The organism is Curtobacterium sp. SP.BCp, from assembly GCF_051903255.1.
Lineage (GTDB): Bacteria > Actinomycetota > Actinomycetes > Actinomycetales > Microbacteriaceae > Curtobacterium.
Genome location: NZ_CP194338.1, coordinates 277,288 through 331,511 on the forward strand (window position 1 = coordinate 277,288; position 54,224 = coordinate 331,511).

The 54,224-nt window shown below is 68.9% G+C and carries 62 protein-coding genes and 2 pseudogenes (2 of these 64 only partly in view); 28 read left to right on the forward strand and 36 right to left on the reverse strand.

Annotated elements, in window-relative coordinates:
• On the forward strand, positions 1-57 hold the final stretch of the coding sequence (locus tag ACRQ4C_RS01450; protein ID WP_439689792.1) for a sigma-70 family RNA polymerase sigma factor. It extends 474 nt beyond the left edge of the window; only the last 57 of its 531 coding nucleotides appear in the window; its start codon lies off the left edge, out of view; the stop codon is at positions 55-57.
• A 111-nt stretch (positions 58-168) separates the two neighbouring features.
• Here ACRQ4C_RS01450 and ACRQ4C_RS01455 read toward each other — a convergent pair whose 3' ends face one another.
• The gene (locus ACRQ4C_RS01455) at positions 169-612 is read right to left on the reverse strand and encodes a hypothetical protein (protein ID WP_439689793.1); all 444 of its coding nucleotides are present in this window, start codon (positions 610-612) and stop codon (positions 169-171) included.
• A gap of 152 nt (positions 613-764) precedes the next feature.
• On the opposite strand from ACRQ4C_RS01455, the gene ACRQ4C_RS01460 reads away from it, so the two are divergent.
• Positions 765-1,232 (forward strand): MarR family winged helix-turn-helix transcriptional regulator, encoded by a 468-nt coding sequence (locus ACRQ4C_RS01460; RefSeq protein ID WP_439689794.1) that lies wholly within the window; start codon positions 765-767, stop codon positions 1,230-1,232.
• A 39-nt stretch (positions 1,233-1,271) separates the two neighbouring features.
• On the opposite strand, the gene ACRQ4C_RS01465 is transcribed toward ACRQ4C_RS01460, so the two are convergent.
• The 6 genes from ACRQ4C_RS01465 to ACRQ4C_RS01490 form a co-directional block, all read right to left on the reverse strand.
• Positions 1,272-1,868, reverse strand: a complete 597-nt coding sequence (locus ACRQ4C_RS01465; RefSeq protein WP_439689795.1) for a hypothetical protein — start codon at positions 1,866-1,868, stop codon at positions 1,272-1,274.
• 100 nt (positions 1,869-1,968) lie between these two features.
• Entirely contained in the window at positions 1,969-2,121 is a 153-nt protein-coding gene (locus ACRQ4C_RS01470) for a hypothetical protein (protein WP_439689796.1), read from the reverse strand.
• Positions 2,118-2,354, reverse strand: coding sequence for a hypothetical protein (locus ACRQ4C_RS01475; RefSeq protein ID WP_439689797.1), 237 nt, complete (start codon positions 2,352-2,354; stop codon positions 2,118-2,120). The genes ACRQ4C_RS01470 and ACRQ4C_RS01475 overlap by 4 nt, the downstream gene beginning before the upstream one ends.
• Positions 2,351-2,536 (reverse strand): hypothetical protein, encoded by a 186-nt coding sequence (locus ACRQ4C_RS01480; RefSeq protein ID WP_439689798.1) that lies wholly within the window; start codon positions 2,534-2,536, stop codon positions 2,351-2,353. Before ACRQ4C_RS01480 ends, ACRQ4C_RS01475 begins: the two co-directional genes overlap by 4 nt.
• 102 nt (positions 2,537-2,638) lie before the next feature.
• A complete protein-coding gene (locus ACRQ4C_RS01485; protein WP_439689799.1) occupies positions 2,639-2,857 on the reverse strand; it encodes a hypothetical protein in 219 nt (72 codons plus the stop codon).
• Positions 2,858-3,131: 274 nt separating this feature from the next.
• Positions 3,132-4,091: a helix-turn-helix domain-containing protein gene (locus ACRQ4C_RS01490; RefSeq protein ID WP_439689800.1), complete on the reverse strand. Its 960-nt coding sequence runs from the start codon at positions 4,089-4,091 to the stop codon at positions 3,132-3,134.
• A gap of 1,166 nt (positions 4,092-5,257) precedes the next feature.
• On the opposite strand from ACRQ4C_RS01490, the gene ACRQ4C_RS01495 reads away from it, so the two are divergent.
• Both ACRQ4C_RS01495 and ACRQ4C_RS01500 read left to right on the forward strand, forming a co-directional pair.
• Positions 5,258-5,518 (forward strand): hypothetical protein, encoded by a 261-nt coding sequence (locus ACRQ4C_RS01495; RefSeq protein WP_439689801.1) that lies wholly within the window; start codon positions 5,258-5,260, stop codon positions 5,516-5,518.
• 356 nt (positions 5,519-5,874) lie between these two features.
• Positions 5,875-6,927 (forward strand): BLUF domain-containing protein, encoded by a 1,053-nt coding sequence (locus ACRQ4C_RS01500; protein ID WP_439689802.1) that lies wholly within the window; start codon positions 5,875-5,877, stop codon positions 6,925-6,927.
• A gap of 958 nt (positions 6,928-7,885) precedes the next feature.
• Here the strand turns inward: ACRQ4C_RS01500 and ACRQ4C_RS01505 are convergent.
• The 4 genes from ACRQ4C_RS01505 to ACRQ4C_RS01520 all read right to left on the reverse strand — a co-directional run bounded on the left by ACRQ4C_RS01505 (position 7,886) and on the right by ACRQ4C_RS01520 (position 10,702).
• Entirely contained in the window at positions 7,886-9,025 is a 1,140-nt protein-coding gene (locus ACRQ4C_RS01505; protein WP_439689803.1) for a glutathione-independent formaldehyde dehydrogenase, read from the reverse strand.
• 534 nt (positions 9,026-9,559) lie between these two features.
• Positions 9,560-10,156, reverse strand: coding sequence for a TetR/AcrR family transcriptional regulator (locus ACRQ4C_RS01510; RefSeq protein WP_439689804.1), 597 nt, complete (start codon positions 10,154-10,156; stop codon positions 9,560-9,562).
• Positions 10,157-10,226: 70 nt separating this feature from the next.
• Positions 10,227-10,406 (reverse strand): hypothetical protein, encoded by a 180-nt coding sequence (locus tag ACRQ4C_RS01515; protein ID WP_439689805.1) that lies wholly within the window; start codon positions 10,404-10,406, stop codon positions 10,227-10,229.
• A gap of 80 nt (positions 10,407-10,486) precedes the next feature.
• Positions 10,487-10,702 (reverse strand): hypothetical protein, encoded by a 216-nt coding sequence (locus tag ACRQ4C_RS01520; protein WP_439689806.1) that lies wholly within the window; start codon positions 10,700-10,702, stop codon positions 10,487-10,489.
• Positions 10,703-10,831: 129 nt separating this feature from the next.
• On the opposite strand from ACRQ4C_RS01520, the gene ACRQ4C_RS01525 reads away from it, so the two are divergent.
• From ACRQ4C_RS01525 to ACRQ4C_RS01535, 3 genes are all read left to right on the forward strand, one after another.
• On the forward strand, positions 10,832-11,926 hold the full coding sequence (locus tag ACRQ4C_RS01525) for a helix-turn-helix transcriptional regulator (protein WP_439689807.1): 1,095 nt from the start codon (positions 10,832-10,834) through the stop codon (positions 11,924-11,926).
• Positions 11,927-11,959: 33 nt separating this feature from the next.
• On the forward strand, positions 11,960-12,949 hold the full coding sequence (locus ACRQ4C_RS01530; protein ID WP_439689808.1) for a helix-turn-helix domain-containing protein: 990 nt from the start codon (positions 11,960-11,962) through the stop codon (positions 12,947-12,949).
• Positions 12,950-13,471: 522 nt separating this feature from the next.
• Complete coding sequence (locus ACRQ4C_RS01535) at positions 13,472-14,290, forward strand: VOC family protein (RefSeq protein ID WP_439689809.1); 819 nt, start codon at positions 13,472-13,474, stop codon at positions 14,288-14,290.
• Between the two features lie 57 nt (positions 14,291-14,347).
• Here the strand turns inward: ACRQ4C_RS01535 and ACRQ4C_RS01540 are convergent, their stop codons facing one another.
• From ACRQ4C_RS01540 to ACRQ4C_RS01580, 9 genes and pseudogenes are all read right to left on the reverse strand, one after another.
• Positions 14,348-14,770 (reverse strand): ester cyclase, encoded by a 423-nt coding sequence (locus tag ACRQ4C_RS01540; protein ID WP_439689810.1) that lies wholly within the window; start codon positions 14,768-14,770, stop codon positions 14,348-14,350.
• The gene (locus ACRQ4C_RS01545; protein ID WP_439689811.1) at positions 14,767-15,639 is read right to left on the reverse strand and encodes an alpha/beta fold hydrolase; all 873 of its coding nucleotides are present in this window, start codon (positions 15,637-15,639) and stop codon (positions 14,767-14,769) included. Before ACRQ4C_RS01545 ends, ACRQ4C_RS01540 begins: the two co-directional genes overlap by 4 nt.
• Before the next feature lie 40 nt (positions 15,640-15,679).
• A complete protein-coding gene (locus ACRQ4C_RS01550) occupies positions 15,680-16,498 on the reverse strand; it encodes an SDR family oxidoreductase (protein WP_439689812.1) in 819 nt (272 codons plus the stop codon).
• A gap of 261 nt (positions 16,499-16,759) precedes the next feature.
• Positions 16,760-17,209: pseudogene (locus ACRQ4C_RS01555) on the reverse strand (recombinase family protein); the annotation flags it as partial.
• A 170-nt stretch (positions 17,210-17,379) separates the two neighbouring features.
• Positions 17,380-17,865: an inorganic diphosphatase gene (locus ACRQ4C_RS01560; RefSeq protein ID WP_439689813.1), complete on the reverse strand. Its 486-nt coding sequence runs from the start codon at positions 17,863-17,865 to the stop codon at positions 17,380-17,382.
• Positions 17,866-17,915: 50 nt separating this feature from the next.
• A complete protein-coding gene (locus ACRQ4C_RS01565) occupies positions 17,916-18,287 on the reverse strand; it encodes a fluoride efflux transporter FluC (protein WP_439689814.1) in 372 nt (123 codons plus the stop codon).
• Positions 18,284-18,787 (reverse strand): fluoride efflux transporter FluC, encoded by a 504-nt coding sequence (locus tag ACRQ4C_RS01570; protein WP_439689815.1) that lies wholly within the window; start codon positions 18,785-18,787, stop codon positions 18,284-18,286. Before ACRQ4C_RS01570 ends, ACRQ4C_RS01565 begins: the two co-directional genes overlap by 4 nt.
• Positions 18,784-19,530: a 2,3-bisphosphoglycerate-dependent phosphoglycerate mutase gene (locus ACRQ4C_RS01575; RefSeq protein ID WP_439689816.1), complete on the reverse strand. Its 747-nt coding sequence runs from the start codon at positions 19,528-19,530 to the stop codon at positions 18,784-18,786. Before ACRQ4C_RS01575 ends, ACRQ4C_RS01570 begins: the two co-directional genes overlap by 4 nt.
• On the reverse strand, positions 19,527-20,033 hold the full coding sequence (locus tag ACRQ4C_RS01580; protein ID WP_439689817.1) for a universal stress protein: 507 nt from the start codon (positions 20,031-20,033) through the stop codon (positions 19,527-19,529). The genes ACRQ4C_RS01575 and ACRQ4C_RS01580 overlap by 4 nt, the downstream gene beginning before the upstream one ends.
• A gap of 290 nt (positions 20,034-20,323) precedes the next feature.
• Between ACRQ4C_RS01580 and ACRQ4C_RS01585 the strand changes: the two genes are divergently transcribed.
• The 3 genes from ACRQ4C_RS01585 to ACRQ4C_RS01595 all read left to right on the forward strand — a co-directional run bounded on the left by ACRQ4C_RS01585 (position 20,324) and on the right by ACRQ4C_RS01595 (position 22,821).
• Positions 20,324-20,794 (forward strand): hypothetical protein, encoded by a 471-nt coding sequence (locus ACRQ4C_RS01585; RefSeq protein ID WP_439689818.1) that lies wholly within the window; start codon positions 20,324-20,326, stop codon positions 20,792-20,794.
• A 111-nt stretch (positions 20,795-20,905) separates the two neighbouring features.
• Entirely contained in the window at positions 20,906-21,511 is a 606-nt protein-coding gene (locus tag ACRQ4C_RS01590) for a DUF305 domain-containing protein (protein WP_439689819.1), read from the forward strand.
• A gap of 131 nt (positions 21,512-21,642) precedes the next feature.
• Positions 21,643-22,821 carry a permease gene (locus ACRQ4C_RS01595; protein WP_439689820.1) on the forward strand — a complete coding sequence of 393 codons (1,179 nt, stop codon included), beginning with the start codon at positions 21,643-21,645 and terminating at the stop codon, positions 22,819-22,821.
• A gap of 117 nt (positions 22,822-22,938) precedes the next feature.
• On the opposite strand, the gene ACRQ4C_RS01600 is transcribed toward ACRQ4C_RS01595, so the two are convergent.
• Positions 22,939-23,607 carry a DUF4232 domain-containing protein gene (locus ACRQ4C_RS01600; RefSeq protein ID WP_439689821.1) on the reverse strand — a complete coding sequence of 223 codons (669 nt, stop codon included), beginning with the start codon at positions 23,605-23,607 and terminating at the stop codon, positions 22,939-22,941.
• Positions 23,608-23,852: 245 nt separating this feature from the next.
• On the opposite strand from ACRQ4C_RS01600, the gene ACRQ4C_RS01605 reads away from it, so the two are divergent.
• From ACRQ4C_RS01605 to ACRQ4C_RS01645, 9 genes are all read left to right on the forward strand, one after another.
• Positions 23,853-24,476 carry a TetR/AcrR family transcriptional regulator gene (locus ACRQ4C_RS01605; protein ID WP_439689822.1) on the forward strand — a complete coding sequence of 208 codons (624 nt, stop codon included), beginning with the start codon at positions 23,853-23,855 and terminating at the stop codon, positions 24,474-24,476.
• A 173-nt stretch (positions 24,477-24,649) separates the two neighbouring features.
• A complete protein-coding gene (locus ACRQ4C_RS01610) occupies positions 24,650-25,111 on the forward strand; it encodes a GNAT family N-acetyltransferase (protein WP_439689823.1) in 462 nt (153 codons plus the stop codon).
• Positions 25,112-25,710: 599 nt separating this feature from the next.
• A complete protein-coding gene (locus tag ACRQ4C_RS01615) occupies positions 25,711-25,983 on the forward strand; it encodes a YciI family protein (RefSeq protein WP_439689824.1) in 273 nt (90 codons plus the stop codon).
• A 46-nt stretch (positions 25,984-26,029) separates the two neighbouring features.
• Positions 26,030-27,192 (forward strand): IS3 family transposase gene (locus tag ACRQ4C_RS01620; protein ID WP_439689784.1). Its coding sequence is split into 2 segments (ribosomal slippage): positions 26,030-26,309 and positions 26,309-27,192, totalling 1,164 coding nucleotides; the frame shifts between segments, so codons are not numbered across the junction.
• A gap of 1,292 nt (positions 27,193-28,484) precedes the next feature.
• Entirely contained in the window at positions 28,485-28,769 is a 285-nt protein-coding gene (locus ACRQ4C_RS01625) for a helix-turn-helix domain-containing protein (protein WP_439690932.1), read from the forward strand.
• Positions 28,770-29,297: 528 nt separating this feature from the next.
• Entirely contained in the window at positions 29,298-30,329 is a 1,032-nt protein-coding gene (locus ACRQ4C_RS01630) for a BLUF domain-containing protein (RefSeq protein ID WP_439689825.1), read from the forward strand.
• Positions 30,330-31,135: 806 nt separating this feature from the next.
• Positions 31,136-31,573 carry a MarR family winged helix-turn-helix transcriptional regulator gene (locus ACRQ4C_RS01635; RefSeq protein WP_439689826.1) on the forward strand — a complete coding sequence of 146 codons (438 nt, stop codon included), beginning with the start codon at positions 31,136-31,138 and terminating at the stop codon, positions 31,571-31,573.
• Positions 31,574-31,667: 94 nt separating this feature from the next.
• Positions 31,668-31,853: a hypothetical protein gene (locus ACRQ4C_RS01640; RefSeq protein WP_439689827.1), complete on the forward strand. Its 186-nt coding sequence runs from the start codon at positions 31,668-31,670 to the stop codon at positions 31,851-31,853.
• A 149-nt stretch (positions 31,854-32,002) separates the two neighbouring features.
• Positions 32,003-32,137, forward strand: a complete 135-nt coding sequence (locus tag ACRQ4C_RS01645; RefSeq protein WP_439689828.1) for a hypothetical protein — start codon at positions 32,003-32,005, stop codon at positions 32,135-32,137.
• A 106-nt stretch (positions 32,138-32,243) separates the two neighbouring features.
• Here the strand turns inward: ACRQ4C_RS01645 and ACRQ4C_RS01650 are convergent, their stop codons facing one another.
• Positions 32,244-33,194: a helix-turn-helix domain-containing protein gene (locus ACRQ4C_RS01650; protein ID WP_439689829.1), complete on the reverse strand. Its 951-nt coding sequence runs from the start codon at positions 33,192-33,194 to the stop codon at positions 32,244-32,246.
• 292 nt (positions 33,195-33,486) lie between these two features.
• Between ACRQ4C_RS01650 and ACRQ4C_RS01655 the strand changes: the two genes are divergently transcribed.
• Entirely contained in the window at positions 33,487-34,017 is a 531-nt protein-coding gene (locus tag ACRQ4C_RS01655) for a sigma-70 family RNA polymerase sigma factor (RefSeq protein ID WP_439689830.1), read from the forward strand.
• Positions 34,018-34,152: 135 nt separating this feature from the next.
• On the opposite strand, the gene ACRQ4C_RS01660 is transcribed toward ACRQ4C_RS01655, so the two are convergent.
• Together ACRQ4C_RS01660 and ACRQ4C_RS01665 are read right to left on the reverse strand one after the other, a co-directional pair.
• The gene (locus ACRQ4C_RS01660) at positions 34,153-34,833 is read right to left on the reverse strand and encodes a hypothetical protein (protein WP_439689831.1); all 681 of its coding nucleotides are present in this window, start codon (positions 34,831-34,833) and stop codon (positions 34,153-34,155) included.
• A gap of 445 nt (positions 34,834-35,278) precedes the next feature.
• Positions 35,279-36,121: an AbiJ-NTD4 domain-containing protein gene (locus ACRQ4C_RS01665; protein WP_439689832.1), complete on the reverse strand. Its 843-nt coding sequence runs from the start codon at positions 36,119-36,121 to the stop codon at positions 35,279-35,281.
• 550 nt (positions 36,122-36,671) lie between these two features.
• On the opposite strand from ACRQ4C_RS01665, the gene ACRQ4C_RS01670 reads away from it, so the two are divergent.
• Both ACRQ4C_RS01670 and ACRQ4C_RS01675 read left to right on the forward strand, forming a co-directional pair.
• Positions 36,672-37,631: a family 43 glycosylhydrolase gene (locus ACRQ4C_RS01670; protein WP_439689833.1), complete on the forward strand. Its 960-nt coding sequence runs from the start codon at positions 36,672-36,674 to the stop codon at positions 37,629-37,631.
• 147 nt (positions 37,632-37,778) lie between these two features.
• Positions 37,779-37,976 (forward strand): annotated as a pseudogene (locus ACRQ4C_RS01675) (cupin domain-containing protein); the annotation flags it as partial.
• 23 nt (positions 37,977-37,999) lie between these two features.
• Here ACRQ4C_RS01675 and ACRQ4C_RS01680 read toward each other — a convergent pair.
• The 4 genes from ACRQ4C_RS01680 to ACRQ4C_RS01695 form a co-directional block, all read right to left on the reverse strand.
• Entirely contained in the window at positions 38,000-38,659 is a 660-nt protein-coding gene (locus ACRQ4C_RS01680; RefSeq protein WP_439689834.1) for a response regulator, read from the reverse strand.
• Entirely contained in the window at positions 38,656-39,966 is a 1,311-nt protein-coding gene (locus tag ACRQ4C_RS01685; protein WP_439689835.1) for a sensor histidine kinase, read from the reverse strand. The genes ACRQ4C_RS01680 and ACRQ4C_RS01685 overlap by 4 nt, the downstream gene beginning before the upstream one ends.
• Complete coding sequence (locus ACRQ4C_RS01690) at positions 39,963-40,646, reverse strand: DedA family protein (protein WP_439689836.1); 684 nt, start codon at positions 40,644-40,646, stop codon at positions 39,963-39,965. The genes ACRQ4C_RS01685 and ACRQ4C_RS01690 overlap by 4 nt, the downstream gene beginning before the upstream one ends.
• 155 nt (positions 40,647-40,801) lie before the next feature.
• Complete coding sequence (locus ACRQ4C_RS01695) at positions 40,802-41,668, reverse strand: alpha/beta fold hydrolase (RefSeq protein WP_439689837.1); 867 nt, start codon at positions 41,666-41,668, stop codon at positions 40,802-40,804.
• 138 nt (positions 41,669-41,806) lie between these two features.
• Here ACRQ4C_RS01695 and ACRQ4C_RS01700 point away from each other — a divergent pair, with 138 nt between their 5' ends.
• Positions 41,807-42,808 carry an aldo/keto reductase gene (locus tag ACRQ4C_RS01700; protein ID WP_439689838.1) on the forward strand — a complete coding sequence of 334 codons (1,002 nt, stop codon included), beginning with the start codon at positions 41,807-41,809 and terminating at the stop codon, positions 42,806-42,808.
• 87 nt (positions 42,809-42,895) lie between these two features.
• Here ACRQ4C_RS01700 and msrA read toward each other — a convergent pair whose 3' ends face one another.
• Both msrA and ACRQ4C_RS01710 read right to left on the reverse strand, forming a co-directional pair.
• Positions 42,896-43,417, reverse strand: a complete 522-nt coding sequence (gene msrA, locus ACRQ4C_RS01705) for a peptide-methionine (S)-S-oxide reductase MsrA (RefSeq protein WP_439689839.1) — start codon at positions 43,415-43,417, stop codon at positions 42,896-42,898.
• Positions 43,418-43,514: 97 nt separating this feature from the next.
• On the reverse strand, positions 43,515-44,336 hold the full coding sequence (locus ACRQ4C_RS01710; protein WP_439689840.1) for an aldo/keto reductase: 822 nt from the start codon (positions 44,334-44,336) through the stop codon (positions 43,515-43,517).
• A 69-nt stretch (positions 44,337-44,405) separates the two neighbouring features.
• On the opposite strand from ACRQ4C_RS01710, the gene ACRQ4C_RS01715 reads away from it, so the two are divergent.
• Positions 44,406-45,518 carry a 5-methyltetrahydropteroyltriglutamate--homocysteine S-methyltransferase gene (locus ACRQ4C_RS01715; protein ID WP_439689841.1) on the forward strand — a complete coding sequence of 371 codons (1,113 nt, stop codon included), beginning with the start codon at positions 44,406-44,408 and terminating at the stop codon, positions 45,516-45,518.
• A 77-nt stretch (positions 45,519-45,595) separates the two neighbouring features.
• Here ACRQ4C_RS01715 and ACRQ4C_RS01720 read toward each other — a convergent pair whose 3' ends face one another.
• The 4 genes from ACRQ4C_RS01720 to aztB are packed head-to-tail and all read right to left on the reverse strand — an operon-like array spanning position 45,596 to position 49,816.
• Positions 45,596-46,792: a hypothetical protein gene (locus tag ACRQ4C_RS01720; RefSeq protein WP_439689842.1), complete on the reverse strand. Its 1,197-nt coding sequence runs from the start codon at positions 46,790-46,792 to the stop codon at positions 45,596-45,598.
• 26 nt (positions 46,793-46,818) lie between these two features.
• Positions 46,819-47,754 carry a metal ABC transporter solute-binding protein, Zn/Mn family gene (locus tag ACRQ4C_RS01725; protein WP_439689843.1) on the reverse strand — a complete coding sequence of 312 codons (936 nt, stop codon included), beginning with the start codon at positions 47,752-47,754 and terminating at the stop codon, positions 46,819-46,821.
• Complete coding sequence (locus ACRQ4C_RS01730; protein ID WP_439689844.1) at positions 47,751-48,923, reverse strand: ABC transporter; 1,173 nt, start codon at positions 48,921-48,923, stop codon at positions 47,751-47,753. Before ACRQ4C_RS01730 ends, ACRQ4C_RS01725 begins: the two co-directional genes overlap by 4 nt.
• Positions 48,920-49,816 (reverse strand): zinc ABC transporter permease AztB, encoded by an 897-nt coding sequence (gene aztB, locus ACRQ4C_RS01735; RefSeq protein WP_439689845.1) that lies wholly within the window; start codon positions 49,814-49,816, stop codon positions 48,920-48,922. The genes ACRQ4C_RS01730 and aztB overlap by 4 nt, the downstream gene beginning before the upstream one ends.
• Before the next feature lie 50 nt (positions 49,817-49,866).
• Here aztB and ACRQ4C_RS01740 point away from each other — a divergent pair, with 50 nt between their 5' ends.
• Positions 49,867-50,508 carry a metal ABC transporter ATP-binding protein gene (locus ACRQ4C_RS01740; protein WP_439689846.1) on the forward strand — a complete coding sequence of 214 codons (642 nt, stop codon included), beginning with the start codon at positions 49,867-49,869 and terminating at the stop codon, positions 50,506-50,508.
• Here the strand turns inward: ACRQ4C_RS01740 and ACRQ4C_RS01745 are convergent.
• Entirely contained in the window at positions 50,478-50,936 is a 459-nt protein-coding gene (locus ACRQ4C_RS01745) for a MarR family winged helix-turn-helix transcriptional regulator (protein WP_290133131.1), read from the reverse strand. The genes ACRQ4C_RS01740 and ACRQ4C_RS01745 overlap by 31 nt on opposite strands.
• 189 nt (positions 50,937-51,125) lie before the next feature.
• Here ACRQ4C_RS01745 and ACRQ4C_RS01750 point away from each other — a divergent pair, with 189 nt between their 5' ends.
• From ACRQ4C_RS01750 to ACRQ4C_RS01760, 3 genes are all read left to right on the forward strand, one after another.
• A complete protein-coding gene (locus ACRQ4C_RS01750) occupies positions 51,126-51,779 on the forward strand; it encodes a hypothetical protein (protein ID WP_290133130.1) in 654 nt (217 codons plus the stop codon).
• Between the two features lie 116 nt (positions 51,780-51,895).
• The gene (locus tag ACRQ4C_RS01755; RefSeq protein ID WP_439689847.1) at positions 51,896-52,780 is read left to right on the forward strand and encodes a S26 family signal peptidase; all 885 of its coding nucleotides are present in this window, start codon (positions 51,896-51,898) and stop codon (positions 52,778-52,780) included.
• Complete coding sequence (locus tag ACRQ4C_RS01760) at positions 52,777-53,658, forward strand: LamG domain-containing protein (RefSeq protein WP_439689848.1); 882 nt, start codon at positions 52,777-52,779, stop codon at positions 53,656-53,658. The genes ACRQ4C_RS01755 and ACRQ4C_RS01760 overlap by 4 nt, the downstream gene beginning before the upstream one ends.
• 15 nt (positions 53,659-53,673) lie before the next feature.
• Here ACRQ4C_RS01760 and ACRQ4C_RS01765 read toward each other — a convergent pair whose 3' ends face one another.
• Positions 53,674-54,224: the 3' portion of a copper homeostasis protein CutC gene (locus ACRQ4C_RS01765; RefSeq protein ID WP_439689849.1), read on the reverse strand. 199 nt of this gene lie beyond the right edge of the window; 551 of the gene's 750 nt are visible here — the last part of the coding sequence; its start codon lies beyond the right edge, outside the window; its stop codon occupies positions 53,674-53,676.

The window sequence follows — 54,224 nt, forward strand, 5'->3', positions numbered from 1 at the left end:
CGCGACGGAGTCCTCGCCCTCCGCCACGCACTCGCTCCTCGAACGCCAACACCCTGACCGAGACAGCTGCGGGCCGTCCGGTAGCCGATCGGTCTTCGGATACGTCCTCAGTGGTCCAGCGTGCGTATCCGCTTCGCAAGCAGCTACTGTCAGCCGGCGCATTCGTTGTCAACGAGGTGCGCAAGGTCGCTGAGGAACGTTGGACGGTGGTGGCGTCGGCATCAGTGAGGGTGGCTGCGAGGGTGGCGATGCGTTCGGTGAGGGGGTCGATGCTGTCCGGGTCTTGCCGGCGGTCCACCGGGTAGAGGAGCACGGAGCGGCGGTGGAGTTGCGCTTCGGCGTACCGGTGATGAGGCTGGCGCCTTGGAGCCGGTCGAGGAGCGCGGTCGTGGACGCGGCGGTGATGCGCAGTTCGGTGGCGACGGTGCGGGGTGTGCAGGGCTGGTCGGTGTCAGCTTTGACGTAGATGAGGCGGAGCGCTTCCCGGTCGGTGAGGGAAGGGCCGCAGAGTGTTTGTCGGCGGCGGTGGAGTTGCGCTTCGGCGTACCGGTACTGCTCGACGATCGCGGCGACGTTGTTCGCGGTCGTCGTGGTCACGGTGGGGGTGCTCATGCGCCGAGCGTACGGACGGCTCCGTACCCCGTTTCAGACGGCCGGGTCCCGGGCGTGCATGTGCCGCCGTGTACACCGGATGGTGTCGCGGCTGTTCGTTCCGGGGTCACACGGGTGCTGGAGGATGTTCGCGGACCGTTTGGAGGTCCGAGATGCCCACTCCCACCGACCCTGAGGTCCCGCCGGGCGTGGTGCTCCTCGAGGCAGCGCACGAGTTGCTGACGGCGGAGACGTTGCTGTCGAACCGTGTCCGGGCCCGGCTGGGTCTTCGCGCGGCGGACTACCAGGCGCTGCAGCTGATCGCGGCGGCGGAGCAGTCGGACATACCCGCTCGGGCGAAGGACGTCTCGACCGCGCTCGGCGTCACCGCGGCCGCGGCGACGATCGTCGCTGACCGCCTGGTGCAGAAGGACCTCATCGTCCGCGCGCAGGACCCCGACGACCGCCGCAACCGCACCCTGACACTCACTGACACCGCCAGGGCCGCGTTACGGGACGCGTTCGGGTCGTTCCCGGACGAGGTGCAGGACCGGTTGAACCGGGTCCCGGACAGCGAGATCGCGGCGATCCGCGCATTGGCGAGCGACGTGCGGGAGATCCTCGACCGGACCGCACGCTGACCTCGATCCGGCCCGCAGAGATCCGCGCTGATGGGGCGGTCAGATGAAGAGGTCGTGCCGGGCGGGGTCGTAGACGCTCATCAGCATCGCTGCGCTCATCCGCGCGGAGCGTGCCGGTTGGGTGGTGCGGTGGATCGCCGCTTCCACCTTCGCGCCCTGCACCAGGAGGGACAGGGAGTCGGCGACGAACGGCGGCAGTCCGGCGGCTGCAGCCAGGGTCTGGAGGTGCGTCTCGATGCTGGTCAGGTGCTGTTCGGCGAGGTCCGCGATCGCGGGGACGGTGCGGCCGAGCTCGCCGTAGCCGTTGATGAACGAGCAGCCCCGCCACGCGTCGTCCATGAAGTACGACTCGAGGTAGCTGAACAGGGTCAGGATCTTGTCCCGCGGCTCGAGCACACTCGCGGCAGCACGCTGCAGCCCTGCCGACCACTGGTCCTGCTGGTACCGCAGCACCGCGATCACGAGATCCGTGACCGCCGGGTATGCAGCCTGCACGATGTCGACGTCGACGTGTGCGGCGGCAGCGACTGTGTCGTAGTCCAACCCGGCTGCACCCATGTCGGCGAAGATTCGGTCCGCGGCGATGACGACGTCAGCGTTTCCGTCTGGTGAGGCGGAAGCGGTGCTGGCAGTCATGATGTTTGTCACGGTAGGCGGTGTTCTCTCCGTTGGTGCTCGGGATGGCCGATCGTCGCGGACCCCGACACCTGTCGGCTGCCTGATCCGCGATTCGCGGCTACCCGCCGAGCTGTCCTCGGCCGTTGCCGATGCGCGGGGACGTGCCGGCAGCAGCGTGCTGGAGCGTGATGAGCCGACTCCATGTGCGGCGATGGTCGGCGTGGATCTCCGCGACCGAGGTCGCGGCGTGCATCTGCGGCGTCGCGGTCATCGGTGCAGCCACCGTGTGTGCGGGTTCGTGCTGCGCTGGGCGAGGGCGTGCTGCGCGGCGGGGAGGGTGGTGTAGTCGCCGATGTACTCGCCGTAGCCGTTGCGGACGAAGTGGTGCTTGCCCTGCCGGTCGACGGTGCCGGCGTAGGAGCCGTCCGCGTCGGCGACCCAGAAGCCCTCGTCCGCGGCCGACCATCGCAGCACCGGCACGGGTGCGTTGTCGGTGGTGCTCACGCGGCGGCCGGGGCGGTGAAGAAGTCCGCGTACGACGGCTCGCCGGCGGCGGCGATGGTCGGGTAGTTCTCCTGCAGCCGGTTGGCGACGAGCACGTCGATCTCCGCCGGGGCTGTCATGCCGCGGCGGTGCCACTCGGTCGGGTTCTGGCGAAGCTGGTGCAGCTGGTGCTGGTCACGCATGGTGATGAACTTCCTGCGCCTGCAACAGCGCGGTCATGTCGATGGGTTCGGTCGGCGTGTTGACACGTTCGTCGACGAACACGATGGGAACGATCGTGCGTGTCACGGTGCGACGGCGAGGGCGATCGCGGCGACTGCGGAGGCGCTGACGGCGCCGATGCCCGTCAGGATCGCTGCGACGGCAAGTGTTCGGGCGCGGTGGGCTTCGCGGACCTCGGAGAACGAGGATCGGGCCGGCCGTGCGGCCTGCGCTGCGACATGGTGTTTGCCGGGAACGGGGAACCCGGTGATGGGTGCGGGGGTGATGGTGGTGGCGGTCATGGTGACCTCCCCTTCAGGAGACGATGTGCGTCTTGATTCGTTCAGGACCACCGGGCTTCGCGCTGCCCCCACGAGCCTGTGGGGAGTATCGGGCGGACGCGGTGATGATGACTCGTCCTGACGTCCCCAACGCTAGGGACCACCCACCCCCATCACCTAATGGTTTTAAGCATCCGCGAATCGCGGACAGGGTCATTCCGCGCTTCCCGACACGTCGGTCCTTCTGCACCGCGACCACCGCCGTCCGACCCGGTCATCCTCATGCCGGCGAGCGTCAGCGGCGGGCGAGGGTGTCCTTGGGGTACTCGCCGAACTCGGCGGTGTACTGCTGGGAGAACCGGCCGAGGTGCGCGAACCCCCACGCCTCAGCGACCTGCCGCACTGTCACCGTCGCGGGATCCGCGGCGAGGAGCTCCTGCCGGACTCGGCCGAGCCGGACGCTCCGGATGAACGCGTTCGGGGTGGTCTGCAGGTCCCGTTGGAACGCCTCCTGCAACGCCCGGAGGCTGACATCGAGCTGCTTCGCGAGTGTCGTGGTCGTGATGGGCAGGTGGGCGTGCTGGTGGACGTACTCCACCGCCGCCCGCACATGCGCCGATTGCGCTCCAGCCTCCCCGGCCTGCGGGGCGCGTTGCTGCGGGTACATCTCCAGCAGCGACGCCGACACCAGCCGTGCCATCTCCGCGTGCAGCAGCCGACCGGGCGTGCTCTCCCGGAGCGTGTGCGACACCAGGGAGACGGTGTTGTGCCAGGTGCGGACCGCCTGCTCCGACGGTGGCACCGTGTGATCGAACAGGATCCCGCCGGACACGTCAGCGCCTTGCTCCGATGCGACGCGTTCCACGATCGGACGCGACAGATGTACCAGGCGTTGTTCGTAGTCGTGCATCTCGAACGCGAACGATCGATGCGGCAGCAACGGCACCGGGATGCCGTTGGTCATCGCGAACGGCTGATCGGTGTTCGTGTCGATCAGGCTGGTGCCGGACTGCAGCCACTGCACCACGACCTCGTCCGGCGACGGCGGTAGCTCACCGGCGATACGGCCGGCGAACCGGGACGTACGAAGTGTCAGGGCTTGATCGCCGACAGCGGCGTAGCGGTACTCGAACGGGTTCGCCTCGGCCTGCACGGACACGTCGGCGCTGTACATCTGCGTCAGCAGCGCCTGCGCTTCGTCGGGGTCCGTCCCCGCCGCTTCGAGACGCACCGGCATCGCGTCGTCGATCGGCATCAGGAAGCAGCATCACACACCCCACCGAACCCGCACGTCCGCTGATCCACCACGCGCATTAGTTAAGTTTGCGAAGGATCACAGGTTGTCTCGGCCCCGGACAGGCGAGCGGGTTCGCAACCCGAATGCGGCACCGCTCGCACCGTCCCTGGACCCGCACCGCCAATTCGCCTGCGGAAGCGTCCCGCGGCTAGAGGGGTGGGATGTGGTGCTGGTCGTCCCGGCGCGACCGCAGCGGTCGCTGCCGGTCGGGTGCGACTGCCAGCACCACACGCTTAGGTGTAGCCGCACTTCCGGAGTGGCGGTCTGGTTCTACCCGCTCACTGGGGTCAGGCGCCACCGAACCGACGTCGTGCTGTACGCCGAATGGCTGGAGCACGGGGCCGGGAATGCGAGGGCGTCTGCTGACTGGTTCGGGTCCGCCAGCAGGCGCCCTCGCGCTACGACGCCGTCGGGTTCGACGCACGTGGTCGTGACGAGGCCAGCCCGGGAACAGGGATCCGGGCGCCCGCGGCTAGGGCTCCGCGGTGTAGCGCAAGCGACAGTACAAGCTGTCCGATTCACGCCCTCAGCTTCGTCGCGTCCGCCGGCGCGCTCCGGCGGATCGGCGGGGCGGCTCGTACGGTGCAGTGATGCGTGAGGAGCTTGCAGACGTACTGCGTACCCACCAGGCGGCGCCCGTACCCCTGGAACCGATCAAGGCAGCGTCATTGACGCGGGGCTGTCATCGGCATCGATCCTCGGATGGGCGACGCTCGTGCTCGCGGGCGTCCCACGCACCGAAACGGAACGCGCTGCGGTGATGGAGTTAGCCGAATCATCGTTCTCGTTGATCGGGTTGATGCCAGTGCACGCCCGGCCCTACTTCGCACGGCTCGGACTCATCGCCGCCCTCACTGCTGCTCTCGCCGCCTGCTGCATGCGCTCCACAACATCCATGGAACCGATTCTCACCCCGCCCGACGCCTTCTCTATGAAGCTGGACACCCTCTCTTGAACAGGTCACCGTTGCGGTCGGTTCCCCGCATCGGGCGAGGTCTTCGACACAGTTCGATGCTTGGGTCAGCCGGGCACTGTCCAACATGCGCCGCCGGTCGGGCAGGCGGGTCTACCGTTTAATCCATCGTCAAACACAGCTCCGCCCATCCGCCCACAGGTCGCCGATCGTGAAGTACCTCTACGACGGCACCACCTACGTCGAGACCAACGACATCCTCGCCGCCGCTGTGGAACGCGCCTCGGCCACGGCGGGCCTGGCGTGGCTCATCGAGACACTGCAGGTCCCAACCTCCGACGAGTACGGCCAAGCAGCGTTCGCGCCGTTTCAAGTCGGCGACGGAGTGCCCCTCGAGATCAGCGCCGCACCCGATGACGAGCTCGAACACAGCTACGGGCTCGAACTCCCCGCGACGAACGTCATCCACTGACTGGTTCACGATTGATACCCGCAGCCGTCTGGGGCTATGCGTTGTAGCGGGGGCGGCGTAGCATCGCCCGCGCTACCCCGTGGTCACTGGCTGCGGGTGCCCGACTCCCTGTTACCGGGCTGGCCTCGTCATGACCTTGTGCGTCGATCCCGACGGCGTTGTAGCGCGCGGGCGGTGGTCCCGGACCCGAACCAATGACCACCGCCCGCGCACCTCACTCAACCCCGAAGCATGCTCGGTGCCGATCAGGGGTGAGCGGCAGCGGTCGACGACCCAAAGGTGGGGTTGAGTCAGATCGTGACGCAGTCTTCACTTGGGAATGCAGTGTTCCGGGAAGAACAGGGAGACCAGCACTGATGCGTTCGATCGTCTACACCAGCACCCAGACCCGTCCAATCACGGACACCGAGCTCGCGCAGATCCTCGCCGTCGGCCGGGAAAAGAACACGGCCCTAGGGGTGACGGGAATCCTCGCGCACAAGGGCGACAACTGCCTCGGGATCCTCGAAGGCGACGACGACGTCGTCCGGGTTCGCTTCGAACAGGTCCGCATCGACCCCCGCCACACCAACGTCCGCGTGCTGCTCGACGAGCAGGTCGGGCAGCGGTCGTTCCCGGACTGGTCGATGGCATTCCAACCGCTCGACCCGCTCATGCGGAACGTGCCCGGGTTCAGCGACCTCTTCGCCGGCGGCCACCCGCTTGACCCAGCCGCCGGGCTCACCCGTGCACGAGGCTTGTTGGACTGGTTCCGGAAGCACCCCCTCGCGCCGCTGACGAGCCAGACCGCGGAAGCGGAGGAAGCTCCGCGGACACGGGCGGTCAACGGTGCGATCGCAGCCCTGCACGACGGGGGCGTAACCCGGTTCACCCTCGACATCGCAGCTCAGCGTGCGGGGATGACGCCGGAAGCGGTGCGGCAGTTTTTCCCCACGGATCGTGCCCTGCTGGCGGCGACAGTGGAGCGGTGGACGCAGGCGATCTCCGCCCCACTGGCGCCGCTGATCCGTGAGAAGGGCACCGTGGCGTACCTGCACGCGCTGATGGCCGCGCACGCGGAAGAGCCGGCGCTGATGGAGCTGCTGGCGTACAGCCTTGCCTCGGCCAGCGACCCGGCGGTGGACGGGGCGGACTACTACCGGTCCGCGTACCGGCGGTTCCGGGAAGCAATCCACGAGGGACTCGTCGTCGACGTGCGGGAAGGACGGGAACCGGTAACGATGGATCCAGTCCGGGGTGCGAAGCAGCTCCTCGCCCTCTACGACGGCCTCCGCCTGCAAGCACTCTTGACTGCGGACACGGACGTCGTGACCGAGTTCGACCGGGCAGCGACCCGGATGCGGCGCGGCTGGTCGGAGCAGTACGAGCAGCCCTCCTACTGGGACATTCCCGTCACCGGCACCCGGTAGGGAAACAGCGTCCGGTGAGAGTGACGCCCGCGGCACGGGAAAGCAACCCCGGACGCCACCCGAGCCGTTCTGCGCTGATCAGGTGGCACGTCGCGGCTCTACTCCGGTAACCAGCCGAAGCACACCCAGTATGCGGGCACCGCCTGACGGGCCGTGTCCCCTTTTGAGAGGGCTTGTGCGTACAAACTTGATCCGGCAAGGTGTGTGGTGCTGGAGCAGTTCGGGTCTGATCCAGCGCCCCGGAACGCCGGCCTTTCACGGGCCGGCGTTTCCCATGTGCAGCGTCTCCCCAGCCCCAGGCAACGGTGAAACCGACACTGAGCACTCGACGATGCGAGGTGACATCAGTACCGTTGCGTCTCGGGGCCAAACCGTCAGACCATCGCAATATCGGTATATCAGTTCTCGCGACGGGCCGCGCAGCGTGCATCCCTGCATGGGGAGGTGATGCGTGAAGTGGCGCGCTCCGTGCTGGGGGACGCGGGGTAACCCGAACGCTCCGCGTCCCTCACCCGTTCATCCGGTGATCGTCACTGTTGGTTGCGCGCTCTAGCCGGACGAGACGGTAAGGGCGGTGCGCATCGATACGCCAAAGAGCTGCCTTTGCTGCATTCCGCGTCGGTGGCGGCGTGCCCCTGAACATCGCCGTCGCGCCCGCTGATGAACTCGAAGACAGTTACGGCTCAGAACTCCCCGCCACCAGCGTGCTCTCCTGAAGCGATGCCAGTAATCAGGCGTGCGTCCGCGACGGGTCGCGATCGTAGGTCGCAGGCCGGGCATCGCACCGAGTGTGCGTCGACGACACGCACCCGTCCTCACGCTCGCGCATCGGGTATTGTGCCAGCCCGAGGCGGCGGGCACGCCGGACTGACGGCAGTCCGCGGTCTGCGGGATACCGCCGACGAGACGGCAGTGAGCCGGCCCAGTTGTGTGGGCTCGGCTCACTGCGCTGCACCGCTCAGGGGTGCAGAATCACCTTGGTCCAGCCGTCATCGCGTGCGTCGAAGTGCTCGTACGCATTGGGGGCGTCTTCGAGCGACAGGTTGTGGCTGACGATGAAGGACGGCGACGCTTTGCCGGCGGCGATCAGGTCGCGGAGCTGGCGGTTGTAGCGCTTGACCGGAGCCTGACCGGTGCCCATGTGCTGGCCCTTGAAGAAGAACGTGCCGTAGTCCAGCGCGATCTGTCCCTTCTTCGCCAGCTCGTCCGACGCTCCCGGGTCCTCCGGCAGGTACACACCGACCACGCCGATCCCGCCTGTGAAGCGGACCGAGGCGATGAGCCGGTTCAGCACGAGGTTGGGCTGCTCGTTGCCCTGGCCGTCGTGCGCCTGGTACCCGACGGCCTCGATGCCGCGGTCGGCTCCGAGACCGAGGGTCGCGTCGAGGACGGTCTGTACGGGATCGACCTTCGAGTCGTCGACGGCGATCGCGCCGATCGACTCGGCGAGCCGGAGCCGGTCGGCCTGACGGTCCACGACGAAGATCTGTGACGCACCCTTGATCGAGGCGGAGAGCGCGGCCATGAGGCCGACGGGTCCGGCGCCGTAGACGACCACCGTGTCGCCCGGCTGCACCCCGGCGAGCTCGGCGCCGTGCCAGCCTGTCGGGAAGATGTCCGACAGCATGGCGTAGTCGTTCTCCTTTTCGACCGAGTCCTCGCCCAGTCGGAGCGCGTTGTAGTCCCCGAATGGGACGCGCAGCAGCTCGGCCTGCCCGCCTCGGTAGGGGCCCATGTCTGCGTAGCCGTATGCAGCACCGGCAGCGGCCTTGTTCGGCTGCATAGTGAGACAGAAGCTTGACCAGCCTCGCTCGCAGTTCTTGCAGAACCCGCACGCGACGTTGAAGGGGAGGACGACTCGGTCGCCGACCTGCACCTTTTGGACACCATCGCCGACCTCGACGACGGTGCCGAGGTTCTCGTGCCCGAACACGCTGCCGGGCTCGATGTCGGTGCGACCCTCGTACATGTGCAGGTCTGATCCGCAGATGTTCGTCGCCGTGATCTGCACCAGGACGTCGGTTGGCTGTTCGATCGTCGCGTCCGGAACATCTTGAACGCTGACGTCCTTCGGTCCGTTGTAGACGACTGCTCGCATGGTGTACTCCTCCCACCTCGTCGGCACCGCCGCGGCGCCGTGTCGGACTGGACGGTACGCGGGAGGAAGCGCGGCCGCCGACCGATGCGCGCGGCGACCGAAAACTGCAACTCACGGGCGTCGTCGGTGTCTCGTCAACCGGTGGTCAACCGGACGCGTCAGGAGCAAGCCCGGCTCAACGCATGCGCGACACAACGATGCCTTGATCGGACGGCAGGGGCCTCGGGATCAGCAGCGGATTCGTTGATCGCCTGCTCGTAGGCGGCAAGCCAGACGACCGCTCGCAGCCGGTTCCGGATTCCAATCACAGGAGGCGCAGCAGCCGTCGTAACTGACCCGGCCGGCTAGGACCGGGCTACGAGCGGTTGGTGAGCAGGAGCAGGTCGCGCGCTGATGGGGTTTCAGTGGTCGGTTGTTCGCCGCGTCGGAAGCGGCGGCGCATTCCGCGGTAGGTCTCGATCCGCACGGGCGGGACGGTCTCGTCTCGTTCGTAGTGCGAGGGGGAAGCCGCGATGTTCATGCGCTGGGAGGGTGTTAGAAGGTGGGTCGGGTGTCGTAGACGGACATCACCATCGCGGCGGTCAGGCGGGCTGCTCGTGCGGGCTGTGCGGAGTGTTGGACGGCTGATTCGACGCGGGCTCCTTCGATGAGGAGGGAGAGTCCTTGTGCGATGTGGGCGGGCATGCCGCCGCGTTCGCAGACGAGGGTGAGGTGGCGTTCGACGTCGAGGAAGTGCTTTCGGGCAAGCGCAGCGATGTCGGGGTCTTGGCGGCCGAGTTCGGCGTGGCCGTTGATGAACGCGCACCCTCGCCAGCCTTCGTCGGCGAAGCACTCTTCGAGGTAGTCGAAGATCCCGAGGATCTCGTCCCGCGGGTCGTTGGATGTGTCGGTGATGCGATCGAGGGCGCGTCGCCAGGAGCCGTGCCAGCGTTGGAGGACTGCGATGACGAGGGTCTGCTTCGTTGGGTACGCGGTCGCGAGGTCCGCGAGGCTCATGCCGGCGCGGTCAGCGACCTGCTGGAGGGTGACCGGGATGACGCCGTGTTCGGTGAAGAGCGCGTCGGCGGCGCTGGACGCGTTGCGTTGCGTTGTGGTCTCGCGGCTGCTGGGGGTGAGGGTGAGGAGCGTCATAGGCCTGCTGATGTTGGTCGTGAGCGTACCGGTCGGGGTGGTGACTGGCCCGCGTGGGAGCGCTGCCGGGTTAGGCCGCGATGAAGAAATCCGCGTAGGTGGGTTCTGCTGCGGGTTGGGTGCTGCTGACGTAGTGGTGGGCGAGGCGTTCGGTGACGATCCGGTCGATGTCTCCGGGGGCGCTCATGCCGCGGCGGTGCCACTCGGTGGGGTTGCGGCGAAGCTGGTCGAGAAGGTCGTGCATGCTCATCGAGGTCGTCCTGTTCTGTCAGAAACGTGGGGCTTGTGCCGGGGTGTGCTGTTCCGGTCCGTGCGTGGGCACGGTCGCGTTCACGCGGAGAGCGCGAGGATGACTGCGGCGGACGCGGCGACGGTGACGGTGACGATCCCGGTGCTGATCGCTGCGACCTGCAGCGTGTGCTGGCGACGTGCCTCCCGAACTTCGCTGAACGGGCAACGCTTATCGGTCGGTGTGCGACGCAGCGACACGACGTCGTGGGCGCTGGTCGGTGCGAGCTGAAGATCGGGGGCGGTGATCGTGGTCACGGTGTCGTCCTTGCCTGCTGGGCCGACGTGTCGGCGGCGGGCGATGCCATGACCGTAGAAGGGGCACCCGATGGTGCGCGAGCGGGTTCGGTGTCGTTGTCGATTGTTGGACGTGACCGAGGGGCCGACGTGTCGATCATTGGACATGCCGCACGTCCTGATCCGGCGGACCGTGCCCTGCTGCAAAACGACACTGCGAGCGATGTGCGACGGGTTTTGGATACTCGGCCGGGGTGCGGTGACGGGCTCGGGCATGCTGCTGCCGACACCATGATCGATCAGAATCCGACCCGTATTCAGGACCAGGCGCAGAGCACCGATCTTGACGTTGCTCGCGACTTCCTCGCTGCCGCGTACGCGGGGCAGCAGTGGAGTGCCGACCAGACTCGGCAGCCGTTCTCGTTCCGGTACACCGCTGTCGGCGATCAGGCGATGACGTTGCGAACGATCCGGTTCGACGGGCATCTGGATGGGGTGATGACGCCGTCGGAGGACTTCGTGGTGCAGTGGACGACGAAGGGCCGGGCGAGCATCGGTGCCGGCGATGACCGGATCGAGATGGAACCGGGCCGGCCACAGTTGTGGCCGCAGCAGGGCGCCGCGTTCTCGTACGACGACTACGACCAACGCATCGTGCAGATCAACCGGTCCGCCCTCGAGACCGTCGCGGGGGAGCGGGGAGTCGCCGCGGGTGACTTGCAGTTAGACCACACGGTCCGGCCGGATGATCGGGCGCTGCATGTGTGGCGCAGCAGCGTGCAGCTGATCTCCCACACGGTCATGGACCGGCAGGCGTCCCCGCTGCTGCAGGCGGAGATGGGTCGGCTCGGGGCGCTCGCACTGTTGGAGCTATACCCGGTGGTGTCATCCTCGCTACCGGGGGAACTGCTGCTGCCGAAAAACAGTCACATCCGCCTCGCGGTCGAGTACGTGCACGAACACGCCCATCTGCCAATCACGACGAACGACATCGCCCAGGTCGCGAACCTCAGCCTCCGCGCGCTGCAACATGCGTTCCAGCGGGTGTTCGGGATGACGCCGAACGCGTACATCCGACAGACTCGCCTCGACCGGGTGCACGACGCTCTGCTGGCCGGGGACCCGGCAACCACGAACATCGGCGACGTCGCCCGGCAGTGGGGCTTCGCTCACGCCGGCCGGTTTTCCTCCGCCTACGCCGAACAGCACGGCGAGTACCCCCGCGACACCCTCCGCCGCTCCTAACCGCCTCCGCTGCTCCGAAGAGAACGACTTCATATGACCGACCAGGTAGCCGTCGCTGACACGGACACCGGCAACCCTGACGGAACGATTCTCCGCACGCGACTGGTCACGCGGACTCGTGACACTGCGGTCGCGCGGAACGCGCTCCAGCACACGTTCCAGATCCGCAGCCTCGACGTCACCGGCAGCAACGATTTCCTGTTCGAGGAGACTCTGACCGGCACATCGCTGCTGACGTTGGAGTCCACTAGCTGCACCGGCACGATCCGGGGCGACGTGGACGCGTCCGCGGCGATCATCGTCGTCTGGCTGAAAGCCGGCCACGCCGTCGTCGGCGGGCAACAGCTGCCCGTCGGCCGGCCCGTGTTGTACGCGCCCGGCGTGCAGCAGGTGCAGTGGGATCGGTTCCAGAAAGACGTCATGCGCATCGACCGGGAACTCGTCGAACAGGTCGCCGCGGACCGAGGCGGGTGGGAGCCGCGGCCGTTGGAGTTCAAACCGAACCACGTTCCCGACGGTGCGCCCTTGGCCGCGTGGTGGCTGATGGTTCGCGCTGTCGCCGCGGAGATCCTCGGCACCACCGGGGAGGTCTCCCTGGAACGGGAGCGGGAGCTTGCCCGCACTGCCGCGGCGGGCCTGCTGACCGCGATCCCGCACTGGCCGGTCGGCCGCCGTAGTGAACAAGCCCCCGCAACCCCGCTCGGTCAGGCGGAGACGTTCATCCTCGACCACATCGGGGACCACATCACGCTCGACGATGTCGCGACCGCTGCCGGGATGAGCCAGCGTGGCTTGCAAGCAGCGTTCCAACGAGCGCACGGCACCACCCCGATGACCTACCTCCGCGGAGTCCGGCTGCTGATGGCTCGGCAGCAGCTCGAGTCCGGGACCGCCACCTCCGTGTCCGACGTCGCTCGCGCCGTGGGGATCACACACCTCGGCCGGTTCTCCGGCGCGTACCGGGACGCGTTCGGTGAGCTCCCCGGTGAGACCTTTCGAAGCGCCGCACGCTACGACAACTAACCGGCGTCGCCCGGAACGTACACGGCACCAGCAAGCATGCGACGTTCGTTCGGCGGGCAGAATCCGATCATTCCGTCAGCGACTGCCGCCACCGATGGAACCCCTCCAGCTCGCTCTGCGCGGCGTCGAGCGACCGATGTGTGCCGGTCACTGATCCGTCCGCACTCGTCACGGTGAACCGATCCGTCTGCGTCACCGACCCGAGCACCGCTCCGTCATCCGTGGATGCGACCCACACACCGCCGGCGTGCTGTGACCATCCCAGTATGGAGTTCGCTGATGCGGCCATGACGCGCTCCGGTTCCCAGAAATGAGCTTGACCGACCGGGGAACCGGGGAAGCATCACGAACCTGCGGACGCGAATACCGGCACGCTACGCCGCGCACTTGCACGTTGTGTCCCCCGACGTTCAGGATGATCGCCCTCAACCCCGACTGCACGGCCGGTCGGGTGACGTGGCCTACTGTTCCGTGCATCACCGCACACAGCCACACCCATCTGCTCACTGGTGGTCGCCGATCGTGAAGTACCTCTACGACGGCACCACCTCCGTTGAAACCAATGACATCGTCGCCGCCGCCGTGCAACGCGCCTCGACCGCGGCGAATCTGAGTTGGCTGATCGAGACGCTGCAGGTCCCGACCTCCGACGCGTACGGCCAAACAGCGCTCGTTCCGTTCCAAGTCGGCATCGGGGTGCCGCTGACGATCAGCACCGCACCCGCTGATGAACTTGAGCACAGCTATGGCACCGCGTTCTCCACTGATCCGCAATCCACGGGATCCGTTAGCCGTCGGAGATCGGCGGCATGCGTCCTCCGGCCGGCAATCGTAAGCTCCGATCAGCCGCACCGGCTGCTGGGCGCACACATCAATCAGGTGTTGTTTGGGTTGATGGATGACGGCATCATCGACCCGCAAGGGTTCTCGCACATTCGGCTGACCGTGACGGACATCCACCGCAGCAAAGCGTTCTACCAGCAGCTCTTCGGCATGCCACCCGGCAGCGATTTCAGCGACGAAATCGACGACCCCTCGATCCACGAGGACCCATGGCGCACCTACGGGGGCTGCTCGTTCACGTTCCACGGTCAGACCCTCGGTCTCCGCCCGGTCGCCGCCGCGGATGATCGGTTCAACCCGGATCGGGTGGGCCTTGACCATCTGAGTTTCCGCGTCGGTTCCGTCAACGACCTGCACGACGCCGCACGCCGACTCGATGACGCAGGGATCATCCGCGGAGAGATCACTGATCTCCCGCCGTTCGGCCTCGTAATCCTCTCGGTACAGGACCCTGACGACATCAACCTCGAGCTGGCAGCGCCCCGCGTCACGACCTGACCGACCAGGCACCCCGGTCGCAGGGACCGTGCCGGTGCGGCGGACGCGCCGGCAGGGTCACGACCGAGGCGGGTGGACGAGCCCGAGTTGTTCGGCCATGCCGTACTCGTCGGTCGCCCCCCACCGGTCACTCGCGAGCCCGTCACGGAAGCCCAAGACCTGCACGTTCCGGATCGAGAATCGGCGGCCGGTGGCTTCCCATCCGTTCCACTCGCCGATGTGGGTGCCGCTGATCGTGGAGATCGTCGTGACGAACCCTGACGCGACGATCGTCTCCACGTCATCACGCTGGTAGTCGAAGGCGCGGGCGAATCGTTCCCAGAACCATGCGATCCCGGCGCCGCCGTCGGGCTGCCCTGCTGCGGGATCGTGGTCAGTGAAGTCGTTCGTGAAGCGCTGCTCCAGGGGCAGGTTCTGGTCGCGCATCCGATCCCGGGCGGCGAGGGTCGCTTCGCCGCCCGGGGCCACATGAATACTCACGGCGTGGTGGTCCCCGGGGACCCGGCGAGGAAGCGCAGGACGACCTGGTTCCACTCGTCCCGGTGTGAGGCGAGCACCCCGTGCGGGCCGCCCTCGATGACGTGCGTCTGCGCGTTCGGGATCGCCGCCGCGGTCCGCTTGCCCGACACCTCGAACGGCACGATGCCGTCCGAGTCGCCGTGGATGACGAGCGTCGGGACGTCCACCTTCGTCAGGTCGTCGCGGAAGTCCGTCGTGGCGAAGGCCGCGGTGCAGTCAAGGGTGCCCTTCGGCGACGCCAGCTCGGCGATCGCGAGGTCGTACGCGCGCTGGTCGTCGCTGACGAGCGGCTTCTTCAGCAGCCCCGGCTCACCGCCGGCCGTGTAGAACTTGTCGACGAACTCGCGCAGGAACGCCGGACGGTCGCCGGTGATCCCGTTCGTGAACCAGTCCGCGAGGTCCTGGTCCACCCCGCCCTCGGGGTTGTCGTCCGACTTCCAGAGGTACGGCGGGACGGCTCTGGCGAACACGAGCTTGGCGACCTTGCCGGTGCCGTACGTCGACACGTAGCGGGCGAGCTCGCCGCCACCCATCGAGAACCCGATGAGCGTGACCCCCGTCAGTCCGAGACCCGTGATCAGCTTGTCGAGGTCGGCGGCGAAGGTGTCGTAGTCGTACCCGCCCCACGGCTGCGACGACTGTCCGAACCCGCGGCGGTCGTACGCGATGACCCGGTGGCCCGCCTCGACGAGCGCCGGCACCTGACCCTCCCACGACCGGCCGGAGAGCGGCCAACCGTGGATGAGCACGACGGGGTCGCCGGTGCCGAAGTCGTCGTAGTGCAGGTCGATGTCGTGCCCGTTCTCGGCTCCGACGGTGATGAACGTCATGTGTCGTTCCTTTCGTTCTGGATCGATGAAGCTGGGTGCGTCAGGAGCCGTGCGCTTCCTCGGCGACCGGCTGCCACTGCCGCCAGGTCGCGAGCCGCGACTCGTAGTCCTGCTCGGCGATGCCGAGCGGTGCTTTGCCGAAGAAGACCCGCAGCGGCGGCTGGTCCGCGTCAACAACCTTGAGGATCGCCGACCGCGTCGCCTCGGGCTTGCCCGGGTCGGATGCCGATGGCCGCTTTGACGCGGCCTCGCGGACGTCCGCGTAGGCGTCGAGTTCCTCGCTGTGCTTCGAGGACGGGCCCGACCAGTCGGTCGAGAACCCGCCCGGCTCGACGAGGGTCACGTGGATGCCGAAGCCCGCGACCTCCTGCGCAAGTGACTGCGAGAGCCCCTCGAGCGCCCACTTCGACGCGTGGTACGCGCCGACGGTCGGGAACGCGCTGATCCCGCCGATGCTCGACACCTGCACGATGTGCCCCGAGCCCTGCTCCCGCATGATCGGCAGTGCCGCCTGCGTGACCCAGAGCGCGCCGAAGAAGTTCGTCTCGAGCTGCGCGCGGACCTCGTCCTCGGAGAGTTCCTCGACCATGCCGAAGTGGCCGAAGCCGGCGTTGTTCACGACGACGTCGAGCCGGCCGAAGTGCTCGGCGGCCTGCTGCACGGCGGCGACGTCCGCGGCACGATCCGTCACGTCGAGCCGGATCGCTAGGAACGTCTCCGGGTAATGGTCAACGAGTGCTTGCACGTCGTCAGTGTTCCGCGCTGTGCCGGCGACGGAATCACCGCGCTCGAGGGCTGCCTCCGCCCACTCGCGGCCGAAGCCCTTCGATGCGCCAGTGATGAACCAAGTCTTGACCATGTGTCTCCTCCTCGACTGACCTCCACGAGACAACGCCCCGCCGACGAGACCAACCTGAGTGCGAGGGTGACGCAGGCGCTGACCGGACAAGCGTCTAGCCCTGCACGTCCAGGGAGGTTCCGCCCTTCCTCCTCGAAAAGCGGCCGGAGCTTGCGCCAGGCAGCCGGTCGCTCCCCGCACGCCTGTGTGCCCTCGGCTGAGTAGATCAGGGACTGTGACTGTCCATGCTGTCCTGCATGGTTCTGATCACGCTCGCCTGCCTCACTCACCCGCGGGCGATGCTGCGCGGAGGTAGGCGTACACCGTCTCCCGACTCACGCCGTACTCCCTCGCCAGCACCGTCTTCGGTGCACCGGTGCCCGCGCGGCCGATCAGCTCCGCGATCTGCACTGCGCCAAGCGATCGCGCCCGGCCGAGGTGCACCCCACGCTGCTTCGCCAACGCGATCCCCTCACGCTGACGTTCCCGGATCAGCTCGCGTTCGAACTCCGCGAACGCACCCATCATGTTCAGCAGCAAGTTCGCCATCGCGCTGTCCTCCCCGGTGAAGGTCAACTGCTCCTTGACGAACTCGACGCGGACCTTCTTATCCGTGAGCCGGCGCACGAGCCGGCGGAGGTCTTCGAGGTTCCGGGCAAGCCGGTCCATCGAGTGCACCAGCACGGTGTCACCATCACGGACAAACCCGATCATCGCTTCGAGCTGCGGACGGTCGACCGGTGGATGCCGCTGATGTAGTCGTTTATGATGACGTTCCTTCGGTTCGGGTCATGCCTCGAGCTGGTCTGTGGTTGCCGGGAAGCCGCGGGGAGGCGGAGGGACGACCTGCTGGCGATCACTCGGCGCCAGTGCCTCCCCGCGGCGGCCTTGGGGACCGTGGGTCACGGGTGTCGGGTGTGGGCTTCCTGCGCGATGCGGATGACGGCTTCGGCAGCAGCACGACCGGCCCGCCCGTTGGTGGTGACGTGCTTGCCGTGTTCGATCTCCTTGTAGTGGGCGAAGAAGTGCTCGATCTCCGCCAGCGTGTGTTCCGGCACATCTGTGATGTCCTGCAGCTGCGCGAAGCGGTCGTCGCCAGCCGGGACGGTGAGGATCTTGTCGTCGACGCCGTTCTCATCGACCATGCGCAGCATCCCGATCGGCCGGACCGTGATGACGACGCCGGGGAACGTGGGACGGGGTAGGAGCACGAGGGCATCGAGGGGGTCGCCATCGTCGCCGAGGGTGTTGTCGATGGAGCCGTAGTCCTGGGGGAACACCATGCTGGTGAACACCGCCCGGTCGAGACGGATCCGGCCGGTGGTGTGGTCGACTTCGTACTTGTTGCCGCTGCCGCACGGAATCTCGATCGTGACGTCGAACAGCATGGGTACCTCCGGTGCAGGAGCGGGTGTGGTGCGGTCCGTGGGTGGGGTGGTCACGGGGTGCCGCCGAGGAGGACGCCGGCGGTCGCGGCGGCGACGGAGACGACGAGTATCCCGAGACCGTTGACAGCGGCGGCGGCGATCCGTCCGCTGCGGGCGAGACGGACAGTCTCGAAGCTGGCGGTGCTGAACGTGGTGTAGCCGCCCATCACCCCGCTGCCGAGGACCGCGACCGGCACCGCGCCGAGGTGGGTGGCAGCACCGACGATGAGTCCCAGCAGCAGCGACCCGGTGATGTTGATCGTCAGCGTCCCGAGTGGGACCCGGAACTCCCGGCCGGTGTTGATCAACCCATCGAGGAGGAACCGGCCAGCAGCACCGACGCCACCGCCGACGGCGACGGCAAGGATGAACGCGGCGTTCATGCGTCCTCCGTTTGGGGACGGAACCAGCCGGCGACCACGAGACCGCACGCGGTCGCGATCGCGCCGGACAGGACAGTCAGGAGCGCATAGCCGGTACCGGCGAGTCCGTGCCCCTCTAGGAACAGGGCGGCAGTGGACTCGGCGAGGGTGCTGTAGGTGGTGAACCCACCGAGGACCCCGGTCCCGAGGAGCAGCCGCAGCACGCGTCGGCGGCCGGCGTCCGGCCCGCGGTGCGCGAGCGCCTCCAACAGCACACCGAGGGCCAGCGCCCCGGTGATGTTGATCCAGAAGATCGACCAACTCACCCCGCCATCGGCAGGCAGCACGCTACTGATGACGTCACGGAGGGCAGTACCAGCCCCGCCGCCGACGGCGACCAGGCCGACGTACCGCCACCGCAGATGCACCGGCCGCATGGTCGTTGCAGGGTCGGAGACGTCGACGTCCGGGTCGGAGGGGAGCTGGTCGTCGGGCATCGGGGTGTCCGTTCGGGTGGTCATGTTCCGCCTTCTGCCGCGACCAGCGCCGCGGCGTGCTGTGCTGCTACCGGATCCAGGAACGCCCCACCCCGCGGGACGAGAGCACCCGTCGGGCCAAGGTGGTACTGCACGGGTTGCCCGGTCGGCAGGTTCAGCCGCTTCAGTTCCGGGTCGGTGAGGTCGTCGATGCATGAGCAGAGTGCGCGGAGCGAGTTCCCGTGCGCGACGACGAGGACGCTCCGCCCTGCCCGCACCAGCGGCAGGAGCCAGTCGTGCAAGACGGGGCGGACCCGCTCAATGACGTCCGAGAGAGCCTCGGTGCGTCGGAGGGCGCCGTCGGGCAGGCCGCGCAGCGCAGAGCTCGACCGCAGTTCCTCCCACAGCTGCAGCGACATCGGTGGCGGCGTGCCGTCACGGGACCTGCGGAGCCGCACGTACTCGTCGTCACCGAGCGTGCCGCGGGCGTCGGTCGTCGTCATCCCGGTCAGGGCGCCGTAGTTGCGTTCGTTGAACTGCCACACCGCTTCCGTTGGCAGCTGCGTCCCGAGGGCGTCGCAGACCAATTCGGCCGTGTGGACGGCGCGACGCAATGTCGAGGTGACCACGACGTCCAGCGTGACGAGGTTCGACCGGAGGAGCTGCCCCGCCGCGGACGCTTGCTGTTCACCGTGGGGCGTGAGGGGGACGTCGATGAGCCCGGTGAAGGTGCCGGCTTCGTTCGCGGTGCTCTCCCCATGCCGCAGGAGCGTCAGCGTGCCCGTCAAAGGGCATCCAACGGCTGGAGCACGGTGACGCCAACCGGGTGACGCGGGACGACCAGCACCGGCCGGAGCTGCTGATGCGTCAGGTGCGCGGCGACCGAACCGGTGAGCAGTTCCGCCATCCGGCGTCGACCGGCCTGCGATCCGACGACGATCATCACCGCATCTTGTTCCTCAGCCACCGCAGCAAGTGCGCGACCCGGATCCCCAACCCTAGAGACGATCTCCACGTCCACCGACCGCGCTGCAGCAAGATCGCGGATGAGCCCTACGTCATCGTCGGGCAGCTGCTGCGGGACGCTGTCCGCCGTGTCCGGGTCGATCGGTTCAATGATCTCCGACCCGTCCGCACGCACCCCCGTTGACAGCAGCGCCGGATCGACGACCATACACACCACTCGGGCGCTGAAGCGTTCAGCGACCGCAGCCGCGACACCGATGACATCGTGCGCCTGCCCTGGCTGCACACCGACGACGACAACACCGGCGGTGTTCGATTCGACCATGGCATCTCCCTACCTCAGGCGCGCAGAAGCGCGACCAGCTGAGATAGGGACTGTTGTCGACGAGTGTCGAGGTTGGGTCCGGCAAGCCCCACTGCCGGGTCCGAAGACCCCACCAGTATGCACCCACCACCCGGTACCCGCACCAACGATCTTCCGCACCTCGATACCTGTGCCGGCTGCTGCCCTCCGCGATCTTCGGACGGACGGTGGGTACCCCTTGGGGGTATCATCACGGTCACCTGTCGCCTCGCACGGCTGACGCTCTCCGCTCCATGACCCATTGAGATCAGATGATCATCACCACGTCTCCGCGTCGCCGGCTGCTGTTGCAGGTCACGGCGACGGTGGCGTTGCTGCTACTGGTCGGGTTCACGGTCCTGATGCACACCATGGCTGGGCACACCGCCGACCACGAGCATCCGATGACCGCTCCCACCGCCACGGTGGAGCACCATCCCACCGCTGCCACCGGTCACACCGCGGCCACCGGTCCTGCTCAAGACATGGTTCCCGCTGTTGCGGTGATGAACGTCCTCAGCGATGCCGGCTGCGATGGCGGCTTGTGTGCGCTGATGTGCTCCCTGATGGGGATGGCATGCATGCTGACGATCGTCCTGCTCGCGTGGGTGCTGCTCCGCGCCCGCAGTGGCGGGGTGCTGCAGCTCCTCGCGCGGCTGCTCGCCCTCGCAGCCCACGTGGCACGCCGTGTCGCGGTGCCGCGGCCGCCGTCACGATCGGCATTGCAGATCATCCGAGTCTGATTCCACCCCGGCGGGTCCTCTCACCCTCCGGGAGCACCCGCATGTCCAGAACCCGGGCAGGCATCCGCCTGCCCGCACCCATCTGACGCATCCACGGAAACGGAATCCACCATGCAGACCACCTCCACGGCCGCCGCAGCCCTCACCATCGGGCTCATCCTCGCCGGATGCTCCACCAACAACACCAGCAGCCCAAACACGTCGTCGTCGGACTCCTCGTCGTCCAAGTCTTCGTCGTCCGTGGCGTCGCACAACGATCAGGACGTCAAATTCACGCAGCAGATGCTGACCCACCACCAGCAGGCCATCGAGATGAGCAACATGCTTCTCGCGAAGGGCTCCGGCGTGCAGGCAGACGTCGTGACGCTGGCGAAGCAGATCAAAACCGAACAGGCCTCCGAAATCAGGACCATGACCGGGTGGCTGAAAAGCTGGAACCAGCCGCCCCAGATGCCGAGCATGTCCGGTATGGATCACTCCTCAATGTCGGGGATGATGTCCCACTCCGCCATGCAGGCCCTCCAGAACGCGTCCCCGCGGGACGCCGGGAAGCTCTACCTCGAGCAGATGATCCAGCATCACACCAGCGCCGTTGACATGGCGAAAACCGAGGTCACCAAGGGCAAGAACGCTGACACGGTCGCCCTGGCGAAATCGATCGTCCAGAGCCAGACGGAGCAGATCACCCAGATGCAGGACATGCTCGCATCCAAGTGACCCGGCGCGCGCCGAGGCAAGGCTCGACCGCCCCCTCGGCGCGCAACCGGTTCGGTCCTACCCGGCCCGGACTCCCTCATCTGCAAGACGCTGCGGGACACTCTGCCCGCACCGCAACGAAGTAGGTGCACATGTTCGTCATCAACGCGCTCGGCGACGCCCTCGCAGCCGCTGGCTCCATGGGGTGGGAGATCCTCTGGCCCCTCATCCTCGGCTTCACCCTGTCCGGCATCATCCAGGCCGTCGTCCGCACGGACCGGATCACGAAGCTCATGCACGACGACTCGCCTCGCGCGATCAGCGTCGCGACCGGACTCGGCGCCCTGTCGTCGTCCTGCTCCTACGCGGCCGTCGCATTGGCGCGTGCTCTTTTCCGGAAGGGTGCGAGCCTGTCGTCCGCGATGGCGTTCGAGGTCGCGTCGACGAACCTCGTCGTCGAGCTCGGGCTGATCCTGGCGTTTGTGATGGGGTGGCAGTTCACGCTCGCGGAGTTCGTCGGCGGCCCGATCATGATCATCCTCATCGCCCTCGGCTTCCGGCTTTGGATGCGCGGCAAGATCCTCGACGGCGCCCGCGAGCAAGCCGAAAAAGGCCTCTCCGGATTAATGGAGGGCCACGCGGCGATGGACATGTCCGTGCAGGGTAACCAGGGGTTCTGGCGGCGGCTGTTCTCGAAGCCCGGGCTGACGAGCGTGTCGCAGTACTTCGTCATGGACTGGGCATCCGTCATCCGCGACATTATCATCGGCCTGCTCATCGCCGGCGCGTTCGACGCGTGGGTGCCGAAAGCCTGGCTGCAAGTGGTGTTCCTCGATGGACATCCCACGCTGGCGTTCATCATCGACCCGATCATCGGACCGATCCTGGCGATGGTGAGCTTTGTCTGCTCCGTCGGCAACGTCCCCCTCGCCGCAGTGCTCTGGAACGGTGGGATCAGCTTCGGCGGCGTGATCAGCTTCATCTTCGCCGACCTGATCATCATCCCGATCATCATCATCTACCGGAAGTACTACGGCTGGAAAGCAGCCCTCCGTATCACCGGGATCTTCTACGGCGCGATGGTCCTCGCTGGGTACGCTGTCGAACTGCTGTTCACCCCTCTGGGCTTGATCCCCACGAACCGGCACCTAAGCATCGTGGCGACATCAATCAGCTGGAACTACACCGCCTGGCTCAACATCGTGTTCCTCCTGATCGCCGCGTTCTTGCTGATCGTGTTCGTCCGCGGCGGTTCTTGGTCGATGCTCCGCATGATGAGCGCCGCACCCGAAGACAACAGCCACGATCACTCTGACAGCACCACGAAGTGAGGACGGACGCCGCAGAGGGAACCTACGGGCACCGTCCGGCATTTCTGCGTTCCGGGTAGGGCAAATTGGAAGGAGCGCTGGCGCCGCAAGGAGGTGCAGTGAACCCGAGGCGGATGGTCAGTGGAACGCGCCGACGGTGAAGATCTTCTCGTTCCCCGCGGTGCATCCCTTCACGCCGCTGGCGGCGATGAACAGGCTCGTCGTTGACCCCGGCGGGTACACGCGGAACCCGTCACCGGTCACAGGCTTGCACGTTGCCTGATCGAAGGCGTCGGCTTGGACGTAGTGGAAGTGTGCGACCGCAGTGGTTCCTGGCTTTAGCGACACGACCTCGTGCGCGGTGCTGCGGTCGAACTCGGCCGGCTGGCCGATCTGGGTGCCGTTGCTGTCGCCGACAAGGGAGACACCGGGCCAGCCCTGCAGGGTGCAGTCCGTGGTTCCGGTGTTGGTGAGCTGGAGCTCCTCGTCGACGTTCGATGCGCCAGCATCCTGACCGGCGAAGGCCCCCTTGAGGTGTTCGGTCGTGCAGCGGGACGCGTTCGCATCCGGGGCTCGACCGCCGGCGCCCGTGCCGGTGTCTCCGCCGGCGTTGTCGGTTGCCGAAGCGGATGGAGTCGATGATGACGAGGTCGACGCTGACGTTGGCGGCGTCACGTCGCTGGAGGCTGTTGCGGTGACGGTTCGCGTGGCGGTTGGTGTCGGCGTACTGGACGAGCTGCAGCCGGCGAGTACCACACCGAGCGCAACGACAGCGGGTGCAAGAGCCCAACGTGCATTCGTGTTCATGCCTCTACCCAAGAGGACAGGCACAGGCCCGCACTCAGGGTTGTACCGGAGTGGAACTGTCGACCGATCACTCTCGGGCTTCGTGAGAGCCAAGAGTGGCCGTCGGGCCGCTAAGTGGTAGGCCTCGTTGCCGCTGTTCGGCAGGTCGACTCCGTGTGGCGCACGGGAGAGGTGCCCTGTCCAGAGAACGTGCGTTCCCGTTCTGGGGGTAACCCTTCTTCGATGCAACCTGCTGATGTACATGCATGGACATTGATTCGTTGGATGGGACGCCGCTGCGTTCACGAGTCGTCGAGGGAATGATGGTTGCCCTCCGCACTCGTCCGCTGCACGAGGTGAGCCCGGATGTTGTCGCATCCGCGATCGGAGAACCGGCGGTGGTGATCGACCAGACGTTCCCGAGCTGGGATGGTCTGCTTCTGGCGACGATCGACCGCTGGAACGACCAGCGCACCGCACCGCTCATGCCGGTCGCTGAACAGCACGGCACCGTACGGTTCCTGCGAGCGATCGTGATGGCGAACATCGCCGATCCGTCGCTCATGCGGTTCCTCACGGCGACGCTCAATATCGCTGCATCACCCGAGCATCCGTTGGCACCGATGCTGCACTCCCGGTGGCGGCGCTTCCATACGTTCGTGCAGCGGTCCCTCGAGCGGGACATCGTGCTCGGGCGTGAGCCCCGCACGATGGAGCCATCACGTGGATCCGAGCAGCTGCTGGCGACATACGAGGGTCTTCAGCTGCAGTCCATGGTGCGACCCGATATGGATCTCCTCGACGCGTTCGACCGAGCCGTGACCCGGCTGCGTGAAGGATGGTCACGCGAGTATGTGCCACCGGTCTGGGACCTTGGCCTCGTCGGCTGACCGCAGCATCCGAGAACGCGGCGCGTCCGAGAGCCGATCTGAATCGTGTCTGACCGCTCGTCATTGCGGTGCCACCGCACTGCCGACACCCCGTCCGTGATCGACGCCAGCGTCAGTGGTGCCGACCGAACACCGGTACAGCGGCACCCCGCCTAGTAGAGAACACACCTCCCATGCATCTGTTTTCTGTTTCGGTCGCCGCTGAACCATTCGGCGGCGATGATGCCGTCCGGCTGCGTGCCGCAGCCCGGCTTGAAGTCGACCGGGTCTACGGGTACGCAGCCGATCAGGGGCGGCCGCTCACCGCGGCGACCGCCGCTGCGCATGTGATCGCACGGGATCAGTCCGGGCTGGCCCTTGGAACCGGGTCGCTGAGTGCAGCAGGTGACGGGGTCTTCGAAGTCCGACGCTTGTTCGTCCGACCCGATTCGCGCGGCAACGGTATTGGCAACCTGCTGCTCCTCGAGCTTCTGGCGCAAGCTGAGGAGCTTCAGGCGCCGGCGGTTGTGGCGGAGATGGGGCTGCTGCAACCGCACGCAGTCGCGCTGTTCATCCGGAACGGCTTCACACGAATCCGACCATTCGGGTTGTACCACGACCACACCGCGTCGCTGTGCTTCTCACGAGCGCTCTAAACACCGAGTCGTAGGGCAAGAGAGGGACAGACCCGCGGCAAGAGAGGCGACGCGGCAGCAGTCGGATTGGCGTCGTCATGCCGGGGCGCGATCACCGTTCGGGGTAGGAGCATGATGTTGTTCTCTCGTAGACCGGTCACCCGCGTCGGGGAAGCAGTCGTGCAGGACTGACGGTCCGCGATCCGTATGCGTCCCGAATCGCACCCGCCGTCGAACGCCTCGGTATGTCTCGATTCGTACTGGCGGTACGCCCGGCTCACCGATGTAGAGCGAATCGTGCATGCGCGGCTCCTTCCGCTTGCCGCCCAGTGTTCACCCGCGAACAGGCGCCAGCAAGTCCTCCAGCTCAGCACCTCTTCATCGGTTAGACGGGTGAAGACAACTACTGCAAGGCGCACCGCAGACTCGGCGTGTCGGACGCTTCCTGGACACCGTCGTGAGCGCTGCGGGGCCCAGGTTCAGCTACCGCGATTCCGACGAGGGCAACGCTTTCTGGTGTTGCAGACCGATCCCGGGCAAGGTGTTCGTTGTACAGGTAGGACCGCACGACCGGTTGACGATCAGACCGCACGACCGGTCGACAATCAAAGGAGATGTCCGTGCAGTACCTCGTCAACGTCCTCGACGGCGGTGCCATCGGCGACGAGCAGACCTCCGGCCGCGCGACGGAGGCAGAGATGGCCGCGATCGACACGTTCAACAACCAGCTCCGCAGGGACGGCCACTGGGTGTTCGCGGCCGGACTAGCGGCCCCGGAGCGTGCGACGGTGGTCGACAACCGTGGGGATGCTGGTCTCGTGACGGACGGCCCCCACATGCAGACCCGCGAATTCGTTGCTGGGATCTGGAGGGACTGCTGCAGGTTCGGTTGACTCCTGACAGGTAGGGGCATTGGCTCCTGCTGGAAGGATGTGCGCCATGGTGAAGGCGTATCCGGAAGAGTTCCGCCGTGATGTGATCGCGGTCGCCCGGAAGGGCGAGACATCGGTGCGGCAGGTCGCGAAAGACTTCGGGGTGTCAGAGTCCTGTCTGGCCCGCTGGCTGCGCCTCGCGGACCGTGACGACGGCATCAATGTCGCAGCGTCGCCGTCGGCGAAAGCGGTCGAGCAAGCCGAGCTGCGGGAGGCGCAGAAACGGATCCGGCTGCTCGAGCAGGAGAACGAGATCCTCCGCCGGGCGGCCGCGTACTTCGCCCAGTCGCAACTCCCAAAATGATCTACCCGCTGGTCCTCGAACTCGCCGCAGACCGGATTCCCGTCGCGGTGGCCTGCCGGGTGCTGGGGTTCTCGAAGCAGGCGTTCTATCGGTGGCGCGCCGATCCGGTCTCTCAGCGGGACTGGGACGACGCGCATCTGACCAATGCCGCGGTCGACGCGCACCGGGACGACCCGACGTTCGGCTATCGGTTCATCGCCGACGACCTTCATGCAGCCGGCCATACGACGTCCGAGCGGCGGGTATGGCGGTTGTGCTCGCAGCAGCGGCTCTGGTCGCTGCATGCGAAGAAGCGCGGCCTGAACCGGAAGGCGGGACCACCAGTGCACGACGACCGGGTCCGACGGGCGTTCACGGCGCCGGATCTGGACCGGTTGTGGTTGACGGACATCACGGAGCACAACACCGCAGAGGGCAAGCTCTACCTCTGCGCGGTGAAGGACGCCTGTTCTCGCCGGATCGTGGGGTACTCGATCAGCGATCGGATGCGGTCCTCGCTCGCCGTCGCCGCTCTGCAGATGGCGGTGCAGCGCCGCAACCCAGCAGGAACCGTCGTTCACTCGGACCGCGGCAGCCAGTTCCGGTCGAAGAAGTTCGTCCGGGCGCTCGATGACGCCGGCCTGCTCGGATCGATGGGCCGCGTCGGTGCATGCGCGGACAACGCCGCGATGGAATCGTTCTTCGCTCTGCTGCAGAAGAACGTCCTCAATCGGCGACGTTGGGCCACACGCGAGGAGCTCCGGCTGGCGATCATCACCTGGATCGAGGGCACGTACCACCGGAGACGCCGTCAACGTGGTCTCGGGAAGTTGACCCCGATCGAGTACGAGACGATCATCAACCCACAGGTCGCACTCGCGGCCTAGACGAATGAGTCAACTCAACCTGCAGCAGTCCCGGATCTGGGACGCTTCCGACGCCGACGTGGCGCTCCGCCTAGCGGAGAAGGCATCGAAGGCTTGTAACCGGAGGCTCGAGATCCGTCCGGTCCTGTGAACCACGACCCTTGCACCGTGGCAGCCCGAGCATTGACCGCCGCGTAGCTCGACGAATGGCCGAGCGTGGTCGATGTGCTCGCGCGGCGGTTCGGGGCGCTTGAGTTCGCCGGAGGCGCTGTCGGCGATGCTCTCGCGGCGCCGTCGAACGGTGGCCGCGTGATGGCAGAACGGCGCTGTCGTTCGGCGCTCTCCGCCTGGTTGGCGGAGCCTGGTCGGGGTGGTCCGCTACGTGCTGCCACCGGTCGTGCGAGCAGCGCTGCCGTCCGAGACGGAGCTCGCCGCGATCTTCGGTATGAGACAGTTGGCCGATGACGCCGGACAGAGAAGACGAGCGGCTCGGTTCGCGTCCCGCTGGAGATCCGCGAGCTGGCGGCTCGCTCTATGAACCTGACGACTCGGTTCCAGCGCTCGTCGTGGAGACCTTAACTGCGCTTCGTCGTCGGGTTGGTGCTGAGCTCGAAACGGCGGCGAAGCCGGCGGAGTCGGAAGACTGGCCAGACCTCAATTGGTTCACTGCGCAGCGCTGACCCGCCGATCACAATTCCTGCATGCTGACAGCGGGGACAGCCACGCGAGCGATCCAGCAGCTTCGGTTACGGCAGCCGCATCGCGAAACTGGGGCCGCCGGGTGCTGGCTTCGGCAGGATTGTCGGGACTGGGCCACCACACATTCGGTTTGTGGTGGGCTGAGGCGATGGACCAGCGGTGCGGAGCAATGTTCTGGGACCGATCATGCTCAAGGCCTACCGAGCACGCTGGCCCCCACCGGCACGAAACCGACGGATGTATCACGCAGTGGGACGCGCCGCATGACGCCCCTGACGAGGAAGCCGCGCTGTTCCTCGACGATCTGATGTCGTTCGTGGGCACGGTCGGACCATCTCGCGTCGGATCCACCTAAGCGGCATGCTGCGGAGCGTCGGCGTCGGTCGTCACCTCTCCGTGCCGGGGATGCGATGATGACGCGTCGCCTGGGTACAAGGGAGATTGCGGTGAACGATTCGGTGGTGGCTTTGCTTGGGTTCGACACGACGACTCTCCGTTCCGTCGTGCAGCGCGCCTTGCAGTTCATGGACGAGCAGCACAGCTCCGTGCTTGAGATCACGGATGTCGCCGACGCTGTCGACCTGAGCCCGCGCCGGCTGCAAGAACTGTTCCAGATCGCGGTAGGCGAGTCGCCGATGCATGTGCTTCGTCGCATACGGCTCCTGCACACGCGTCGCCAATTGCTGAATCCCGATGAGCTGCGAAGCGTTGGGCAGATTGCTCGGGCCGCGCAACTGGTGCACCTCGGGAGATTCTCTGGCCAGTATGCTGCCGCGTTCGGCGAGACGCCGTCAGCCACGATTGCACGCGTCCGTACGAGAGCACCGCACGACGTTCGGGACCAGTTCCGCCATCGGTTCGACGTGCTCAGGATGGAAGAGCACAGGCTTTGCCCATAGCCGCTCGTCCAGTCACTTCGAGCTGACTGATCCGCAGCGATCACCGGTTATTCATTGCCGTCACGCGATCCGTTTCGAGTTGCCGGTGGTGCACAGCTTCGAGGTCAGTGTGTCTTCCGCCGCGCGATCTCGGCCGTGCCAGGGTCGTGCACGCGTTTTGGCGGGCCCAAAACGCGGGGAGAACGTACGTTCTCCCCGCGTTCTGGGCCTTCTCGAGCATCCGAGGTCGTGGTGCACTCATGGTGTTCGGATGTCCGCGTTCGGATGGTGTCGTGTCTGGCTGCATTCGGGTTGCAGCCAGACACCGCGTTCGTCGTCGGCCGCAGCTCCGGCGATCCTGTCCGGTCGCGTTGCCGGCGCCGGTCGCAGCGCGTGCCAGATCAGGTCGAACCCTGGCGGTTCTCTGCGCTTCGTGTCGTGCCTGCCGCGTGCGGCCGGTTGGGGGGTTGCAGGGCAGGAGACGGCGCAGTTCACTCGAAGCCGCAACGTGTTCCGGCAGACAGGGAGACCAGAACGATGCGTTCGATCGTGTACACCAGCACTCAGACCCGTCCAATCACGGATACCGAGCTTGCGCAGATCCTCGCCGTTGGCCGGGAGAAGAACACCGCGCTCGGCGTGACCGGGGTCCTCGCGCACAAGGGCGACAACTGCCTCGGGATCCTCGAGGGCGATGACGAGACCGTCGGCGCCCGGTTCGAGCAGGTCCGCCGCGACCCGCGGCACACCAACGTCCGTGTGCTCCTGGATGAGCAAATCGGGCAGCGGTCGTTCCCGGACTGGTCGATGGCGTTCCAGCCGCTCGATCCGCTGATGCAGCAGGTCCCGGGTTTCCGGGACCTCTTCGCGTCCGGTCAGGCGCTCGACCCGGCGGCGGGGCTGACACGAGCTCGTGGGTTGCTGGAGTGGTTCCGGAAGCACCCGCTCGCCCCGCTCACGAGTCAGACCGCGGACGAAGAGGAAGCCCCGCGCACGCGGGCGATCAACGGTGCGATCGCCGCCTTGCACGACGGCGGTGTGACCCGCTTCAACCTTGACGTCGCTGCCGCGCATGCAGGAATGACGCCAGAAGCGGTGCGGGAGTTCTTCCCGACGGATCGGGCACTGTTGGCGGCGACAGTGGAGCGATGGACGCATGCGATCTCGGCACCGTTGGCGCCGTTGATCGCTGAAAAGGGGACGGTGGCGTACCTGCACGCGCTGATGGCAGCGCACGCGGAAGAACCGGCGCTGATGGAGCTGTTGGCCTACAGTCTCGCGTCCTCCGCCGACTCGTCGTTGGACGGGGCGGACTACTACCGGTCGATGTACCGGCGGTTCCGGGAAGCGATCCATCAGGGACTCGTCGTCGACGTGCGGGATGGCCGGGAACCATCGACGATGGACCCGGTCCGTGGCGCGAAACAGCTCCTCGCGCTCTACGACGGGCTCCGCCTGCAGGCGCTCCTGACGGCGGACACGGATGTCGTGACGGAGTTCGACCGGGCGGCGACGCGGATGCGCCGTGGATGGTCCGAGCAGTACGAGCAGCCCACCTACTGGGACATTCCCGTCGTATAAGAGAGCGGTGCCCGGTGCTCCGCAACGGCAAGCACCGGGCACCGCCCGAACCGCGCCGCGTGAATCAGGACCGCAGCACGGCTCTTCCCCGGTCACCATCCGGAGCACCTCCCAGTCTGCCGCCCAGATACCCAGAGGTCTGTCCGCCTTTTCGCCGTCTTGTGCGGAATCGGCCGTGTCCGGCAGGGTGGGAGCGCGTGATCAGTTCGGGTCTGGTTACGCACGGGATGCCGGCTCTGCCGCAGAGCCGGCATCCACACCCTGCGATCGGCCGACGGCGACACCGATCCAGAACTTCGCCGGGCTTCCATCTGGTGCGGAACCGGGTTAGTCTGCCGCGGACTCGGTTTAGCACGCTCCTGGGTCACGGTTCACCGTCCGTTCGCGGTGAGGTCGCGGCGACGGTGCCAGGGCAGCGCAAGGGGGGTACTGGCACCGTCACCCGATCCACCCCGGCGACCAAATTGCGCTTGCCGCAAGCGGACTCGGGGCAGCGGGCTGCTGTCGCATTCCTGGACGGAACAGATAAGCGTCCTTGTAATGTCACACCCGCTACTCCGTGGTCCCTAGCTGCGGGAGCCCGGATCCCTGTTTCCCGGGCTGGTTTCGTCTTGACTCGGAAGCGTCGAACCCGACGGCGCCGTAGCGCGAGGGCGTCCGGGCCTGACCCGAACCCGCCGCGGACGTCCTCGCATCGCACTGCTGCTGGCGCTGCCTGGGTCCGCGCGAGTTCCGGGTGGGACACTCGACGGCAGGAAGGAGTGCCGGTCATGGCGTTAGCGAAGACGGACACGGTGCCGATGGGGGTGCTGCTACTGGAGTCAGTGAACCGGCTCCGCGTCGCGGAGACACTGCTGCAGACCCGCGCACGGACCCAGGTGGGGTTGAAAGCAAACGAGTTCAACGCCGTGCAATACGTCGCGTCCGCGGCAGCCGCCGGCGTCCCGGCTCGCCCGAGACAGGTAGCGGAGACGCTCGGGGTGACGGAAGCCGCCGTGTCGCAGCTCCTGGACCGACTCGTCGCCCGTGGACTGGTTTATCGGGAGCGGGATCCGGAGGATCGCCGCGGCCGGGTGTTGTACCTCACCGACGATGCCCGAACGGCGCTTCGGGACGCGTACGGGGAACTGCCGGACGCGGTGCAGGAACTCCTCGATGCGATCCCCGTCGAGGACGCGCGGCGGATCGCATCGCTCGCAGCGGCGGTTCAGAACGTCATCGACCGCACCGCGATGACCAGATAACGTCACTCCTTCAAAAACTTAAGAACCAGGGTGGGGTTTTTCTACGCTGCTCCTGAGCCGCCCAACCCGGCGTGCTCGGACCAGAAGGGACACCATGCACCAGCTCGACACTGCCCCAGCACCCGTCGCGCGGCATGTGTCCGCGCCGATGCCGGTCGTGCTGTCAGAGGTGGAGCAGGCCAGCCGTGAACGGGTGCTGCGTGAGGTGGCTCTGGGTGCTGCGGTTGTGGCAGTAGCCGCGTTGGGAGCGGCGCTGATCTTCTTCGCGGTGCTGTCGTGACCGCCCGTCTGCGCGGGTGTGTGCCGACGGAGCCGATCGATGTCGGTCGTCTGCTCGCCGCGGACCCGCCCCACACTCCGCACCCGGCGCGGGAGCCACGCTCGCTCGCGCAGGCGCGGGCGGACCGGCGGCAGTGGCACCGCCGCGGTATGCGGTCCCCGGACGAGATCGCCGCCCTCGTCCACGCACGCGTCTACGAACTCCCCACCACGATAACGTCAGTGGACGGCGCCGAGCAGACTGATCCTGCCTACGGCGACTTCTTCCAGGAGCCACTCCTGTGACCGGGAACGGTGCGGTGCGGCACCCGGTGCCGGACGAGTTGACGTCGGATCTTCGGCTGATCTTCTACCGGCTGATCCGTCTCGAGCAGGCGGTGCATGCTGCGAGTCAGCGGGATGCTTTCGCGGTGCGGAGCGTCTGGCTGGGCCGCTCGCCGAACTCAGCGTGATACGCAGCCGCGAACCTGCCCAGGTGCATCAATCCCACCCGCTGCGCGATATCGGCGACGCTGTCCACGGCGCCCTCGGTGAGCAGGCTCTGCGCCATCTGCAGCCGGATCCGCTTCAGGTACGCCAGCGGGGTGCTTTCATGCGTGCGTTGGAACGCGGACTGCAAACCACGAGTGCTCATGCCGGCGGCTGCCGCGATCTGCTGCACGGTGAGCTGTTCAGTGGCGTGTTCCAGCATGAACGCCTCCGCTCTGGCGAGCCGCGCTTTCGCCGGGGACGCGTTCTGCTCACCAGCAGGCCAGTGCGGGATGGCCGTCAACAGCCCCGCCGCGGCGATCACGGTCAGTTCCTCGTCACGTGCCGCCGCGACCTCGGACGGGCCTTCCAGGATCTCGGTGGCGACGGTGCGGATCATCAGCCACCACGCTGCGAGCGTGGCGCCCTCGGGCACGTGGTACGGCTTGAACGCCAATGGTTGCGGCGCCCATCCGCCGCGTTCCGCGGCGACTTTCTGCACCACGTCCCGGTCGATGCGAAGGGTGTCCTGTTGGAACGAGATCCATCGGAACGGTTCGGCGTCCCGATGGAACAGGATTGGCCGGCCGATCGGGGCGCGGTGCTCACCGATCGTGCCGCGGCCGGACTTGAACCAGGTGACCACCACATCATCGCCGGTGCGGACCGTGCCCGCCACGGTGCCGTTGCACGCGGTCGACTCCAACGACAGCCGCGTCGACGCCACCACCGTCTCCTCGAACCGGAACGGTGCCCCGTCCGGTTCCACACTGAGCTCGGACACGTCGTGAGTGCGGGCGAGCGCGGCACGCGCCTCGGCGACAACACCGGTCCGGACCGTGTCGCGGGTGCGGACCACCATGGCAGACTCCATCCGCTGATCGTCGCCGGAACCACGGCAAACCACAAACCAGTCCTCCCCGAATCCCCGCGACGACCCTCCCACCGACAGAACAGGCCAGAGCCGTTCCTCCCACCCCATGCCCCAGTAGCTTCGACCGCTGGCGCTGCACCCGCCCCGTCAGCCACGACGGGCTGCACAGCAGCACCGAACCCGCGGCCACAGCCACATGGAACGACAACGCCGCCGGCAAGACCGTCTGGACCCTGTTCCGCCCGCTTCCCCGTGGCGACCTCGGCAGGACGCGCTCTCCGGGCGAGGACCGATGACCGCTGAGGCGACGCCGGAACACCGGGTGCTCTTCGCCACGGCGTACCGTGATCATGCCGCCGGACTACGCGGGTTCGTAGCGACGATCATCATCGATCCGCACCTGGCCGAGGACGTCGTTCACGAAGCTTTTCTCGACCTCTGGCTCCACCCCGACCAGTGGGACCCCGCCCGCTCCGACCTGTTGTCGTGGCTGCGAACCATCGCCCGTCGCCGCGCGATCGACAGGATCCGGAGCCGTGAGGCCGCGCGACGCCGCGACTTCCGCATCGGTATCCGTGATCACGACAGCGTCGATCACGCAGACGACCGCGACGCGCTCTACATCCGGTCACGGCTCCGGGCAGCGCTTGCCGGGCTGACCGACAAGCAACGCGAAGCAGTGCTCCTGCGCTACCTGGGTGAACGCACCATTCCCGAAGTCGCACAGCTCCTGGGGATCAGCATCAGCACCGCTGGGACGCGCGTCCGCGACGGCGTCCTCGCGCTCCGCCACACACTCACCACACACACGCCGACACCGTGACCGACCTAGTCGCGCTGTCCTGCCAACGATCGATAGCCGCCCACGGAGCGAAAAAGCTCGGGACGCCCGCAGTCGTATGCGGCGAGCGTCCCGAGCGGTATCCGAGCCCCGAGGGTGGGGTTCGGCAGCAGCGGCTTACTTGATCTTGGCGGTGATGGTCGCGGTGCCGACGAGCAGGCCGCGCTTGACCGCGTCGGTGCCGAAGGTCTTGTTCAGCAGACCAGCGGCGTCCTCGGACACGTGGACCGTGGTGCCGGTCAGGATCGCGTTGTCGCCCTCGAGCTGCAGCGGCTTGAGGGTGCCACCCCAGAGCTCGAACAGGTACGCGTTCGCGACGGCGACCTTGCCGTTGACCAGCACGTCACCGTAGAGCTTGGACGACCCCGGGTTCACCACGAAGTTCTCCAGCGTCACCGTCGTGTCACCGGCCTTGAGCGTCAGCCCCGAGTCGTCGTGGTTGAGCAGCCCCTGCACGTACGGACGGTACGAGCCGTCCGGGTTCCAGTACGTCACCGAACCGGCCGTGATCGGGAACGACACCGACCCGTCCTCGAGCTTGGCGTTGCCCGACACCCCGGGGGTGAGCTTCAGCGCGGTCAGCGCGTCGGTGAAGCCCGAGTCGAGCTTCACCGCCGTCGTGCCACCGAGGACCTCGGGCACCGAGGCGACCGGGGCGGGGATCTTCGACGAGGACGAGGACACGGTGTGGATCGCGGGCGTCGAGGCGTTCGCGGCACCGACACCGAACGCGGCGCCACCGAGGACGAGCGCGCCGGTCGTGGCGAGGGTGATCGAGGTCTTCAGGCTCTTGCGCATGATGTTCTGTCCTTCTCTTGGTTGGTGTCCGGCGCGGTTTGCTGTGCGCACGCCAAACACACCCTGCAGGAGGGTGGAGAACCAGCTGGTTGCGGCTGGTCAGCGCCCCGGATATCCCCGGGGGAGTCGAACAGTATTCGGGACCGCTCCGGGGAAGGTTTGGTTCTTGTACCCTTCCCCCACATAGGGGGCAGCGAGTTCTGGTGTAGCGAAAGGATCACGCTCGAACGCGGTGACGCGTCGCGAGAGTCGATCGCTGGCCGGACGTTTTCGCGGAACCGTAGCGAGAAGGTGTAGCGGCGCACTTGACTCCCCCGTAGACACCCAAACGTGGCCGGGGGGCGCGACCGTAGGTCCGCCTGAGCCCCGAGCTCGCAAAAGACATCAGGATCAAGCCGCCTGAGGTACTGACCGGCTTGCTGCTCGCCTGCCGGTGTAACGAGGATCAGATGAGCTCGCTCTTCCTGCCGGCTTCGATGACGTAGGACACGAATGCCGAGCACGCGACGAGCATGTACTTTGCGAGACTTTGGTCAGCATCCGCCTGGTCGATAGCCGCGTGACGGATACCCTGCGCGTCAGACGTCCAACCGTACATCTTTGACCAGGCGCCCTCCAGCGCGGGGTGAAGCTCGATGCCCGCTGTCTTGAGTTTCCGCAACCCCGCACCGAGCGTGCCCTCGCCCGTAACCGTCGCCACAACGGATTCCACCGCCGAGATTGCTTCCTTGATGCTGTTCGGGTAGTCCGGTATCTGCCGATCGGCAAGCAATTCTGTCGCACGAAGCAGGTGGTTCCGAGCACCGTTGAGCTGGACCGTGAGATCCAGCGCGTCCGTTACCGCGGCGATTGACATGTCGTCGCTGAGTGGAACGAGTTCTCGCTCGATCAGTCGGTACCCGACGAGGTACCGTTCGAGGGTGGCATTCAGAAGGCCATCGAAAGTGTCCGGAACCTGGTATGTGAACTGGTTCGAGAATCGGTGCAGGTATTTGCCGTAGGCCTCGATGCAGTCCAAGGCTTCGAACCACTCACCGTCCATAATGGCCGACTTGACCAGCCCCCAGACCTTCTCGGCGCGCGGCTGCTCATCACGGGCGTTCTTGAAGTACCAAGCCCAGATTGCGGCAGTGATCGCTGTATCGACGTCATAGGCCATCGCATCTTGCGTGAGTCCGCGAATCACATAGACGGTGTTCCAGAGTTCAGTCCTGGTCTCCGTGTCGAGCGCGCCTGTCTGTGTTACGGACCGGGGTGACGTGAACCCCATGCGTTCGGCGAAGGACATGGGTGAACCGTAGCGTCCGCCACTGACCGTCGAGCTTCCACGGGCCAGCGGATGTCGTCTCGATGGGCGGTCCTCCGGCGTACGAGCCGTCGCGGTCGCACGCAGCTCTACCCATCTGTCTCACATAGGTGGTCCGCAGACAGTCGCGATGGCGGGGCGCTATCCGGGCGCCCACCCGGGGGCGGGTGCTTCGCCTCCGCGTTGCTCTCGGGAGTGGGCGTCCCCAAGCATCGCCGTGGTGCTATTTGGTGCACCACCACCTGGCCGGGAACGGCTTTGACTGGCCCGACTCGTCGACAACTTCCCCATGAACTCGGCGATCCGGGGTCTGCTCGTGCAGATACGAACACCGAGCAATGGGTTCAAATCCCACCGGTACCGCCACGATCAAGAGCCTCGGCTCCCTCGCAGGGAGCTGAGGCTCTTGTCGTTCATCGGGTGATGGACAGCTCGAGCACCGCAAGACGTACACGCCCGGCACAGTGCCGCTGGGCCCCTATGCGGGACTGTGCGGAGCCCCAGGAGGCGCCCACGGGTGCACCATGGACCGATGAGCGACGACGCTTCCGTCCGACTCCTCGGCGAACCGTGGGGCGACACCTCCCGCCGCGGCCGCCCGTACGCGAAGGACCCGTCGGTCATCCGCTTCGGCGGCCGCTACCTCCTCTACTGCTCGTTGCCGTCGGCCAGCGACGCCGAGCCGGAGGGCTGGTCGATCGGCATCGCCGAGAGCGGCGACCTGGTGTCGTGGCGGACGGTGGCCGTGCTGCCGCCCTTCGGCGACTACGACCGCAGCGGCGCGGCGGCACCCGGTGCGGTGGTCGTGGACGGCCGGGTGCACCTGTTCTTCCAGACCTACGGCCGCGGCCGGGAGGACTCGATCTGCCACGCGGTCAGCGACGACGGCCTGACGTTCACCCCGAACCCGGAGAACCCGGTGTTCCGGCCGTCGGGCGACTGGACGTGCGGCCGGGCGATCGACGCGGACCTCGTCGTGGCAGGGGACTGGTTGCTCCTGGCGTGGGTGACCCGCGACCCGACGATGACGACGCAGCTGCTCGGGACCTCGCGGGCGCGCATCGGGAGTGCGTACGGGCCGGGGGACTGGGAGCAGCTGTCCGTCGACGGGCCGGCGCTCGCACCCGAGCTCCCGTGGGAGCAGGACTGCATCGAGGCCCCGGCGCTGCGTTGGGACGGCCAGCGGTTCACGATGTTCTACGCGGGCGCGTACAACAACGCGCCGCAGCAGATCGGCTGGGCGACGAGCCCGGACGGCCGGACGTGGACGCGCGGGTCGGACGAGCCCCTCGTCCCCGCAGGGCCCGAGGGGAGCTGGAACCACTCGGAGTCGGGCCACCCGGGGTACCTGCGTGACGAGGACGGCCGCGAGTACCTGTTCTTCCAGGGCAACCCGGACGACGGCCACACGTGGATGATCGCCGCGACGGAGCTCGCCTTCGAGGACGGTCGGCCGACCGTGCAGTGGGACAGGGGGAGGCCCGTACGGTGACGGGCATGACCGCCTCCGTGGTGCACATCGCCTCCGTCCCGACCGACGCCTCGCAGCACCCGGCTTCGAGTCCGTACGACCGCCGACTGAGCGGCCCGCTCGGCATCGGTCGCTTCGGGCTGTACGAGGTCGACCTCCCCTGCCGGCGCGGCCACGGTGCCGCACCACCACCGCGAGGACGGCGACGAGGACGCGTACGTCGTGGTCCGCGGCTCCGGCCGTCTCGTGGTCGACGGCGTGGAGACCGAGCTCTCCGCCGGCGACGCGGCGGGCGTCCCGCCCGAGCACGAGCGCTGGTTCCGCGCCGGCCCCGACGGGTGCACGCTCATCGTCGTGTGCGCCTGACCAGGATCGCGGCGCGGCATCGGTCACCCCGGTCCGACGAGCCCGCTCTCGTGTGCGAGCACCACGACGTGCACCCGGTCGCGGAGCTGCAGCTTCGCGAGGATGCGTCCGACGTGGGTCTTCACGGTCTGCTCGGCGATGAACAGCTCGGCGGCGATCTCACCGTTCGACCGACCACGGGCGATGAGCAGGAACACGTCGCGCTCCCGCTCGGTGAGCACGTCGAGGACCTCGGTGCGCGGTGCGGCCGGTGCGGGGGCGGCGACGAAGGCCTCGACGAGGTGCCGGGTCACCCGCGGCGCGAGCAGCGCTTCGCCACCCGCGACGGTCCGCACCGCGGCGACGAGTTCCTCGGCCGACGCGTCCTTGAGGAGGAACCCGCTCGCTCCGGCGCGGAGGGCGTCGAAGACGTAGTCGTCGACGTCGAACGTGGTCAGCATGACGATCCGGACGGGGCGGTCCGAGGGGGCTGCGGTGATCCGCCGGGTCGCCTCGATGCCGTCGAGGTTCGGCATCCGCACGTCCATCAGCACCACGTCGGGCTGCTCCCGCAGCACGAGTGCGACCGCCTCGGCGCCGTCCGACGCCTCGCCAACCACCTCGAGGTCGTCCTGGGCCTGGAGGATCGCCCGCAGTCCCATGCGGAACATCTGTTGGTCGTCGACCACCGCCACCCGCGTCACGGCTGCTCCTCGTCGGCTCGCGTCGACGAAGCCGGCGCCGGCGTCGTCGGCAGGGTCACCGCGACGCGGAAGCCGCCGTCCGGCCGCGGGCCGTGCTCGACGGTCCCGCCGAGCGCGGCGACCCGCTCCCGCATGCCGGCGAGCCCGAAGCCGCCGTCGTCGGGCGGCGGTGCGGCGACGGTGCCTGCCGGTGGCGCGGAGTTAGTGACCTCGACGCGCAGGGCCGCACCGTGCCTCCCGACCGTCACGACGGTGGACGCGCCGGGCGCGTGCCGGGCCACGTTGCCGAGCGCCTCCTGCACGACCCGGTAGGCGGTGAGCTGCGCGAGCCGGTCCGCGTCGCCGTCGACGGCGTCGAGGTGCAGTGTGACCGGGATGCCGGCGACCCGGGTGCGTTCGACCAGGTCGGGGAGGTCGGCGAGCTGCGGTTGCGGTGCGCGCTCGGCGTCGGCCCCTCCGCGGAGGGTGCCGAGGAGCTGGCGCATCTCGCGCAGGGCGGTGCGGGAGGTGCCGGCGATCGCGGCGAACTCGGCACGGGCCTCCGGCGGGAGGTCCTGGACGCGGTACGGGGCGGACTCGGCCTGCATGTGGACGACGGACATGCTGTGGGCGACGACGTCGTGGAGCTCACGGGCGATGCGGGCCCGCTCCTCGACGGTGCGCCGACGCTCCTGCTCGAGTTCGACGTCCCGCCGTGCCTCGGCGAGCTCGACGCGGACGGCCCGCCGCTGTCCGATCGCGACGGCGGCGCCGGCGAGCAGCAGGGTCGACCCGGCGGACACCACGAAGGTGGAGGCCCAGACGTCCGCGGGCTCCCAGCGTGACGGTGCCACCGCGACGAGGGCGAGCGTGAGGACCGTCGCGGCGGTCCACACCGCCGCGGTGAGCCGCCAGTCGGTGCGGACGCCGAGGACGACCACGAGTGCGCCGACGCCGATGATCGCGGTGACGGGCAGTGGCCACGGGGCGACGTCGCCGCCGATCGTCATCACCCCGAGGGCCGCGACCGCGACGAGGTGTGCGACGGAGGCCGTGCGGGGGAGCACGGGGGCGAGGCCGAGGGACACCGACAGCACGGCGGTGACGAGGAGGGCGAGCGGTACCGGGACGCCGTACACGACGGCGGTGACGGGTGCGGCGACGGCGAAGAGCGTCGCGGCGATCACGACGAGGACGAGACGGGCGACGACCACCGGCCACGTGGCCCACTCGCGGCGGGTCGACCACGGCCAGCGGCGGCGCGCTCGGCGTACATCGCGCGCGGCCGGGGCGCCTGCCGAGCTCGGTTCGTGGTCGTCGCTGGTCACGGGCGGGCAGTCTCTCCGGTCGGAGCGGGGGTGCGCGTGCGCGGCGTCCGCTCGAGGGTGGCGCGTCGTCGGGCCGCAGCGGCCTCGCGCCTGCGGCCGATGCTACCGATCACCCGGTCCACCACGACACCGAGCACCACCGCGACGACCATCGACACGAGCGCCGCGACGACGGGCTCGTGCAGGACCGACGACGTCGCCAGGGCGATGCCCACCGAGGTCGCCGCCCAGGCGCTGCCCGCGACCGCGCTGATGCCGAGGAAGCGGCGGTAGGGGAGTTTCGTCGCGCCTGCCGTGGTGTTCACCGCGACGCGGCCGACCGGGATGTAGCGGCCGACGAGGATGAGGCTCGCGGGACGCCGCGCCATCTGCCGCTCGGCGAACGCGAACGCCGCGGCGATCCTCGGACGTCGGGAGGACGCGAGTCGCGTCAGTCCGATCCGGCGACCGATCCAGTACGCGACCGAGTCGCCCGCGACCGCTCCGGCCGCCGCGGCGACCAGGACGCCGACGAGCACCGGCTGACCGGACGTGGCGGCGACCGCGGCGACGGCGACGAGGGCCGTCTCGCTCGGCACAGGCGGGAAGAAGCCGTCGAGCAGGCACAGCGCGAACAGCACGACGTACACGAGCGGACTCGCCGCCAGGTCGACGACGAACGGGGTGATCTGGTCGAGCACGGGGTGCCTCCCTCCGTCGGCGGCGCTCGCCGACGAGGACGACGCTACGGACGCGGCGGCGCGCTGCCATCCGCCCGCGGGGTCGACCGCCCCCTACCCCGGTATGAGATCCGGGAGTGGTCACCTGCTGCCGGACCGGGCGCGCCGCCGCCGCGTCAGAGCCGCTCGGCGACCGCCGCCACGACCTCCGCCGGCACTTCACGCTGCACGAAGTGCCCGACGCCCGCGAGCTCGACCAGTCGGAAGTCGCCGTCGAACGACGACCGGGCATCCCGCGCCGCCGCGACCGTCTCGCACGCGTCCGCGTCACCGACGAGGAACGTCGTCGGCACGTGGATCGACGGCCACGCGTCGAGCGTCGCCTGCAGGTCGGCGTACCGCGGGTTGCCCGGTGCCTCCCCGGCGCCGTGCCGGTAGTAGTGCACGACGGTGTCCGTGAACTCGTCGGACGCGAAGGACGCCAGCAGCGCCTGCCGGTCGTCGGGGTCGATCACGTCCGGGGACGACCAGTGGTCCCACGACCAGACGAGCAGCTCCGAGGGTGTCTTCCGGAACGCGGCCTCGCCGACCTCGGTGCAGAGCCACCACCGGTACCAGGCGACGGCGGCGTCGTCGAGCGTCTGCTGGGTGGACAGCCCCGAGCGCGGCCCGTACGCGGTGGCGATCCCCACGAGCCCCCGGAGGCGCTCGGGCGCGACGGCGGCGACCGCGTGGGCGGCTCGGGAGCCCCAGTCGTGGCCGACGAGCACGGCGTCGTGCAGGTCGAGCGCGTCGAACAGGTCGAGCAGGTCCGTCGCGAGGGCTGCGACCTGGCCGGAACGTTCCTCCGGGTGCACGCTGCTGCCGCCGACGCCGCGCAACGACGGCCGGACCACCCGGAGGCCGGCGGGCAGTGCAGCCACGACGGCGTCCCACGTCGACGGGCCGTCGGGGAACCCGTGCACGAGGACGACGGGCGTGCCGTCGGGGTCGCCGTCCTCCCGGTACTCGATGACTCCTCGGGGTGTCGTGACCTGCGGCATGGGCGGCTCCTCGTGTGCGGACGGGTGACGGGCGGTTGCCTGCATGCTGCCAGGTCGCGACCGGACCGGCCCGCCCGCACGGTAGCGTCGATCCCGGCCCGCCGGCCGCTTCCCGACCCCGACCCGGATCGAGCAACGATGCACGACGTCCACCGTCCCGCCGACGACCGCTACGAGCAGCTCCCGTACGAGCGCGTGGGGAGGAGCGGTCTCCTCCTGCCGCGCATCTCCCTCGGGCTCTGGAACAACTTCGGCACCGACCGACCCCTGGCGACGCAGCGCGACATCCTGCTGCACGCGTTCGACCGCGGGATCGCCCACTTCGACCTCGCGAACAACTACGGTCCGCCGCCCGGCGCCGCCGAGGAGCAGTTCGGCCGGGTCCTCGCCGACGACCTCCGGCCGTACCGCGACGAGCTCGTCGTGTCGACCAAGGCCGGGTACGACATGTGGCCGGGCCCGTACGGCAACTGGGGCTCGCGCAAGTACATGCTCGCCTCGCTCGACCAGTCCCTCGGGCGGCTCGGCCTCGAGTACGTCGACGTCTTCTACTCGCACCGCCCGGACCCGTCGACCCCGATCGAGGAGACCGTCAGCGCGCTCGTCACCGCGGTCCGTTCCGGCAAGGCCCTCTACGCCGGCATCTCGAACTACGACCCCGCCCAGACCCGTGCCGCGTCGGAGGCGCTCGCCGCGGAGGGCATCCACCTGCTCATCCACCAGCCGCGCTACAGCATGTTCGACCGGACGCCCGAGGGCGGGCTCTTCGACGAGCTCACCCGGATCGGCACGGGGGCGATCGTGTTCTCGCCGCTCGCCGGCGGGCTCCTGACGGACCGCTACCTCGACGGGTCGGTGCCGGTCGGGTCGCGTGCCGCCGAGGGACGCTGGTTCGGCGCCGACCGCATCGACGACGACTACCTGCGGACGGCGCGGGCGCTGGACGACATCGCGTCGGCACGCGGGCAGTCGCTCGCGCAGCTCGCGATCACGTGGGTGCTCCGGCAGCCGGCCGTCACGTCCGCGCTGGTCGGCGCATCGAGCGTCCGGCAGCTGGACGACACGCTCGCGGCGCTCGACGGTGCGCCGCTCACCGACGAGGAGCTGACGGCCATCGACCTGCTGGTGCCGCGCGGCTGACGCCAGCCAGGGACGGACTGGAGGCGCGGTGCCAGCTGGCACCGCGCCTCCAGTCCGTCATGCGGTCACGCCGTCAGGCGTGCGCACTCACGCCGAGGCGGTCGCCTCGTCGCGGTGCGGGAGCTTCCAGCCCGGACGCACGAAGTGGCACGTGTACCCGTGCGGGTGCTTCTCGAGGTAGTCCTGGTGCTCCTCCTCGGCCTCCCAGAAGTCACCGGCGGGCTCGACCTCGGTCACGACCTTGCCGGGCCAGATCCCGGACGCGTCGACGTCCGCGATGGTGTCGAGCGCGACCTGGCGCTGCTCGTCGTTCGTGAAGAACACCGCGGACCGGTAGCTGCGGCCGACGTCGTTGCCCTGCCGGTCCTTCGTCGACGGGTCGTGGATCTGGAAGAAGAACTCGAGCAGGTCGCGGTACGAGATCTGCGACGGGTCGAACACGATCTCGACGGCCTCGGCGTGGTCGCCGTGGTTGCGGTAGGTGGCGTTCGGGGTGTCGCCGCCGGAGTAGCCGACGCGCGTGCTGATGACGCCCGGGCGGCGACGGAGGAGCTGCTGCGCTCCCCAGAAGCACCCGCCGGCGAGGATGGCGGTCTCGGTGGTGGTCATGCTGGCCTCCTGGGCTTCGTCGTTGCCGCTGGCTGCGGCATCACCGGGTGCAACCGGCGGCGGCCGCCGACTGTTCCCGGCGTGTCACCTGGTCGGTTCACGCCGTCGTGTCCTCCAGCGCGTCGAGCGCCGCGACGTGCTCCGCCGACAGCACGAAGTCCACGTCCGCGTTCTCCGCGATCCGCGACGGCGTCGTCGACTTCGGCAGCGGCAGCACGTCCTTCTCGAGCAGGTACCGGATCGCGACCTGCGCGACGGACTTGTCGTACTCCGCCGCGATGTCGCGGATCTGCGCGTTGTCGAGGAGGCCGCCGGTGGCGAGCGGCGAGTAGCCCTCGGTGAGGATGTCGTGCGCACGGTCGAACGCGGTGGTCTCGTCCTGCGTGTTCCCGATGAACCACCGGATCTGGTTCGCGTGCGGGACCACGTCGGTCCGGCCGAGCAGGTCCTCGAGGTCGGCGACCGCGAAGTTCGAGACGCCGATGCTCTTCGTGCGGCCGGCGTCGTAGAGCTCCTCGAACACCTTCCACACGTCGACGTTGCCGTCTCGGTGGTCGGACCCCATGTCGCTCCAGGGCCACGGTGCGTGGATCAGGTAGAGGTCGACGTGGCCGAGGTCGAGGTTCCGGGTCGACTCCTCGAAGGCGTCACGGGCGCCGGACGCGGTCTTCACCTCGGCGGGGAGCTTCGTCGTGATGAAGAACTCGTCGCGCGGGACACCGCTGTCGCGGACGGCCTCACCGACGCTGGCCTCGTTGCCGTAGGCGAGCGCGGTGTCGATGTGGCGGTAGCCGGCCTCGATGGCGGTCTTCGTGGCGTCGTAGGCATCGCTGCCGGACGGGATCTGCCACGTGCCGAAGCCGATCTTCGGGATGTGCAGACCGTTGGACAGGGTGAACGTGTCGGTCAGTGCGGGCATGCGGCGCACACTACGCCGCGCGACGCGGTCGGCTCCCGGCTCCTGGTTCCGCGTCGGTACCATCGGCGCATGTCACCGCGACCGCCGTTCCGAGCCGACGTCGTCGGCAGTTTCCTCCGCCCCGCCGCAGTGCAGGGGGCTCGCGCCGCCCACGCCGCCGGGACCGTCGACGACGACGCCCTCCGCGCCGTCGAGGACGAGTCCGTGCGGGCGCTCGCCGACGCGCAGCAGGCCGCCGGGCTCCAGGTCGTCACCGACGGCGAGGCTCGGCGCAGCTGGTGGCACCTCGACTTCTGGGGCGGACTGGACGGCGTCGAGGTCGTCGAGCTCGACCACGGCATCGCGTTCCAGGGGGTCTCCACGACGCCGAAGGGGCTCCGCGTGACCGGCCCGGTGTCGTTCCCGGCGGACCACCCCTTCCTGGCGCACGCCCGGTTCGTGGTGCAGGAAGCCGCCCGCCGCGGCGTCACGGCGAAGTTCACCATCCCGTCGCCGACGGTGTTCGACTTCCGGCTCGACGCCGACCAGCTCCGGACCGACCACTACGCCGACCGCGCGGCCGTCACCGAGGACCTCGTCACGGCGTACCGCGACGCGATCGCCGCGTTCCACGCCGTCGGGGTGCGCTACCTGCAGCTCGACGACACCGCGTGGGCGTACCTCTGCTCGGACGTCGAGCTCGAGAAGGCCCGTGAGCGCGGCATCGACACCGACGGCATCGCCGCCCGGTTCTCGTCGATCGTCCGGCGCGTGCTCGACGGTCGGCCGTCGGACCTCGTGGTGACGACGCACGTGTGCCGCGGCAACTTCCGGTCGACCTGGATCTCGTCGGGTGGGTACGAGCCCGTGGCCGAGGAGCTGCTCGGCAACACCGGCTACGACGGGTTCTTCCTCGAGTACGACAGCGACCGCGCAGGCGGCTTCGAGCCCTTGCGGTTCCTGCCGCACGGCGACCAGGTGGTCGTGCTGGGACTCATCACGTCGAAGACCGGCGAGCTCGAGGACCCGGCGGTCGTCGAGCAGCGCATCCGGGACGCCGCGCAGTACGCGCCGCTCGAGCAGCTCGCGCTGAGCCCGCAGTGCGGCTTCGCCTCGACGGAGGAGGGCAACGTCCTCTCCGAGGACGAGCAGTGGGCGAAGGTCCGCAGCGTGGTCGCGATCGCGGACCGCGTCTGGGGCTGACGCACCCACTGGACGGACGGGAGGCACGGTGCGGGCCCGCACCGTGCCTCCCGTCCGTCATCGGGTCCGTCTCGGCGCTACGCGACCGCGATCTCGTTCGGGACGCCGGGGAGCTCGTCGCTGGAGGCGACGACCTCGCCGCTGGTGAGGTCCACGGCGTGGACGGTCTTCGTCGCCGGATCGGTGACGAAGGCCGTGTCGCCGGCCACCTTGAGGGCGGGGTGCGGGTCCTGCCACTCGACGGGGCCCTCCCACGCGTCGATGACCGGGAACGTGGCGAGGTGCTCGCCCGTCGTGACGTCGACGGTGTGCAGGGATCCGTCGGAGCCGAGCACGATCGCCTCGTCGTCCGGCCCGCGCGCGAGGTCACGGAAGGTGAAGCCGACGCCCTCGGGCAGGTCCGCAGTTTCGTACGATCCCTGCTCGGTGTCGATCAGTGCGAGCTGGTCGAGGAGGTAGCCCTCGCTGTCCGGGTCGTCGTTGTAGTCACCGACCGCCACGGGGCTCGTGTCCGTGGTGAACAGGTTGCCGGTGCGGCCGTACGCGGTCGGCGCGTCGATCTTGGTGAAGGTGCCGTCGCGGTAGACGAGCGCGCCGTCGGTGCAGCCGAACACCGCGACCTCGTCCGCGACGGTGCCCTCGCCGTGGACGTCCGGGCAGACCTCGGAGCGCGCGACCTCGGAGCCGTCCTCGTCGAGCGCGCGCACGCCGGACCGCGACTCCTCGGTGCCGATGGTCGTGAGGAGCGTGCCGTCCTCGAGCTCGATCGCGACGCCGTGGTGCGCCGCCTCGGACCGCGTCGTGTCGACCTCGGGCAGGCTGCCGCCGTCCACGGTGTCGGTCAGGTCGTCGTGGTCGAACGCGGTGACGTCCCCGGTGCCGTCGGCGAAGAGCGTCGTCCGGTCACCGTGGACGACCGCGTGGCCGCCGGCGTCGGCGGGGAAGACGGCGTCGGTGAGCGCCGGGTCCGAGGCGGTGTCGAGGACGCGGAAGCCCGCGGGGACGGTGACGAGCACGTGACGGCCGTCGCCCGCGGGGTTCACCCGCGTGAAGCCGTCGATCGCGTCGTCCGACACCACGTGGAGGTCCTCGTCGAGGACGAGCACCCCGCCGTCGTAGGTCACGGTGAGGCGGGTCTCGTCCGCAGCGCGTGTCCGCTCCGCGCGGTCCTCCGCGTCCGAGGGGTCGGTGGAGCACCCGGTCAGGGCGAGGGTGGCAGCCCCGAGGAGCAGGGCGGGGGCGACGGCGGTGCGTCGCTTCGAGGATGTCGTCATGACGGTCACTGTATTGATTCTCATTCTCATCTGGAAGCCGACAGGCCGTCGGCGATCGCCTCGGCGTTCGAACGGGTCATGCCGAGGTAGGTGCTCGCGGGACCGGTGGCGGTCAGCGACTCGGTGGCGAGCGGGGTGATGGTGACCTCGACGCCGACCTCGTCGGCGAGGACCTCGGCGAGTCGGGCCGGCTGGGAGAGGTCGGCGAAGATCGTCGGCACCCCGGCGTCCTCGATCGCCGACGCCAGGTCGCGGAGGTCCGCGGCGCTCGGGGAGGCGAGGGTCGTCCCGCTCGGGATCACGGCACCGACGACCCGGAAGCCGTAGCGGTCGGCGAGGTAGCCGAACACGTGGTGGTTCGTCACGAGGGCGCGACGGTCGGCGGGGACGGTCGCGAACGCCGCGGCCACCTCGTCGTCGAGTGCGTCGAGCTGCGCGCGGTAGCCGTCGGCCCCCGGCGCGTCGATGCCGACCTCGCCGAGGGCGTCGTCGAGTGCCGTGACCACCTCGGCCATCCGCTGCGGGTCGGTCCAGAAGTGCGGGTCCGGTCCGGAGTCGTCCTCGGAGCGCCAGTCGAGCACGTCGACCGCGTCGCCGGCCGTGAACACCGGGACGCCGTCGGCCGCTGCCGCCTCGACGTGCCGAGCGACGCCCTCCTCGAGGCCGAGGCCGTTCTCGACGACGAGGTCGGCGGAACGGAGGCGTGCGGCCTCCTGGGCGGAGACCTCGAAGGAGTGCGGGTCCGCACCCGCCGGCATGAGGACCTCGACGTCCGCGGCGTCCCCCACGACCTCGCTGACGACGTCGCCGAGGATGTTCGTCGTCACGGCCACGAGGGGGCGGTCGCGCTCGGTCGTGCTGCACCCGGCGGTGGTCGCGACGAGTCCGGCGACGAGGAGCACGACGGTGGCACGTACGGCGGCCGTGCGCGCGGCCGCGGTCGCTCGGGCTGCGGGGGTCACCGGCCGACCTCGGCGAAGGCGGCGACGGGGTGACCGAGCTCGATCGTGCGGGCCACCCGGGCGTCGTCCGCGAAGTCGATCTCGTGCACCGACCCGGTGGTCGGGTCGGCGACGTAGGCCCGCTGTGCGTCGACCTGGAGGAGGGCCGGGCCGTCCGCCGTGACCAGAGGGTCGGTCGTGGCGGTGCGGCCACTCGTGGACGTCGGGTCCGCCGTCGCGACGACGACCACCCGTCCCGTGTCGTCGACCGCGACGACGTGCCCGTCGGCGTCGTCGACCGCCGTGACCGCACGGAGCGGTCGTTCCGAGGCGACGTGCCGCCACGAGTGCTCCCGTGCGTCGAGCAGCCAGGCCCCGCCGTTCCCCGCGACACCGGCGACGGTGGGCCGTCCGGCCCGCGCTGCGAACGACGTCGGACGGTCCGTCGTCCCGTCGGGCAGCGGGACCGTCGTCGCACCGGCCTCGTCCGCGACGACCGCACCGTCGGAGCACCCGACCACGGCGCCCGCCCGGGTCACGATGCCGCCGGCGGGCTCCGAGCAGGACACCGCATCGCCCACGGCACGGCCACTCCGGTCGAGGACGGTCACCGTGTCGTCGGCCCCGACGACGAAGCGGTCGCCGAACGGCAGCAGGACCGACGCCTCGACGCGCAGGACCTCCTCGACCTCGCCCTGCCCGAGCGCCTCGCGGTCCAGTGCGACGGCCTCGCCGTGGTCTGGCCAGGTCAGCGTCGTCGCCGTCTCCGAGGAGTGCACGTCGACCGCTCCGCCGCGATCGACGTGCCCGACGACCCGCGGCTCGGCGGCGTAGTAGTGCGTGTGGTCGCCGTGGTCGACCGTCCAGGCGCCTCCGTCCGTGATCGTCGTCCGGTCGTCGTCGGACGTGACGAGGAACCGTCCGTCCGTGGCGGCGTGCGTCGGGGCATCGACGGTGTCGAGCGCGGAGGACTCGCCGGTGAGCAGGTCGCGGATCGTGGTCCGGCCGTCGGGGTCCACCGCGAGGAGGCGCAGCTGGGGCTCACGGGCCTCCCGAGCGCCCTCGACGTACCCGTGCGGGCGGTCGGTCGTCGCGGAGGCTCCCGGTGTGGCCGGGTCGGTCGAGCAGGCGGCGAGCAGGAGCGTGAGCCCGAGCGCGGCGCCGACGGCGGGGGTGGATCGGTGGTTCATGGGGCCTCTCGAGGTGCTGTGGACCCGGGGGTCCGGGCGGTCCGGGCGGTCCGGGTGGGCTTGGGGTGCGCCGGAGCGCGGCCGTGCAGCAGGGCGGCGGCACCACGGGAGACCGCCACGCCGAGGACCGCGACGACGGCGATGCTCGCGCCGGCGGCCGTGCCGAGGTGCCACGAGACGAGCAGGCCGGCGACGACGGCGGCGGCACCGATGCCGGCGCCGAGGAGCATCGTCGAGCGGACCGAACGGGTCCACGCGCGCGCGGCGGCGGCCGGGGCGAGGAGGAGCCCGACCACGAGGAGTGTCCCGACCGCCCGGTACGACGCGACGACGGCGAGGGTGACCAGGGCGACGAGGACCACCTCCGCCAGGCGCGGTCGCAGCCCGAGCGTCGCGGCCTTCCGGACGTCGAACGCCGTCGCTGCGAACGGTCGGTGGAAGCAGATCGCCGTGCCGAGCGCCACGGCGGCGGCCACGGCGAGGCCGACGAGGTCCGCCGCGGTCACGGCGAGCACGTCCCCGAACAGGATCGCGGTCACGTCCGTCGCGAACGAGCGCGACGCGGACACGACGATGACGCCGAGGGCGAGCATGCCGACGAACAGCAGGCCGATCGACGCGTCGTAGGACAGGCGGGCGCGCCGGCGCAGTGCTCCGACGCCGAGGACCATGACGCCCGCGCTCGCCGCGGCACCGAGGGCGGCTGGGACGCCGGTCAGGGTCGCGACGGCCACCCCGGGGAGCATGCCGTGCGCGAGTGCCTCGCCGAGGAAGGCCATGCCGCGCACGAGCACCCAGGTGCCGACGACCGCGCACAGCACCGCGGCCAGCGTGCCACCGACGAGGGCGCGCAGCATGAAGTCGACGGAGAAGGGGTCGGTCAGCCAGGTCACGTTCGGAGACGCTACATGAAAACGACTATCAATACTGATAGCGTGCTCAGGTGTCCCGAGCCGCCGCCATCGAACTGACCGACGTCGCCCTGCACCGAGGTGACCGCTGTGTCGTCGCCGGACTGCACGCGACCTTCCGGGCCGGTGCCGTCACGGCGCTCACCGGACCCAACGGGTCGGGCAAGTCCACCGTGCTCGACGCGATCGCCGGACTGGTGCCGTGGTCCGCCGGGCGGGTGGCGGGCCTCCCGGCCGACGTCGCGTACGTGCCGCAGTCCGTCCCGCCCGGCGCGCTCCCGCTGACCGTGCGCGACGCCGTGTCGATGGGGCGGTGGCGGGCCCGGCCCTGGTGGCGCCCGGCCACGCGGCGTGACCGCTCGGTCGTCGAGGCCCAGCTCGAGCGCCTGGCCGTGGCCGACCTCGCGCACCGTTCGTTCGACGAGCTCTCCGGCGGGCAGCGGCAGCGTGTGCTCGTCGCGCTCGGGTTCGCCCAGGAGGCGTCGGTGCTGCTGGTCGACGAGCCCACCGCGGGCGTCGACGCGGCTTCTGCAGCGCTCGTCGTCGCGGCGCTGGCGGACGAGGCCGCCGCCGGTGCGGTCGTCGTCCACGCGGCGCACGACCCGGTCGCCGTGGCCGCCGCGGACGGCGTGGTCGCGCTCGGTCAGCCCTCCGCGGCGCCGGCCTGTTCGTAGAGGCTCGTCGCCAGGTCGCTCAGCAGCGTGACGAGGTCGCCGTCGTGCGTGGCGTCGACCGCGGTGAGCAGCTCGGCGTACCGCTGCCGGTACCCCCGGACGACCGCGTCGCCCTCTGGTCGGAGTCGCAGGAGTGACCCCCGCCGGTCGTTCGGGTTCGGCGCGCGCTCGACGAGGCCGGCCGCGGTCATCCGGTCGACCATGTTCGTGACGGCACCGGAGGTGAGCCCCAGGTAGCCGGCGACCTCGGTCGGGGTCGAGTAGCCCGTGTCGTCGATGAGCACGAGTGCGCGGAGGGCGTTCTCGTGCACGCCCGCGCGGGCACTGAGCTGCCGGACGAGCACGGCGTTCGCGCGCACGACGGCGTCGAACGCACTGATGAGCTCGCCGGGGTCGGTGGTGGGTTCGGGTGCACCTGCTCGGGTCACAGGTCCTCCAGTTCGGGTCCGGAGGGGCCGTCCGTGGCGTCCCTCACACTGGGGACAGTACACGAGTAGCCAAGTTTGTGAATGGTTGAGTATCTTGATGAGTGAAGCAAGTCGGCCCGAACCCCTTGCTCCTCCGGAAGAGCCGGACCACACCGACCAGCCAGACCACACCGACCGAAGAGGTTCCCCGTGTCCAAGAAGCCCCGCACCTCCGCAGCGAAGCGGATCCGTTTCGCCCCCGTCGCCCTGCTCGCGGGCATCTTCGCCGCCGTCCTCCTCTCGCTGTCGCTCACCGGCACGCTGTCCGGGTTCGCCGCGAGCATCACCAACAGCAGCAACACCGCCGCCAGCGGCACCCTGACCATGCAGGAGCAGAACGCCGGCGGCACGGTCACCTGCACCAGCACCGACGGCGGATCGGTCTCGACCAACGCCGCGACCTGCTCGACGATCAACAAGTTCGGTGGGAGCACGACGATGACGCCGGGCAACACCGTGAACACCGCGATCTCGATCAAGAACACCGGCACCGCCAACGCCGCCACCTTCACGCTGACCCCGGGCGCGACCTGCACCCAGTCCAACAACGGCACCGTCAACGGCAGCGCCACCGACCTGTGCTCGAAGATGAACCTCGTCATCACCTCCGGCTCGACCACGGTGTTCAGCGGCACGCTCGCCAGCTTCAAGGGCGCCGCCTCGACCGCGTTCACGATGCCGCCCGCCCCGGCGGCCGGTGCCAGCGTCCCGTTCAACTTCGCCGTGACGCTCGACTCGTCGGCCGGCAACACCTACCAGGGCCTCGCCGCCTCGGTGCCGATGACCTGGACCTTCACCGCCTAGCGGCCCGGACCACCCCAGACCGGCGACGCTCGACCGACCCCCCTCCGGCCGAGCGTCGCCACCCACCACCCCACCCCGTCCCCACCCCGCACCACCCTCGACGACCGGAGCAGCACATGAGCCAGACCGCAGCCGTCCCGCTCAGCGGCACGCTCGACCGGCCGCTCCTCGGCGCACACACCGCCACCCGCTTCGAGACCGTCCTCGCCTGGTCGGTCGCCGTCGTCGCCGCGGTCCTCCTCGGCGCTGCGGTCCTGTTCCTCGGCTCCGGCGGGCGCTGGTTCGTCGTCGAGACCCCGTCGATGGGCGTGGCCGCACCGGTCGGCACGCTCGTCCTCGACCTGCCGGCCCGCACGTCGGACCTCGCGGTCGGTGACGTCGTCACGTTCGAGACCGCGGCGAACCCCGGTGTCGTCTACACGCACCGCATCATCGGCGTCGACCACGACGGCGGGCTGCACACCCGCGGCGACATCAACGGCGCGACCGACCCGTGGACGCTCACGCAGGCCGACGTCATCGGCTCGCCGGTGCTCCTCGTCCCGCACCTCGGCTGGCTGTTCCGCGCGGCCCCGCTCCTGCTCATCGGCACGTTGGTGATCTGGACGCTCACGAGCGTCTTCACCGACCGGGTCACCCGCACGTGCCTCCGCATCGCGGGCGGGGCACTCACCGTCTCGTACGCGGCGTTCGTCCTGAAGCCGTTCGTCAACGTGACGACGATCACGAACACCGCCGACCACACCGGTGTCGACGTGACCATCGTGTCCTCGGGCATGTTCCCGGTCCGTGTCACGGCACCCGGCACCGAACCGCTGCACCTCGTCGACGGGCAGGTCGGACACATGGTCATCCACGAGCTCACGAAGAACGGCCACTACCAGCTGACCTCGAACATCGACCTCGGCCCCGTCGGCTGGGGGCTCCTCATCGCCGCGTGCCTCGTGCCGCTGGCGCTCTGCCTCTCCGTCGGCCGGACCGACGCGGTGCGCGCATCGTGAGCGCGTTCCGGTCCGCCCCGGGCGCGATCGCCCGCCGGCTCCGGGACGGCCGCGTCGTGGCGCTCGTCCTCGTCCTCGCGATCGCCGTCGTCGTCCTGTTCAACGCCTTCGCTCCGACCCGCTCCGCCTTCGGCGCGAAGATCACGAACGACACGGACACCGCCGGGACGGCCCCGTACTTCACCTGCTCCGCGGCCGTCGGCGCCGACACCGCGAACGCCGTGTTCGCCTACCGCCTCGGCGAGGCCTCGGGTTCGACGGTGGCGACCGACTGGTCCGGCAAGAGCCAGAACGGCACCTACCAGGGGTCCATGGCGGCGGTCGCACCGAGCCCGAACGCCTGCCCGCGCGACGCGGGCACCGCCTACCAGCTGAACGGGTCGACGAGCTTCGTCTCGACGCCGAAGGCGGTCGCGAACCCGACCACCTTCAGCGAGGAGGTCTGGTTCCGGACCACCGTCGCGGGCGGCATGCTGATCGGGTTCGGCAGCAACCAGGCGACGACCTCTGGGCAGCACGACCGACAGGTGTACCTGAACACCTCGGGACAGCTCGTCTTCGGCGCGTACAACGGCACCACGCAGGTCGTCACCTCGCCCAAGACCTACACGGACGGCGCGTGGCACCACGTCGTGGCGACGATGTCGGCCGCCACCGGGATGCGGCTCTACGCGGACGGCGTGCTCGTCGCGTCCAACGCGGCGTACACGGCTCCCGAGAACTACACCGGCTACTGGCGCATCGGGTACGACACCGTCTCCGGCTGGCCCGGCCAGCCGTCGAACTTCTGGTTCACCGGCCAGATGCGGTACGCGGCCGTCTACAGCACCGTGCTCTCCGCGACGCAGGTCGCGAACCACGCCACGGCCGGGCGCTGACGTCCGGGTACCCGGTCACGCGGCCGCCGTGTCCAGCGCGCGTCGTGCCGCCCGCACGACGTCGGCGTCGGTGACGAAGTGCGCCGAGCCGTCGTCGGAGCCGCCCATCGGCACGCCGGTGTGGGCGCTGCCGGCGGCGGGGCGCTTCGCGGAGAGGTGCACGGCGGCGACCCCCGCCGCGACGAGCGCCGGCACGTCCGCCGGGGTCACGCCGGCGCCGGCCATGACCTGCACGGGCCCCGAGGACTCGACCATCCGCGAGATCGTCGAGGCCCCCGCGGCAGCCGTCAGGGCACCGCCGGAGGTCAGGACGCGGGTGAAGCCGAGGTCCGCGACCGCCGCGGCGGCGGCGACGGGGTCCGCCGCGTGGTCGATCGCGCGGTGCAGGGTGACCTCGGCGGTGGCGCTCACCGAGCGGGCCGCGGCGACGAACCGGCGGAGGGCGTCGAGGTCGAGGGTCCGGTCCGGGCGGAGCGCGCCGACCACGACACCGGCCGCTCCCGACCGGATGACGGTGCGCACCTCGCGCTCCATGAGGTCGACCTCGTCAGGGTCGTGCACGAAGC

Bases quoted from the DNA above. Each gene is read 5' to 3' on its own strand.
- ACRQ4C_RS01455 (WP_439689793.1), bottom strand. From the start codon at position 612: ATGAGCACCCCCACCGTGACCACGACGACCGCGAACAACGTCGCCGCG.
- ACRQ4C_RS01460 (WP_439689794.1), top strand. From the start codon at position 765: ATGCCCACTCCCACCGACCCTGAGGTCCCGCCGGGCGTGGTGCTCCTC.
- ACRQ4C_RS01465 (WP_439689795.1), bottom strand. From the start codon at position 1,868: ATGACTGCCAGCACCGCTTCCGCCTCACCAGACGGAAACGCTGACGTC.
- ACRQ4C_RS01470 (WP_439689796.1), bottom strand. From the start codon at position 2,121: ATGACCGCGACGCCGCAGATGCACGCCGCGACCTCGGTCGCGGAGATC.
- ACRQ4C_RS01480 (WP_439689798.1), bottom strand. From the start codon at position 2,536: ATGCGTGACCAGCACCAGCTGCACCAGCTTCGCCAGAACCCGACCGAG.
- ACRQ4C_RS01485 (WP_439689799.1), bottom strand. From the start codon at position 2,857: ATGACCGCCACCACCATCACCCCCGCACCCATCACCGGGTTCCCCGTT.
- ACRQ4C_RS01490 (WP_439689800.1), bottom strand. From the start codon at position 4,091: ATGCCGATCGACGACGCGATGCCGGTGCGTCTCGAAGCGGCGGGGACG.
- ACRQ4C_RS01500 (WP_439689802.1), top strand. From the start codon at position 5,875: ATGCGTTCGATCGTCTACACCAGCACCCAGACCCGTCCAATCACGGAC.
- ACRQ4C_RS01505 (WP_439689803.1), bottom strand. From the start codon at position 9,025: ATGCGAGCAGTCGTCTACAACGGACCGAAGGACGTCAGCGTTCAAGAT.
- ACRQ4C_RS01510 (WP_439689804.1), bottom strand. From the start codon at position 10,156: ATGACGCTCCTCACCCTCACCCCCAGCAGCCGCGAGACCACAACGCAA.
- ACRQ4C_RS01515 (WP_439689805.1), bottom strand. From the start codon at position 10,406: ATGAGCATGCACGACCTTCTCGACCAGCTTCGCCGCAACCCCACCGAG.
- ACRQ4C_RS01530 (WP_439689808.1), top strand. From the start codon at position 11,960: ATGACCGACCAGGTAGCCGTCGCTGACACGGACACCGGCAACCCTGAC.
- ACRQ4C_RS01545 (WP_439689811.1), bottom strand. From the start codon at position 15,639: ATGACGTTCATCACCGTCGGAGCCGAGAACGGGCACGACATCGACCTG.
- ACRQ4C_RS01550 (WP_439689812.1), bottom strand. From the start codon at position 16,498: ATGGTCAAGACTTGGTTCATCACTGGCGCATCGAAGGGCTTCGGCCGC.
- ACRQ4C_RS01560 (WP_439689813.1), bottom strand. From the start codon at position 17,865: ATGCTGTTCGACGTCACGATCGAGATTCCGTGCGGCAGCGGCAACAAG.
- ACRQ4C_RS01565 (WP_439689814.1), bottom strand. From the start codon at position 18,287: ATGAACGCCGCGTTCATCCTTGCCGTCGCCGTCGGCGGTGGCGTCGGT.
- ACRQ4C_RS01570 (WP_439689815.1), bottom strand. From the start codon at position 18,787: ATGACCACCCGAACGGACACCCCGATGCCCGACGACCAGCTCCCCTCC.
- ACRQ4C_RS01580 (WP_439689817.1), bottom strand. From the start codon at position 20,033: ATGGTCGAATCGAACACCGCCGGTGTTGTCGTCGTCGGTGTGCAGCCA.
- ACRQ4C_RS01585 (WP_439689818.1), top strand. From the start codon at position 20,324: ATGATCATCACCACGTCTCCGCGTCGCCGGCTGCTGTTGCAGGTCACG.
- ACRQ4C_RS01590 (WP_439689819.1), top strand. From the start codon at position 20,906: ATGCAGACCACCTCCACGGCCGCCGCAGCCCTCACCATCGGGCTCATC.
- ACRQ4C_RS01595 (WP_439689820.1), top strand. From the start codon at position 21,643: ATGTTCGTCATCAACGCGCTCGGCGACGCCCTCGCAGCCGCTGGCTCC.
- ACRQ4C_RS01600 (WP_439689821.1), bottom strand. From the start codon at position 23,607: ATGAACACGAATGCACGTTGGGCTCTTGCACCCGCTGTCGTTGCGCTC.
- ACRQ4C_RS01605 (WP_439689822.1), top strand. From the start codon at position 23,853: ATGGACATTGATTCGTTGGATGGGACGCCGCTGCGTTCACGAGTCGTC.
- ACRQ4C_RS01610 (WP_439689823.1), top strand. From the start codon at position 24,650: ATGCATCTGTTTTCTGTTTCGGTCGCCGCTGAACCATTCGGCGGCGAT.
- ACRQ4C_RS01640 (WP_439689827.1), top strand. From the start codon at position 31,668: ATGCACCAGCTCGACACTGCCCCAGCACCCGTCGCGCGGCATGTGTCC.
- ACRQ4C_RS01645 (WP_439689828.1), top strand. From the start codon at position 32,003: ATGCGGTCCCCGGACGAGATCGCCGCCCTCGTCCACGCACGCGTCTAC.
- ACRQ4C_RS01650 (WP_439689829.1), bottom strand. From the start codon at position 33,194: ATGGAGTCTGCCATGGTGGTCCGCACCCGCGACACGGTCCGGACCGGT.
- ACRQ4C_RS01655 (WP_439689830.1), top strand. From the start codon at position 33,487: ATGACCGCTGAGGCGACGCCGGAACACCGGGTGCTCTTCGCCACGGCG.
- ACRQ4C_RS01660 (WP_439689831.1), bottom strand. From the start codon at position 34,833: ATGCGCAAGAGCCTGAAGACCTCGATCACCCTCGCCACGACCGGCGCG.
- ACRQ4C_RS01665 (WP_439689832.1), bottom strand. From the start codon at position 36,121: ATGTCCTTCGCCGAACGCATGGGGTTCACGTCACCCCGGTCCGTAACA.
- ACRQ4C_RS01670 (WP_439689833.1), top strand. From the start codon at position 36,672: ATGAGCGACGACGCTTCCGTCCGACTCCTCGGCGAACCGTGGGGCGAC.
- ACRQ4C_RS01695 (WP_439689837.1), bottom strand. From the start codon at position 41,668: ATGCCGCAGGTCACGACACCCCGAGGAGTCATCGAGTACCGGGAGGAC.
- ACRQ4C_RS01700 (WP_439689838.1), top strand. From the start codon at position 41,807: ATGCACGACGTCCACCGTCCCGCCGACGACCGCTACGAGCAGCTCCCG.
- msrA (WP_439689839.1), bottom strand. From the start codon at position 43,417: ATGACCACCACCGAGACCGCCATCCTCGCCGGCGGGTGCTTCTGGGGA.
- ACRQ4C_RS01710 (WP_439689840.1), bottom strand. From the start codon at position 44,336: ATGCCCGCACTGACCGACACGTTCACCCTGTCCAACGGTCTGCACATC.
- ACRQ4C_RS01715 (WP_439689841.1), top strand. From the start codon at position 44,406: ATGTCACCGCGACCGCCGTTCCGAGCCGACGTCGTCGGCAGTTTCCTC.
- ACRQ4C_RS01720 (WP_439689842.1), bottom strand. From the start codon at position 46,792: ATGACGACATCCTCGAAGCGACGCACCGCCGTCGCCCCCGCCCTGCTC.
- ACRQ4C_RS01730 (WP_439689844.1), bottom strand. From the start codon at position 48,923: ATGAACCACCGATCCACCCCCGCCGTCGGCGCCGCGCTCGGGCTCACG.
- ACRQ4C_RS01755 (WP_439689847.1), top strand. From the start codon at position 51,896: ATGAGCCAGACCGCAGCCGTCCCGCTCAGCGGCACGCTCGACCGGCCG.